This is a genomic window from Burkholderia sp. SIMBA_062 (assembly GCF_046534765.1).
GTDB lineage: Bacteria > Pseudomonadota > Gammaproteobacteria > Burkholderiales > Burkholderiaceae > Burkholderia > Burkholderia ambifaria.
The window spans coordinates 169,841-227,511 of record NZ_JAWRYD010000012.1 but is presented as its reverse complement, the minus strand read 5'-3'; the positions used below and the strand labels follow the sequence as shown (position 1 = coordinate 227,511).

General features: G+C 59.7%; 47 protein-coding genes (2 of these 47 running past the window's edge). 29 read left to right on the top strand and 18 right to left on the bottom strand.

The window, feature by feature from the left end:
• Nucleotides 1-832 carry the 5' portion of a type VI secretion system baseplate subunit TssF gene (gene tssF / locus SB786_RS16020; protein WP_410728285.1) on the bottom strand. The gene continues 1,046 nt to the left of window position 1, outside the view, so only the first 832 of its 1,878 coding nucleotides appear in the window; its start codon is at nt 830-832; its stop codon lies beyond the left edge, outside the window.
• Between the two features lie 133 nt (nt 833-965).
• Between tssF and SB786_RS16015 the strand changes: the two genes are divergently transcribed.
• From SB786_RS16015 to SB786_RS15975, 9 genes are read left to right on the top strand one after another with little or no spacing between them, the layout of a single operon-like run.
• The gene (locus SB786_RS16015) at nt 966-3,080 is read left to right on the top strand and encodes a type VI secretion system Vgr family protein (RefSeq protein ID WP_410728284.1); all 2,115 of its coding nucleotides are present in this window, start codon (nt 966-968) and stop codon (nt 3,078-3,080) included.
• Between the two features lie 9 nt (nt 3,081-3,089).
• Nucleotides 3,090-3,587 (top strand): DUF6484 domain-containing protein, encoded by a 498-nt coding sequence (locus SB786_RS16010; protein ID WP_410728283.1) that lies wholly within the window; start codon nt 3,090-3,092, stop codon nt 3,585-3,587.
• A 7-nt stretch (nt 3,588-3,594) separates the two neighbouring features.
• Nucleotides 3,595-4,620 (top strand): DUF2169 domain-containing protein, encoded by a 1,026-nt coding sequence (locus SB786_RS16005; RefSeq protein ID WP_410728282.1) that lies wholly within the window; start codon nt 3,595-3,597, stop codon nt 4,618-4,620.
• Nucleotides 4,610-5,704 carry a hypothetical protein gene (locus SB786_RS16000; protein WP_410728281.1) on the top strand — a complete coding sequence of 365 codons (1,095 nt, stop codon included), beginning with the start codon at nt 4,610-4,612 and terminating at the stop codon, nt 5,702-5,704. Before SB786_RS16005 ends, SB786_RS16000 begins: the two co-directional genes overlap by 11 nt.
• Nucleotides 5,689-6,201, top strand: a complete 513-nt coding sequence (locus SB786_RS15995; RefSeq protein ID WP_081066179.1) for a DUF4150 domain-containing protein — start codon at nt 5,689-5,691, stop codon at nt 6,199-6,201. The genes SB786_RS16000 and SB786_RS15995 overlap by 16 nt, the downstream gene beginning before the upstream one ends.
• Before the next feature lie 16 nt (nt 6,202-6,217).
• Nucleotides 6,218-6,793, top strand: a complete 576-nt coding sequence (locus SB786_RS15990) for a hypothetical protein (protein ID WP_410728280.1) — start codon at nt 6,218-6,220, stop codon at nt 6,791-6,793.
• Between the two features lie 20 nt (nt 6,794-6,813).
• Nucleotides 6,814-7,830, top strand: coding sequence for a type VI immunity family protein (locus SB786_RS15985; RefSeq protein WP_410728279.1), 1,017 nt, complete (start codon nt 6,814-6,816; stop codon nt 7,828-7,830).
• Nucleotides 7,805-8,584, top strand: a complete 780-nt coding sequence (locus tag SB786_RS15980) for a hypothetical protein (RefSeq protein ID WP_410728278.1) — start codon at nt 7,805-7,807, stop codon at nt 8,582-8,584. Before SB786_RS15985 ends, SB786_RS15980 begins: the two co-directional genes overlap by 26 nt.
• Before the next feature lie 4 nt (nt 8,585-8,588).
• Nucleotides 8,589-9,845, top strand: coding sequence for a hypothetical protein (locus tag SB786_RS15975; protein WP_410728277.1), 1,257 nt, complete (start codon nt 8,589-8,591; stop codon nt 9,843-9,845).
• Between the two features lie 31 nt (nt 9,846-9,876).
• Here SB786_RS15975 and SB786_RS15970 read toward each other — a convergent pair whose 3' ends face one another.
• Nucleotides 9,877-10,254 carry a hypothetical protein gene (locus SB786_RS15970; RefSeq protein WP_410728276.1) on the bottom strand — a complete coding sequence of 126 codons (378 nt, stop codon included), beginning with the start codon at nt 10,252-10,254 and terminating at the stop codon, nt 9,877-9,879.
• A gap of 618 nt (nt 10,255-10,872) precedes the next feature.
• Here SB786_RS15970 and SB786_RS15965 point away from each other — a divergent pair.
• On the top strand, nt 10,873-11,145 hold the full coding sequence (locus SB786_RS15965; protein ID WP_410728275.1) for a hypothetical protein: 273 nt from the start codon (nt 10,873-10,875) through the stop codon (nt 11,143-11,145).
• 101 nt (nt 11,146-11,246) lie between these two features.
• Here the strand turns inward: SB786_RS15965 and SB786_RS15960 are convergent, their stop codons facing one another.
• Nucleotides 11,247-11,636 carry a BON domain-containing protein gene (locus SB786_RS15960; RefSeq protein ID WP_410728274.1) on the bottom strand — a complete coding sequence of 130 codons (390 nt, stop codon included), beginning with the start codon at nt 11,634-11,636 and terminating at the stop codon, nt 11,247-11,249.
• A gap of 341 nt (nt 11,637-11,977) precedes the next feature.
• Nucleotides 11,978-12,328: a hypothetical protein gene (locus SB786_RS15955; protein ID WP_410728273.1), complete on the bottom strand. Its 351-nt coding sequence runs from the start codon at nt 12,326-12,328 to the stop codon at nt 11,978-11,980.
• 362 nt (nt 12,329-12,690) lie between these two features.
• Here SB786_RS15955 and SB786_RS15950 point away from each other — a divergent pair, with 362 nt between their 5' ends.
• The 5 genes from SB786_RS15950 (at nt 12,691) to SB786_RS15930 (ending at nt 17,641) form a co-directional block, all read left to right on the top strand.
• Nucleotides 12,691-13,776: a catalase family peroxidase gene (locus SB786_RS15950; protein ID WP_395130322.1), complete on the top strand. Its 1,086-nt coding sequence runs from the start codon at nt 12,691-12,693 to the stop codon at nt 13,774-13,776.
• Nucleotides 13,773-14,309: a cytochrome b gene (locus SB786_RS15945; protein ID WP_104013267.1), complete on the top strand. Its 537-nt coding sequence runs from the start codon at nt 13,773-13,775 to the stop codon at nt 14,307-14,309. Before SB786_RS15950 ends, SB786_RS15945 begins: the two co-directional genes overlap by 4 nt.
• 220 nt (nt 14,310-14,529) lie before the next feature.
• Nucleotides 14,530-15,681 (top strand): TDT family transporter, encoded by a 1,152-nt coding sequence (locus SB786_RS15940; RefSeq protein ID WP_410728272.1) that lies wholly within the window; start codon nt 14,530-14,532, stop codon nt 15,679-15,681.
• A gap of 102 nt (nt 15,682-15,783) precedes the next feature.
• Nucleotides 15,784-16,770 (top strand): malate dehydrogenase, encoded by a 987-nt coding sequence (locus tag SB786_RS15935; RefSeq protein ID WP_410728271.1) that lies wholly within the window; start codon nt 15,784-15,786, stop codon nt 16,768-16,770.
• Between the two features lie 64 nt (nt 16,771-16,834).
• The gene (locus SB786_RS15930; RefSeq protein ID WP_410728270.1) at nt 16,835-17,641 is read left to right on the top strand and encodes an extracellular solute-binding protein; all 807 of its coding nucleotides are present in this window, start codon (nt 16,835-16,837) and stop codon (nt 17,639-17,641) included.
• Nucleotides 17,642-17,820: 179 nt separating this feature from the next.
• On the opposite strand, the gene SB786_RS15925 is transcribed toward SB786_RS15930, so the two are convergent.
• From SB786_RS15925 to SB786_RS15900, 6 genes are all read right to left on the bottom strand, one after another.
• The gene (locus tag SB786_RS15925) at nt 17,821-18,561 is read right to left on the bottom strand and encodes an SDR family oxidoreductase (protein WP_104013264.1); all 741 of its coding nucleotides are present in this window, start codon (nt 18,559-18,561) and stop codon (nt 17,821-17,823) included.
• A gap of 147 nt (nt 18,562-18,708) precedes the next feature.
• The gene (locus SB786_RS15920; RefSeq protein WP_410728269.1) at nt 18,709-19,614 is read right to left on the bottom strand and encodes an SDR family oxidoreductase; all 906 of its coding nucleotides are present in this window, start codon (nt 19,612-19,614) and stop codon (nt 18,709-18,711) included.
• Nucleotides 19,615-19,658: 44 nt separating this feature from the next.
• Entirely contained in the window at nt 19,659-20,747 is a 1,089-nt protein-coding gene (locus tag SB786_RS15915; RefSeq protein ID WP_410728268.1) for a HoxN/HupN/NixA family nickel/cobalt transporter, read from the bottom strand.
• A 100-nt stretch (nt 20,748-20,847) separates the two neighbouring features.
• Nucleotides 20,848-21,879, bottom strand: coding sequence for a DUF4331 family protein (locus tag SB786_RS15910; protein WP_410728267.1), 1,032 nt, complete (start codon nt 21,877-21,879; stop codon nt 20,848-20,850).
• 214 nt (nt 21,880-22,093) lie between these two features.
• Nucleotides 22,094-23,371, bottom strand: coding sequence for an MFS transporter (locus tag SB786_RS15905; protein ID WP_410728266.1), 1,278 nt, complete (start codon nt 23,369-23,371; stop codon nt 22,094-22,096).
• On the bottom strand, nt 23,368-24,690 hold the full coding sequence (locus SB786_RS15900) for a sensor histidine kinase (RefSeq protein ID WP_410728265.1): 1,323 nt from the start codon (nt 24,688-24,690) through the stop codon (nt 23,368-23,370). Before SB786_RS15900 ends, SB786_RS15905 begins: the two co-directional genes overlap by 4 nt.
• Before the next feature lie 327 nt (nt 24,691-25,017).
• On the opposite strand from SB786_RS15900, the gene SB786_RS15895 reads away from it, so the two are divergent.
• Nucleotides 25,018-25,755 (top strand): SDR family oxidoreductase, encoded by a 738-nt coding sequence (locus tag SB786_RS15895; RefSeq protein ID WP_410728264.1) that lies wholly within the window; start codon nt 25,018-25,020, stop codon nt 25,753-25,755.
• Between the two features lie 60 nt (nt 25,756-25,815).
• Here SB786_RS15895 and SB786_RS15890 read toward each other — a convergent pair whose 3' ends face one another.
• A complete protein-coding gene (locus SB786_RS15890) occupies nt 25,816-26,784 on the bottom strand; it encodes a LysR family transcriptional regulator (RefSeq protein WP_410728263.1) in 969 nt (322 codons plus the stop codon).
• Nucleotides 26,785-27,542: 758 nt separating this feature from the next.
• Between SB786_RS15890 and SB786_RS15885 the strand changes: the two genes are divergently transcribed.
• Entirely contained in the window at nt 27,543-28,493 is a 951-nt protein-coding gene (locus tag SB786_RS15885; RefSeq protein ID WP_410728262.1) for a helix-turn-helix domain-containing protein, read from the top strand.
• 264 nt (nt 28,494-28,757) lie between these two features.
• Entirely contained in the window at nt 28,758-29,183 is a 426-nt protein-coding gene (locus tag SB786_RS15880) for a DUF3331 domain-containing protein (RefSeq protein WP_410728261.1), read from the top strand.
• Nucleotides 29,184-29,334: 151 nt separating this feature from the next.
• Here the strand turns inward: SB786_RS15880 and SB786_RS15875 are convergent, their stop codons facing one another.
• The 3 genes from SB786_RS15875 to SB786_RS15865 form a co-directional block, all read right to left on the bottom strand.
• Nucleotides 29,335-30,243, bottom strand: a complete 909-nt coding sequence (locus SB786_RS15875; protein ID WP_410728260.1) for a LysR family transcriptional regulator — start codon at nt 30,241-30,243, stop codon at nt 29,335-29,337.
• Between the two features lie 94 nt (nt 30,244-30,337).
• Nucleotides 30,338-30,682 (bottom strand): DUF4148 domain-containing protein, encoded by a 345-nt coding sequence (locus SB786_RS15870; protein ID WP_410728258.1) that lies wholly within the window; start codon nt 30,680-30,682, stop codon nt 30,338-30,340.
• Nucleotides 30,683-30,977: 295 nt separating this feature from the next.
• Nucleotides 30,978-33,311, bottom strand: a complete 2,334-nt coding sequence (locus SB786_RS15865; protein ID WP_410728257.1) for an FdhF/YdeP family oxidoreductase — start codon at nt 33,309-33,311, stop codon at nt 30,978-30,980.
• A gap of 13 nt (nt 33,312-33,324) precedes the next feature.
• On the opposite strand from SB786_RS15865, the gene SB786_RS15860 reads away from it, so the two are divergent.
• A complete protein-coding gene (locus SB786_RS15860; protein WP_410728256.1) occupies nt 33,325-33,534 on the top strand; it encodes a hypothetical protein in 210 nt (69 codons plus the stop codon).
• Here SB786_RS15860 and SB786_RS15855 read toward each other — a convergent pair.
• On the bottom strand, nt 33,531-34,037 hold the full coding sequence (locus tag SB786_RS15855; protein ID WP_410728255.1) for a Dps family protein: 507 nt from the start codon (nt 34,035-34,037) through the stop codon (nt 33,531-33,533). The two genes, SB786_RS15860 and SB786_RS15855, sit on opposite strands and share 4 nt — an antisense overlap.
• 521 nt (nt 34,038-34,558) lie before the next feature.
• Between SB786_RS15855 and SB786_RS15850 the strand changes: the two genes are divergently transcribed.
• From SB786_RS15850 to SB786_RS15825, 6 genes are all read left to right on the top strand, one after another.
• The gene (locus tag SB786_RS15850) at nt 34,559-35,380 is read left to right on the top strand and encodes an alpha/beta fold hydrolase (RefSeq protein ID WP_410728254.1); all 822 of its coding nucleotides are present in this window, start codon (nt 34,559-34,561) and stop codon (nt 35,378-35,380) included.
• Nucleotides 35,381-35,900: 520 nt separating this feature from the next.
• Nucleotides 35,901-36,287 carry a response regulator transcription factor gene (locus SB786_RS15845; RefSeq protein WP_410728295.1) on the top strand — a complete coding sequence of 129 codons (387 nt, stop codon included), beginning with the start codon at nt 35,901-35,903 and terminating at the stop codon, nt 36,285-36,287.
• 116 nt (nt 36,288-36,403) lie between these two features.
• The gene (locus SB786_RS15840) at nt 36,404-38,593 is read left to right on the top strand and encodes a PAS domain S-box protein (RefSeq protein ID WP_410728253.1); all 2,190 of its coding nucleotides are present in this window, start codon (nt 36,404-36,406) and stop codon (nt 38,591-38,593) included.
• Nucleotides 38,583-39,257, top strand: a complete 675-nt coding sequence (locus SB786_RS15835) for a response regulator transcription factor (protein WP_104013243.1) — start codon at nt 38,583-38,585, stop codon at nt 39,255-39,257. Before SB786_RS15840 ends, SB786_RS15835 begins: the two co-directional genes overlap by 11 nt.
• A 173-nt stretch (nt 39,258-39,430) precedes the next feature.
• Nucleotides 39,431-40,108, top strand: a complete 678-nt coding sequence (locus tag SB786_RS15830; RefSeq protein WP_410728294.1) for a heavy metal response regulator transcription factor — start codon at nt 39,431-39,433, stop codon at nt 40,106-40,108.
• A gap of 225 nt (nt 40,109-40,333) precedes the next feature.
• Nucleotides 40,334-40,612, top strand: coding sequence for a DUF4148 domain-containing protein (locus tag SB786_RS15825; RefSeq protein ID WP_410728293.1), 279 nt, complete (start codon nt 40,334-40,336; stop codon nt 40,610-40,612).
• Nucleotides 40,613-40,718: 106 nt separating this feature from the next.
• On the opposite strand, the gene SB786_RS15820 is transcribed toward SB786_RS15825, so the two are convergent.
• From SB786_RS15820 to SB786_RS15810, 3 genes are all read right to left on the bottom strand, one after another.
• Nucleotides 40,719-41,879 carry an NAD-dependent formate dehydrogenase gene (locus SB786_RS15820; protein ID WP_410728252.1) on the bottom strand — a complete coding sequence of 387 codons (1,161 nt, stop codon included), beginning with the start codon at nt 41,877-41,879 and terminating at the stop codon, nt 40,719-40,721.
• Between the two features lie 205 nt (nt 41,880-42,084).
• Nucleotides 42,085-47,595: an AAA family ATPase gene (locus SB786_RS15815; RefSeq protein ID WP_410728251.1), complete on the bottom strand. Its 5,511-nt coding sequence runs from the start codon at nt 47,593-47,595 to the stop codon at nt 42,085-42,087.
• A gap of 119 nt (nt 47,596-47,714) precedes the next feature.
• On the bottom strand, nt 47,715-48,371 hold the full coding sequence (locus tag SB786_RS15810) for a response regulator transcription factor (protein WP_410728250.1): 657 nt from the start codon (nt 48,369-48,371) through the stop codon (nt 47,715-47,717).
• 222 nt (nt 48,372-48,593) lie between these two features.
• Between SB786_RS15810 and SB786_RS15805 the strand changes: the two genes are divergently transcribed.
• From SB786_RS15805 to SB786_RS15790, 4 genes are all read left to right on the top strand, one after another.
• Nucleotides 48,594-49,052 (top strand): MEKHLA domain-containing protein, encoded by a 459-nt coding sequence (locus tag SB786_RS15805; protein WP_209926017.1) that lies wholly within the window; start codon nt 48,594-48,596, stop codon nt 49,050-49,052.
• A 172-nt stretch (nt 49,053-49,224) separates the two neighbouring features.
• A complete protein-coding gene (locus SB786_RS15800) occupies nt 49,225-50,523 on the top strand; it encodes a hypothetical protein (protein WP_410728249.1) in 1,299 nt (432 codons plus the stop codon).
• Nucleotides 50,524-50,866: 343 nt separating this feature from the next.
• Nucleotides 50,867-57,232: a hypothetical protein gene (locus SB786_RS15795; protein WP_410728248.1), complete on the top strand. Its 6,366-nt coding sequence runs from the start codon at nt 50,867-50,869 to the stop codon at nt 57,230-57,232.
• Nucleotides 57,233-57,606: 374 nt separating this feature from the next.
• Nucleotides 57,607-57,671, top strand: partial view of an ATP-dependent nuclease gene (locus SB786_RS15790; RefSeq protein ID WP_410728247.1) — the 5' end (the start) only. The gene runs 1,504 nt beyond the window's last position; the window shows 65 of its 1,569 coding nt (coding positions 1-65); the start codon lies at nt 57,607-57,609; the stop codon falls past the right edge of the window.

Below are 57,671 nucleotides of genomic sequence, written 5' to 3'. Positions count from 1 at the left end.
TGCGTGCGGCCCGCCGCATTCGTCCTAGATCGATGTCAACAAAGTCGAATTTTTCGGGGAACGCAAACGACTCGATGAGCGTTTGGTATGCATCGGATGTAGTGGTCAATTCTTTCGGCAATAGGCATTCATTCTCGTCAAAACCCACCGATTCGATCGGTATCCTAGATAATGCCGTCCACCGACCGCTCTGATCGACCTCAACAAATGCGGCGCCAGCACGTAGCAGCAAAGCATCGGTGAGCGCAGCGATGCGTGGCCGATCGCCAGACAGGTGAACGCGAACTGTACCGGACGGGATTGCCTCATCGAATATCCCAGTCGGTGTCGCACTGGCGAATTCGATCGAAAGTATGCCAGTGACATTCGACGGGAGTCGGACGGCCGCTGGGACGAGCGTAGCCGGAGCATAGCGCACCGAGTGAACTCGCAACGGGGACAACGTGACGTCATAGATAGTTTGAAACCGGTACGGCGCCGCGTTAGCATCGAGCAGCGTGCCACGTGGCATCGTGAACGGCGTTGTCAACTGACCGAAGAGATCCGACGGATCAAACTGCGCGATGGCGCACGAAGGCACGGTGCGAAGATACTGTGGATACAGCACCTCCAACAGCGATTCAGTGAATTCCGGATAGGCGTCCTCGAGCTTTGCATCGACACGCGCGGCCAGCAATGCAAACGTCTGGATCATCCGGTCGACATGCAGATCGCCCTGCCCGTTTGCAATCCCGAGTCGGGCGCCGATCTTCGGATAGCGTCGTGCAAATTCCGTAACGCCACGGAGCAGTAAACCGACCTCGTATTCGTAGTGGGGCAACAGGTTATCCATTCACCTTCCCTACAACTCCGTCCCCATATATGAGGTACAAGAAACGCAAAACTTGATCTTTTCGGCGGCTAGCAGTTTAAAATCCACCGACGAATAATATCCTGCCATTCCGATGCGGGGTTCTGAGGGCGCCATGCAACTGTCAGATATTCCAAGTTTTTTTGGGCTACAGAGCAATCGGCTGTTCACCATCCAGACGCCTATGAAGGGCCGATCTGACTTGGTGCTTGTCGATTTCCACGGTACCGAAGGCTTATCTCAAAACTTCGAGTTCCACGTTCGGCTCGCCTCTCAAGACTCGAACATTGAACTGAAGAAGTTGATCGGTCAGCCTGTGACGATTACGTTACAGCTTACCGATGCGCTGGCGAGCTCGGAAGAACGGTATTTCAACGGCTACGTAGCCAACTTCACCCACCTCGACCACGACGGTAGCTTCACCGTCTACAGCGCGACCCTCGTGCCATGGCTTTGGATGCTCTCGCGCAGTCGCGACATCCGGATTTTTCAGGAAGAGAATACCGAAGCAATTCTTTCAAAAGTCTTTCGAGACTATGGAAAGATTGCGTCGTTCGAGTTCCGGTTGTCTAAGGCGACGAAGAATCGCAGCTACTGCACGCAGTACCGTGAAACCGACTTGGAATTTGTCGAGCGCCTCATGCAAGAAGATGGCCTGTTCTTCTTCTTCGAGCACGCGAAAGACGGTCACAAACTAGTCATCTCGGACAACTCGATTAGCGCGAAGCCGATTAGCGGCCGCAGTCCGATGCTGCAATACACAAAAGGCGAGGCGCTCGACAATCTGGCGGTCGTTACGTCGTTCCAGGCGAGCCGGCAACTGGAATCCAACAGTGTCGGGCTGAAGACGTTTGATTACAAAGCACCGCACGCCCGTCGGTTTGTTTCGGGCGGAACCGAAGTCAACCAAGGTGAAGTACCGTCGTACGAAGTCTACGACTACCTGGGCGAACATGGGTTTGCGGACAGCGATCGCGGAGAAGCGTTGACGCGCTTCAGAACGCAGGCGCTTGCGGCACACAGCAAAGTCTTCATCGGAACGAGCACGAGCCGGCGGCTGACGCCATGCCAATACTTCGAACTCGACGATCACTACGACCACAGCAATGCCAAACAGGAGGATCGACAGTTTCTGCTGACGACGATCACCCACAGCGGAACGAACAACTATCAGGCCGGAGATGGCGCAGCGAACTACCAGTGCAGTTTCACCTGCATCCGCAAGAAGATTCCGTATCGGCCGGCGTTCACGATCGAGCGCCCATCGATCATCGGTCCGCAAACGGCCGTCGTCGTCGGTCCCGAAGGGGAAGAAATTTACACGGACAACCTGGGCCGCGTGAAGGTGCAATTCCATTGGGATCGGCTGGGCAAGCGCGATCAAGGCAGTTCATGCTGGGTACGCGTCGGGCAACCGTGGGCCGGTCGCGGATTTGGGATGATCCAGATCCCGCGGATAGGTGACGAGGTAGTCGTAATTTTCCTCGACGGTAATCCGGATAGACCCCTGATCATCTCGAGCGTCTATAACTCCGCCAACCTGCCTCCATGGGGATTGCCTGCGAATGCTACGCAGAGCGGGATTCTCACGCGCTCGACCAAAACAGGCAACGTCAACACGGCCAACGCCATTCGCTTCGAGGACAAGAAGGGTTCGGAGGAAGTCTGGTTGCACGCTGAGAAAGATCAGCGCCTCGAGGTCGAACACGACGAGTCGCATTGGGTTGGAAACGATCGAAAGAAGAACATCGATCACGATGAGACGGTGCATGTCGGCCATGACCGAACCGAGACGGTCGACAACAATGAGACCATCACGATCGGCGTGGATCGTACCGAACGCGTTGGCAGCAACGAGACACTGACGGTCGGCGGCAACCGGAACGAAACGATCGAGGGTTGGCAAAATCTCCTGATCGCACTTGCTTCGGCCGAGACGATCGGATTGGCCAAGGCGCTGACAATCGGCGCCGGTTATACCGTCACGGTTGCCGGAGCGATGAACACGGCAGTAGGTCTCGCTCAGGCAGAAGAAGTCGGTCTGTCGAAAAATACGGTTGTCGGCAAGACCTGGTCGATCAGCGCCGGGGATCGGCTCGAAATCAAGGTTGGCAAGGCGCGCATCACGCTCGAGAGCAACGGGAACATCTCGATCAGCGGGGCCACACTTTCCATCGATGGTTCGGGCCCGGTGAGAATCAGCGGAAATAACGTCGATATCAATTCATAGGGGGCCGAGATGGGAGTCGCAGAACATATTGCCGCACTGAGTGTTGCACCGCCGACCCAACGGACGGCTGAGCTGGTTCTCGGAACCATAGCCAAGGTCGATTCGAATCATGGTGTCTGGGTCGACTACCCCGATAACCCGTACCAAGCGCCGCTTGCCGCGATTTGCGCCACGAGTGTCGTTGCGGCAGACGTCGGGCGCGAAGTGGTATTGGCATTCGTGCAGGGTGACCCGGCGCAACCTATCCTCATGGGCCTTCTGCGCCGGCACGGAACAAGAAATCAAGCCGCGGCTGGGGCCCTCGTTCACGCCATCACGCCGGCTATCTCTGCGACCACGGAAGCATCGCACGTATGCGTTGAAGCGGCCGAAGCGATGACGCTGAAGTGCGGCCAGGCAAGTCTCACGTTGAACAAGGACGGACGCGTCATCGTTCGCGGGACGAATGTAGCGACCTATGCTGAAGGTACGCTCCGGTTGCGTGGATCGGTTGTCGAGCTGAACTGAAATCGACATGTTGCAACTGCAAAATGTGACGCCGTTCGCTGCTGAACGAGCAGTGCAGTTCGACCGACATGGTGGGCACCTGTGGGTCGTGGTTGTCAAGGCAACGTATGATCTGCACGCTGACGGTACGCTGTCGCTATCGAAGCAGCAAGAGCCAGTGAAAACGCATCCGGAGTATTTCGGAGAGCCGGGGCACTCGACCCTGAGGCGAGACGCCGAAATCGTGTTCGCGCATCCGGGGAGCGCCATCATGGTCAACGGTTCGGCATACGCACCCGAAGATGAACCGTTGCGTGAGCTCGATGTCGGCATTTCGATCGGATCGATACATCGAGTCATCAGGGTGTTCGGCTCGCGTCGTTGGGATTCTGGGTTATTCGGACTGCGTATGACGGATCCTGAATTGTTTTCACGCTGGCCGTTACGGTACGAATTCGCCTACGGCGGAACGAGTTCGCGGCAAAAGGACGGATTCTCCGACAATCCGCTGGGCATGGGATTCTTTGTGGACCGGGACGACGCGCGCGACGGCAAGCTGCCCCATATCGAGGATCCGCGCCATCTGATCAAATCGTGGAAAGATCGACCTGCGCCGGCCGGGATGAATGCGATACCGCCGCTGTGGCCGGCGCGTGCACGCTTCAGCGGTACAACTGATGAACAGTGGATCACGACGCGCGCACCGCTGGTTCCGGACGATTTCGATGTCGCATTCTTCAACTCGGCCTCGCCGGGCATGGCGACCGTAGTTCCGTTGAGAGGCGGCGAACGTGTCGTGCTTGCCCACCTGACGCCGTCGGCGGAAATGACATTTCGGCTGCCTCGCGTGCATTTCAACCTGTTGACGACAATAGGCGGCCGGACGATTCGTCAACACGCACAACTGGATCGCGTGATAGTCGAGCCGGACGACAGTCGATTGGTGATGGTGTGGCGCAGCGTCCTGGCATGCGGGCGTGATGCTCGTCGTGTACAGGTCACGTATGTCGATACCAAGCGGGATCTGCATACCGGGAGGTTCTATGGGGTTTGATAGCCCGATCGTGGTGAGCGGATTCGGTGCGTGTACGTCGGTGGGCTTGTCCGCTGCCGAATCTTGCAACGCCGTACTGTCGAGCGTGTCGCGCATCGCGCGACACAAACGCTACCCGTATGCCCGCAGGGGCGGCGCCATTGCGCTCGCGAAGCTCGATTGTCTGAGTGAGGATGCGGCCTGTGTTTCGCGAATGACGGAGCTGGCTCGCCGGGCGCTGGACGATTTATTGGCCCGTCATGGGCACATTCTGGACGCATCGGCCGGGATGCCGGCAAGGCCCATTCCGGTGCTGCTTTCGCTCCCGCCCGAGCGTCCCGGTTTGCCGCACGCGGATATCGCGTCCGTCGCTGGGGAAATCTGCAAATCGATACCGCAATTTTCACGTAGCGGGAGTCGATTTTTTTGCAGCGGTCATACAGGTTTTATCGCGGGTCTGGCCAGGTCGGTCGACATCTTGAAGGCTGGAGAGGCGGATTTTTGCATCATTGGCGGGGTCGACTCGCCGCTCGATATGAATTATCTGCACTGGCTCGACGATACCGACCGACTCAAGCACCAGGACAATCCGTTCGGCATGGTTCCAGGTGAGGGGGCGGCTTTTGCTCTTCTGCGCGCGGACGTGGGGCGAGCGTCAGTGGAGAACACGACGCGTGTCGTATTGCGCGCCGTTGGTCTCGCTACGGAAACCATGCCGTGGTATGCCGATCAGGCGTCGCGCGGCGACGGACTGACGGCCGCAATCTCGCAGTGCTTGTCAACCGACATCCAGGTGGACAATTGCTATGGCGATTTGACTGGCGAGACCTGGCGCAGTGCCGAATGGGATTTCGCGTTTCTGCGTAACGGCCGCCAGTTTGCGCACCCGCTCGATATCAGCCACCCGGCGGAGATTTGGGGCGATACGGGGGCGGCGTCTGCTGCAATGCTGTGTATGTTGGCGCACGATGAACTCACGGATATCGTGATGCCGCGACGGCGTTCGCTGGTTTTTTCCGCATCGGATACCAGGCTGTCTCGCGCAGCCTGCCTGCTTGAGCATATGGGTTCTCATGAGGGGGAGGCACCGTGGCATCTACAGTGATCGTCAACAAGCTGACCAATGTTCATTCGAAAAGCGGGGGAATCGCTACCTGCGCGGCGCCGGACTTTTGCAAGACGCCGGGCGCCGGTGTAGTGCCTTATACGAATGTTGCGTTTTCGCGCGATCTGGTGAATGGATCGAAGACCGTTCGTACGAATGGCGTTCCCGCTGCGCTGAAGGAGTCGGAGTTCAAGCCCAGTTATGGCGACGAGCCTGGTGTGGGAGGCGGCGTCGTGTCCGGCGTCAATCGCGGATGGGCAAAATTTACGAACTACAGCTACGACGTCAAGATCGAAGGGCGCAACGTCGCGAGGCTTTCCGATCCCATGATGATGAATGGCAATAACCCGAATACCAATACGCCGGCCGAGGTCCAGTCGAATCTGCTCGACCAGGGCGGAATTCTATGCCGTATTTTTTGCTGGTGCGATGCGGGGAATGATGGTGGTGACTTCGTCAAGATCAAGGAAGTGCCGACGGGCGGGATAACAGCCTGATGCAGGAGAATTTCATATGCCAAAGATGTCGGATAAGGAAAAATGCTTCCAGGAAGCATGGGACAAGTACAAGGACGCAACCGGCAACAAGGACATGGATATCGAGTCCCAGAAGCCTTGGGGGCAACGCCCCGATGGCAGCTGGAACAGCAACTATTCCAGCTGGCAGCACCTGCTCAACAGTTTCCTGAAAGGGGCGACCGAACAGATGCGCTTTCCGGACCTCACGGTAACCAACGGCGGAAAAACGAGCGTGCTCGATCTGAAGTTCACGCGCTCCGATGGAACCGTGGATACCTGGCGAACGAACCCAGGTGCAGGCAATGGTAATTTGCAGCGTCAGGATTACAACACGATCAACGAGCAGGAGAACGGCGGACGTAATCCATACGCCGGTGAGGATCCGAGTCTGGACCCTGAGAAATGTGGTTGCGGAAAGGGAACCAAGGTTCAGCAGGAAGAGGTGCTGAAGCAGGTTCCCGTTCCGGGCATGGGGATGTATGGCATGCCTCTTTTGGAATTTCCCAATGGGTTGCCGTCTTTCGGCCTGGGTGGAGCAGGCGGGATGGTGCCGGAGTTTGTCATTCCGTGAGGAGCGTGATGCAAGACGCAATGAATCTCGGCTTCGAAAGGGCCGATGTCGCTTTGATCAGTCCGTGCCTGTTGTTCGAGTGGGCGATGGAGTTTGACGAAGGTCCCGAAATCTTCGATTTCTACAGGCGTGCGCGGGAAGCATTGGGCGATCGCTTGACGCACTACAACACCGGCGACGGACGCTGGAAGCCCATCAACAAGCGGTCGGAAAGCCTCGTCAAGACCTGGTGCGAAAACCCTGTCCCGTTTCCGAAGAAATTCTATTGCTTGATGGAAAATGGCGCCGATGCGGGGGCGACGGCCAGCAGCCTGCGAATCGATTTCGCGCATCGTCCGCATGTCGAACCGGCGCCTGACGAACTCGAGCAATGGCGTGCGACCGAGCGGCGGTCGCTCCCGATGCACACGATCCTCAATCTGACGTTGCCGCTCGACCATCCGTTGGTGACCGGCAACCGTGTCGTAGACTGGCTGTGCGAATTCGATATCGTGGCGAACAGGCAGTTTATTTCGGGATCCTGTGGATTCGGACTCAACTTTCCGATCAATTTTCCATCGCCCGATCTGGATACGGAAACCCGCAATCGGGTAGCCGCGTTGATGCAGCGATATCCCGGGTTCGATGTCGCAAGCGTCATGGTCGGCGTTGGCAACAAGTTGCGGCAGCGCGACCCAGAGTTCACGGAGAGGCATCAGGCGGCCATTGCGCGTCCCTATCTGAAGCGGGCGAACTGGTTGACCTTCCTGAGCGAGAATCAGGTCGACTGGATCGGCGGCATTTCCGCGATCGAGGAACACATCGCCGGAACACCGGCGCGTTTGCGCGGGCTCAAACATGGTGTGTGCCTGCAGGCCACGCCGGAGCCGCAGCTCGGAGACGCCGCTCGCGACGATTACGTTGCTGCATACGGTCCCGTGGCAAAACTGGTGCGGCCGGTCAGGCTCGATTCGGTGGATGGCGGCCTGCTGCCGTGGGAGTTTCGACAGCACGGGGTGCAGGAATGGCTCGATGCCTTCGATCGAGCGAATCATTGACGAGGTATGCGTGATGCGAGTCGATATCACGGGACGCGGCATGGGCGTCGCCTATCTCGAAAAAAATGCAGAAGGGACCTCGCTCGAGACTTCCGATCTGGTCATGTCCGATCCATTGCCGTTATTCGCCGGGTACATCAATCTTGGCTTTTACGTGAGCGACGCTCGCGAGAATCGCCGGGCATCGGCGAAGGTCGTCTCGTCGACGTGGGATCCGGCGAGCGAAACGCAACGTTGGTGCGTTGCCACGGATCATCTGCCGGTATCGCAGTGGCGCGTCGCGACCAATCTACTGGCAGCGATGGGCATTCGCTCCAGCATCGTGTGCATAGACGAACCTGACGCGAATGCGGTCGAGCGGGAGCTTGTCGTGGATCAAGGGGAATGGCCTCGCCCTGCGGTTGATGCGCCGTTCGCGTTCGCGCAGAAGCTCGACGGGCGTGATTCGATTCGCGGGTGCGAAGTACAAATCGAGTTCGATCAACCCCTCGCCAAAGCGGTCGCAACCCCGATATGTACCGCGATCGAGACATGGGCGAACGTTGTCGCTCGAAGCGGCTTCGCTCCGCCAGGCGTCGATCCCGCGAATGCGGGAACGTTCGCGAGCGGCACCTGTCAGTATGATCCGCATACGATTGCTTCGAGTTTCGACTACGTATTCAGAGTCGATCCGGCGTGTTTCGACGCACTCGTCGGCTATTTGTCGAGAATTCATCGTGACGGGCAAAAGATCCGTCGACTGACGGTGACCTGATGCCATGTCGGACAGCAACGAACTGTTTTCCGAGCGTTTCTGTACGGAACACCTCGAGGAAATCGTGCATCTGGACCGCGTCCGTGAGCGGGCTTCACTCTTGTCCGATTTTACGCTCGACGATTTCGTTCGAATGGACAAGCGCCTGCTCGGTCACTTGAGAGGTCTGACATTGCGCGAAGCGACCGCGTGGCGATGCATCAGAAATTGCATCGACACTCAAGGGGCCACGCCGGGGATGTTGTTTGCAGCGGGTATCGTTGCGTTCGCAGGAGGCGATCGGGGGCGGCTCGAAGAATATCGGACATGGTTGGACGATCAGGTGCCGCGCTATCCATTGATGGAAAAGATCGCAAAATGGATCGGGCCTGCCTGGTATCGGATCGGTGAATTCAGGCTCGCCGGGCTCGATAACGATTTCGACGTCATATGCCGACTGAACGCCGCAGCAACGCCCGAAGAGGCTGATGCCGTCATTGCTTCCACGCCGCGGGATTCGGCATCGGCGGTCGTGACCGCGATTGCCAATACGGTTCGCCAGTTCGGATTGAAGCGCTTTGCGGGCGACATGACGATTCTGCTCGAGCATCAAGACCGTGCAGTAAGGTCTGCGGCGTTCATGGCGCTGCTCCGGCTCGAGGGCGCGGTCGCACTCGACCGGCTTTGGCGGGCTCAGTGGACGGATCTGGATTGCCCCGAACTCTTTTATCGCGCCATGACCGTTTTGCCTCCGTCCGTCGTTCCGGAATGGATCGAACGACTGGAAAATCAAGGGCAGCGCCGCGAGGCGCTTGTCTGTGCTGCATTTTCCGGATTGTCGGCTCAGATTCCTTACCTGTCCGGCAAAATCGACGCTCCTCAATTGTCGACGTTGGCAAAACTGTGCCACGTTGCCGTTGTGGGATATCTACCTGCGGAGCGCGTGTCCGATTCGGGGCGGATCGGAAAGGACGATTCGAGCGTTGAATTTGCCCCCCTCGATCAGCCGGAAATGTTCTTTTTCCACGAGGGGAACCATCGAAACGCGCAGGATGGCGCGGAATTTCAAATTGAGAATGCGTCCTCGGGTAGTCGCGTCATCGCTGGTCAAGCGATAACGATACAGCATGCTATTTCGATATTTCAAAAAGGGGTGCAGCTGCAGCGCATCATCGCTGGATATTGGCTTGAGAGTCTGGAGGGAGGGGGCCGTCTCGACCCCACAGCTCCGGCCTTTTTTCAGGTCCAAGAACTTTCGGCGATGACCCTCAGATTTGCATAAGCGGCCACTTCGCCGCGCTCCATGCCAGTGATCACTTGGGGGGCACGTCCGACGGCCTTTGCCAATACACCTGCTCGGGCCGCACTGTATCGAAGCGGATAACCTGGTCGAGCGGAACAACCTGCGTGCGGTGCTGCAGTGGGTCGTACAAGGCACACCGTTTGTCGGTGCAGGTCGCAATGAAGCCGTCGTATATCTCGCGTCCACCGGCGATCGCGCGCTCAACGTGCACCGGCCGGAAGTCCGACGAATTGAAGCTCGATCGTACGCAATTATTGATCATGCGCATCTGGCGCTGCGCGTCGTCCTCGCCCCGCCTTTCAGCTTTGTACTGAATCCATTGGAAGCCGAGCAATACGACCCCCACAAACACCGTGGCGGCAGCCATGCCGAAGCAGCCCCAGATCACGAATGGGATCGATCGTGGCTCGCTGGTCGGGGCGCGTGAAGTTGTCCGGGAGCCGTACCGATTCAATAGCCACTCTCTAACCATCCATACGAGTACGAACCACATGGAAATTGCGACGGTCGGAACGAGGACGCTCTCAAAGAAGCCCTGTACCCCTAACCATGCCCCAATACGAAAGCGCCCCTCGATCCCACGGCAACAGCTCTGCATCCACACCATAGGTGATCAAGTAGGCGTCTCGATATGCCCGGCCTTGGCTATATAGCAGCGCGCTGCTGACGGCAATCCACAATGCGGCACTCAGAGCCAAGTTGATCGCGCTAGCGACGTGTGTCGGCAACACGGTCGGAACTGCTGACACGACGCCTTTGCGTCGGGCAAATACACGGGGTGGACGCGCAGTTCTCTTCATGGGGCTGAACTCAGTGACTGGAATGGGAGCATGCCGGTCGGGGTTGAAGCAAATGGGGCGATTCTCACCGATTTTTACTCTGCCTGTCTGGTAGTTACGCCCCGCTATTCAGCAGCGATATTGCTACGAGTCTCTGCGAACTGCGGCGAGCCGATCTTTTCTTGCCACTGCGGTTTGGCCGGGAACACCATACCTGAAATTGCGCGATGGTCGCTGACACGGCTGGGGGCATATTCGCAGGCGGGCGCCAACGCGCTTCCGGCGCTGGCGCCGCCAAACCGGATGATATCGACGCCGTCGTGAAGGCGGTTTCGCCCACGCCCGTCAACGTCATCCTCGTCAGCCCCGACACGCAGACCGTAGATTTCAAGAAGCTCGGCGTGCGGCGGGTCAGCGTTGGTGCGATACGAGGTGGCAGACCGACGGGCCGCATGGGCACCCTCAGCAATCGCAGCGGGACGGTGAGCGGCGGCACGTGAAGGCGCTCAGCCGTCGCATTACCTGTTGATCGTCGGCGCGAACCGTCGCAGGTTTGACTTGCCCATTCGGTGTAATGAGAGCGGTTGAGCGGACCAACGGTTCAGTGCCCGGCTTCCTTTACGGACAAGTTGTTGACGATGGATTTCGCCGGGACCGCGACCTGTGCTGCATTCTGTGCAAGCTGAACCTGGTTCTGTTCGGGAACCGTGCCGTCGAGGGTAACGGTGTTTCCGCGTGCAACTACACGGATGTCCGAGGTGGCGAGTCCTTGCGTCCGTGTCAACGCCTTGCGGACTTGTGTTTCGATGTGCCAGTTTGCCCGGCGCGCTTGTTTCTTGCTGATCGTCGTTGCAGACGAGGCCGGAACTGATGGCGTGCTTTGAGCGAACGCGGTGGTGGTGACAACGAACACCGGGACGAGTGCCAATGCTGCAAGTTTGAAATGGCGCATTTCTTCCTCTCTGTTAAACAGTGCCGAGACGATGGTCATTACCGGTCTCGGTGTGTGGGGGGAAGCCTTGGTCGATGGACCGACGCGGAAATCACGCGCGAGGGTCATCTAGACGACGCAGACAACGACAACCCCGACATGGCGGTAGTTCAGCCTTCGTCGGGGGCAGCGCAGTGTCCGACACTCCCCTGACAATGATTTTCGAAAACGCACACCTGATTATTGGATAGAACGAAGTAATACCGTTCTACAGATTCTGTTGCGCTCGGTTCGTCTTTCGAGACGGTCGGGAAGAGACCGATGTTCGGGATGACGACGAGATCGCCGTCCGTACCTGGACGCATGTGCAGAGAGGGGGCGACCTGTCGATGAGGTGGCTCCTACGTCCAGTCCTTCGCGTCATCGACGGTCGTCTTGTAACCGGGAAAATGGTGAAACGGTTCCTGTCGGCGAGAGACGACGGGGACCGGATTTCGTGACGGAGCAACCCGTACGGGACCCGATCGATTCGGAGCTATCCTCCGATGCGTTGAATCGTTGTTGCCGGCGATCATGCATGCGAGTCGACCGTCGGTCGAGATCTGCTCCAGCGGCGTTACCAGATCCGTTTCAACCTCGGTCATCGTATCGGTAAGAGGCAGCTTTTGTGTCATATGGCCGAAGCCGGTCGCGCACGCGACTATGGCGGTCAGACAGGCTACGCGAAACGGGATCGCGTTCATCGATTTCATCGGACTGGCTCCTATGTCAGGTACGCAGAGGTGCACTTCGAATCCGGGCTGCGCTAGATTGAGCCGCTATGCGCAGTGCATTTGCATCATTGGCGAAGCTTGATTCGAATCGACTACAAAGCGTTTCGCGATGGATCGCCGCGCTTCAAAAATGCACGCTCATGGGTCTAGCGGCGTTCGGCTACTCCCCACCAGTATGGTCGAGCCGCGCGTGTCGATCTGCAATCGGCCGTGCGAACGCCAAATGGATTCCGGATATTTCCTGACATAGTCGCTTCGCCTGCTTCGCAACTGTTGCGGTAGCGGTGTCGAGACGCGAATGCGTCGCGGCCATCTACTCGATCGACCCAGGAGCATATTCAATGTCGTCTCCCGGCCCTTCCCGCCCCCCGTTTCTTGCGATAACCGCCATTGCGCTTATCGTATTCTCATCAGCTTTGGCATTCGCGTGGACTGGAGGTTGGCTTACGCCCGCCCGGTTGAGCGGCGCTGAGCTGATCGATTCACTGCAGTCCAATACCGGCAAGGTATTCCCCGGGTTTCGCCGAGCCCATACAAAAGGCATTTGTGTCGCGGGGCACTTCGATTCGAACGGTGCGGGTAGCGCACTGTCGTCGGCAGCGCTTTTCCGCGTCGGCTCGGTGCCTGTAACAGGTCGCTTCAATACCGGAGGAAGCGTGCCGACTGGTGCGGACAGCGATCAGATATTTCGTGGACTCGGCATGCGATTCGCGCTGGCCGACGGTGAAGAGTGGCGAATGGCGCTCGATCAAACGCCAATCTTCGTCGTGTCGAATCCGGCCGATTTCGTCGCACTGCAGATCGCATCGACCCCGGTTCGTGCTACGGGACAGCCTGATCCCGGCACGATGAAGGCGTTCCTCTCAACGCATCCGGAGACCCAGCGCTTCTTCGATTATCTGGAGAAGACGCCAATGTCCTCCGGCTTTGCAAACGGCACGTACTACAGCATCAACGCGTTTCGCTTCATCGACTCGCAAGGCGCAACACGATCGGTGCGCTGGCAATTCGAGCCGGAGCAGCCGTTCACGGCATTGGACAAGCGTACGGCTGCTGCACTGCCAGCAAACTTCCTCTTCGACGATCTGCTCGAACGCGTCCATGAGGGGCCGGTGAAGTGGCACCTTGTGCTCGTGCAAGCCAATTCGGCGGATCGCACCGATAACGCAACGATCGCGTGGGATGGACCACATCGACGGGTCGACGCCGGTACGCTCGTCTTCGATGCAATTGCGACGGAAGCGGACGGACATTGCCGCGACTTCAATTACGATCCGCTGATGTTGCCGAAAGGCATCGCACCATCCGACGATCCGCTTTTGCCCGCGCGCTCCGCAGCCTACTCGGTGTCGTTCTATCGACGTGCAGTGGAAGGGCCGCGCCCGGATGCCATCACTCTCGAACACGATCATGGAGCCGCGAAATGACGAGCCGAAACCCGACCTTTTCCGTGCCGGCCCGTGCGCTGCACTGGCTGATGGCGGTGCTGATCATCGCGATGCTATTCGTCGGAGCCGGCATGGTATCGACCGTTAGTGCGCGTTATCCGCAATTGCTTGCGTTGCATCGGCCGCTCGGTATCGCGATCCTGTTACTGGCGGTGATCCGACTTGGCGTGCGTTTGACGCACCGGCCACCACCGTTGCCGTCCGACATTCCACTATGGCAGACCATAGTAGCGAAGCTGTCGCATTACCTGCTTTACGCGTTGATGATTGCAATGCCGCTCATCGGTTGGGCGATGCAGTCCGCCGGCGGTTATCCGATCGTGATGTGGAAAGGCGTCGAGCTGTTTCCGATCCTGCCGCACGATATCGTCGTCTACGGTCAGCTGCGTCGGCTGCACGGGCTGCTCGCGTATGCGTTTTTCCTGCTGATCCTTGGTCACCTTGCCGCTGCGCTCGTGCACGCATGGATCCGGCGCGACGGTGTCTTCGAAAGCATGGCAGGCAGCCGATAGCGGCACGTCGGGTTCCTCCGGCGGACCGGGCGCCGGACTTGGGCCGCGTCAAGGCGCGAACGTGCGTTGGGGCGCAACCACCCGCCGGGGGCACTTGCGGGAAGGCATCGTGAGCGGGATCCATAAGTAAAAGGTATGTGATGTATGCGAAGCATGTATTTTTCGTATGGCTCACACACACCTACATTGTCGATACCCCCTCCCTTCCGAGAGAACAGCGATGAAATCGACAATGCCTAGCACGACGGCAGCCCATAGCCGACAAAATCTCGGGGACAAGATTCGGCAATTCACACCGAACTGGTTCGCGATGACGATGGGCAACGGAATCGTATTTCTCGTCATCGCCGGATTGCCGTGGCACTTTGCAGGGCAGATGACGTTGGCCCACACGTTGTGGATGGCCGATAGCGTGCTTTACGTCTTGTTTGCCGGCATGCTGTTGGCGCGCTGGATCTTCTATCCGGAGACGATTCGCCCGATGTTGCATCATCCGCTGCAGTCGATGTTCCTCGGCGCGGTGCCGATGGGGCTCGCACCCGTCATCAACGGCCTGGTGCTCTTTGCCGGCCCGCACGGAGGCGGGGCTGCGAGCCAACTGGCGTACGGCTTGTGGTGTGTGGATGCGGTGCTGGCAGTGGCCGTCGCCGTCGGTGTGCCGTACATGATGTTCACCGCACAGGATCACGCGCTCGAGCGCATCACCGCCGTGCTGCTGCTGCCGATCGTCGCGCCTGAAGTGGCTGCGTCGAGCGCCGCCGTGCTCGCGCCGCATGTCGACGCACAGACCGCGCGCTTCCTGGTGGCCGCTGGTTACGTACTGTGGGCCGTATCGGTGCCGCTCGCCTTTACCGTACTCACGGTCGTCTTCTTCCGGCTGGTGATCCACAAGCTTCCGCATCGTGATCTCGGCCCGTCCAGCTGGCTGACGCTCGGGCCGATCGGCACCGGCGCGCTGGGCTTGCTCGCGCTCGGCCACGTCGCACCGGATGCATTTGCCGGGACGCCGTTCCAGGCTACAGCAATTGTCGCGCGCGACATCGGCTTGATCGGCGCTTTGCTGCTCTGGGGCGTGGGCCTCTGGTGGCTGGCCATGGCGATGCTGTTCACACTGAAGTATTCCCGCGACGGGCTGCCGTTCAATCTCGGATGGTGGGGATTTACATTCCCGCTCGGCGTCTACACCGTCGTGACGCTCAGTCTCTATCGAACCACCGGCTTTGCCGCGTTTGCCGCGCTCGGGATTGCGCTCGCGGCGCTGCTCGGCGGGCTGTGGTTGACCGTGCTGTCCCGCACGCTGCGCGGCCTCGCCCGCGGCGAACTGTTCCACGCCCCCTGCCTCGTCGGCCGGGCACGACCCGCCACCGCCTGAACGAATCGTTGAACGCGCTCCCACCGACCGCACGTGCACTAAGCGGCCGGCCGGCGTGGAGCGATGCCATGACCATCACCGAACCTTCGAAGGAGATGCAGCATGTCCAAATCAGCACGCCGTGTGGCCGTGACCGGGGCGGCCGGTCAAATTGCCTATTCGTTGTTGTTCCGGATCGCCCGCGGCGATCTGCTCGGCGACGATCAACCCGTGATCCTTCAACTCCTGGAACTGCCGCACGCGCTCGACGCGCTGCGCGGCGTAGTCATGGAACTGGAAGACTGTGCATTCCCGTTGCTGCAGTCGGTCGAAATCAGCGATGATCCGCGCGTTGCGTTTCGCGACGCCGATTACGTGATGCTCGTCGGCTCGCGTCCGCGCGGAAAAGGCATGGAACGGCGCGATCTGCTGGCCGCGAACGCCGCCATCTTCCGTGCCCAGGGCTATGCGCTCAATGAAGTGGCGAACAGGCAGGTCAAGGTACTCGTCGTCGGTAACCCGGCCAACACCAACGCGTGGGTGGCACGCTACTACGCTCCCGACCTGCCGGCGGATGCCATTACCGCGATGATCCGTCTCGACCACAATCGCGCCGTATCGAAGCTGGCCGCCCGATGCGGCGTAGCGGTGGATGCCGTCACCCGCATGGCGGTTTGGGGCAATCATTCGCCGACCATGTTTCCGGACTATCGTCATGCGCTGATCGACCAACAGCCCGCCCCGCTGCGGGTCGGCGACGAACGGTGGCATGTCGAGACGTTCATTCCCGAAGTCGCCCGCCGCGGCACCGCAATCATCGAAGCGCGCGGTGCATCGTCTGCGGCGTCGGCGGCCAATGCAGCGATCGACCAGATGCGCGACTGGATTCGCGGAAGCGACGGCCGGTGGGTGTCGATGAGCATCGTGTCGGACGGCGAATACGGCATTCCCCGCGGCCTGATGTTCGGCATGCAGACGATTTGCAGCGAAGGTCACTATCGTATCGTCCCGGATCTTAAAGTCGACGCGTTCGCGCGTGCCCGTATCGACGCATCGATCGTGGAGCTCATGGACGAAATGCAGGCCGTGCGAACGATTCTTGCGTTGTAGAGCGATTCGAAACGCATCGAAACCGCGTGCAATTTCTGAAGCAACTCACATAAATGGACCCATCATGTTCAGCTCCTTGAAAAAGAAGACGGCTATATCATTCGTAACCCTAATGGTATCGTGCGGCGCGTTCGCTCATGAAACCGTCGATCCGACGATACGGCGTGACGCGCGAGACGGCATCGTGCGTTTGTACGGAGCCGGCGGCCCGGATACCGCGTTCCAGAAGGTTGCAAAGGTCTTCACTGACGAAACCGGTATCAAAGTGGAGGTGACGGGCGGGCCGGAGCCGATGTGGAGCCGCAAAGCGCAAGCCGACGCCGATATTCTGTGGGGGACGTCGGAAGAAGATATGGCCGGCCTGCTGGAAACCTACACGGTGTTTCAATGGAGTGACGTCGCGCCGATCTATATTCGTCCAGCTGTCATTGCCGTGAAGAAGGGCAATCCGAAACACATCCGCGGCTTTGACGATCTGCTCGCGGATGGCGTACGTATCGTCGTCACCAAAGGCGCGGGCGTGGCGAATACGTCCGGCACGGGTACGTGGGAGGACATCGCCGGCCGCATGGGACGCCTCGACGACGTGAGGCGGTTCCGGCGGAACATCGTCGGATTCGGCACGGGCAGCGGGCCGAGCTTCAGGATGTTCGTCGAAAAGGACGCGGATGCGTGGATCACGTGGCCCGACTGGCCGATTACACATGCCGACAAAGCGGATTACGTCAGCTTGCCCGCGAACAGGGCGATCTGGAGAGACGTCAATGTTGCGCTCGCCCCGGATGCCGATCCGGAAGCAAGACAGTTCCTCGATTTCCTGACCAGTGATCGGGGAGCCGCAATCATGAAGACGGAGGGTTGGGTGCGTTGAATGGATTCCGGAGTGGAACGACCAATCTACGTTGGCTGTTCCGCCCGACTATCAGTGGGCATGCATCGAATCGAGCCAGCGAGGCGAAGGCGCCTTCAGATGAAGGCGCCTTCGCGATATACAGTCCGGGATCGGCATCGATGCGCCGTGCGCGATGAACGCCGTCCCGGACTGTGGATTCAGCACATGCCGCCGTTTGCACGAACGACCTGGCCGTTGATCCACGCGCCTTCCGGGCTGGCCAGAAACGCGACGACGGCCGAGATGTCCGACGGCTGCCCCAATCGTTCGAGCGGATTCATCTTCGCCATTCGATCGATGAGCTCCGCGCTCTTGCCGGCGAGGAATAGCTCGGTGGCCACGGGGCCGGGTGCCACGGCATTGACGCTGATGCCTCGTCCGCGTAGTTCCTGGGCGAGCACCTGAGTCAGCCCCTCCACCGCGCATTTCGTCGCGATATAGACGGCATACGTCGGCAAGCGCACACCGGTAACGCTTGTCGTCAAGTTCATGATCCGGCCGCCGTCGCGAACACGACGAGCGGCCTCGCGCGATACATTGAACGCACCCTTGAAGTTGATCGCAACCGTTCGGTCAAAAGTCGCATCGTCGAAGTCTGCGATCTTCGCCTGATTCATGACGCCTGCGCTGTTGACGACGACGTCCACGCGGCCAAAAGCCTTCTCCGTCGCGTCGAACATCGCAATGGTCGCGGCCGGATCGGCGATGTCGGCCTTGACGAGCAACGCGTCGCCGCCGCTCTCGCGAATCGTTGCGGCGACTTCCTCGGCCGGCGCCGCGTTGCTGGCATAGTTCACGACGACCTTGAAGCCGTCGCGTGCGAGACGAATCGCGATTTCCGCGCCGATCCCGCGCGAAGAACCGGTAACGAGGGCTACCTTTTCGGAAGGTTGGATCATGTCATGCTCCTGGAGTGTATGCCGGGCCACTGCGAACGAAGGTTCGTCGCACGTCGGGCCCGGACGTTGGCGGGAAGATGTCGGTATCGAGATGACACATTGCTACGCCGTTACAACGACGCAGTTAAATCGATTCAGGACGCCGGCTCACGGCGATGTGCGGAGGTGCGGCGCAAGAAGGTCGGACAGTCCGACGCGATGCAACATCTCGGCGCGCAGCCGGTCGAGCACGGCGAAGCCCACGTTCGCGCCGTCTTCGGTCGGATCGACATGCACGCGGAACGGGCGCTTGCCCGCAGGCTTCGCGACTACGTCCACGATCGCATCGGCGACGAGATCCGCATGGGCGTCGGGCGGTACGATCGCGGCGAATGCCTCTTGGACTTCGTGCCCGAAGTTCTTGTAAGGGCCGGCGTCGTATTCGGCCGCGCGAGCCGTGTCCGCCGGGGCTCCGGCGTGAGCGAAATGATTCGTGCCCTGCGTAAATGCGCCAGGGACGATGATTGACGTCTCGATTCCCCAGCGCGACAACTCGCGTGCGTACAACACGGCAATCGCATCCATTGCCGCCTTCGCACCAAAATACGGTGCGAGATAGGGCGGTGTGCCGCCCGCGGCGCTGCTGCTCGATACCCACACCAGCAATCCTTGCTGACGCTCCCGGAAGTGCGGAAGGACTGCCCTGTTCACCCGCTGGGTACTGACCACGTTAATGTCGTAAAGCTGCGCATACTGCTCGGGCGTAAACGCTTCGGCCGGGCCGAAGGCCATGTGCCCGGCGTTGTGGATCAGCACATCGACGCCGCCGGCCTGCTCCAGAACGGTCGTGATTGCGCGTTCGACGGACGCGTCGGATTGCACGTCGAGTTCAAGCGTGCGCAGATCGATGCTTGCCGTGTGCGCAAGTGCGCTCATCTGTTCGGTTACGGCGGCGTTCCGCCCTGCCGTATCGCGCATCGACGCGTAGACGACGTGGCCGGCATGTGCGAGTGCCTCTGCCGTCAGTCTGCCAAAACCACTAGACGCGCCGGTGACGAGTATGACCTTGCTCATGATGGATTTCCTTTGTGGTGAGTGAACATCAAACGGGTGAAGAATCATGCGTCGCCGCCGCGTGCCCAGTGCTGTTCGATTCGTCCGAACTTCCATATCGCGACGGACACCGCCCATGTTGCGGCGAATAGGGCGACGATCGCGAAACCCATATGGTTGAGGTCGAGTGCTGGCAGCCACGTACCTGACGCGACGCGGATATGGAAGACGTTGTCGAGCAGACCCAGCATCTCGATCGTTCCGATGATGAGCGCGAAGCCGATCGAGAGGCCCGTGACGACGAGGTTGTAGTAGATTTTGCGAATGGGGTGCGTGAGCGCCCATCCGTATGCAAGCGTCATGAACGAGCCGTCGATCGTGTCGAACAGCAGCATGCCCGCAGCGAAGAGGACGGGCAGACAGAGGATCGCGTACCACGGGAGGCCCGAGGCGGCGCCCGCACCGGTCAGCACCAGGAGCGCGATTTCGGTTGCGGTATCGAATCCGAGCCCGAACAGGACGCCGACGAAATACATCTGACGGGGTTTGCGAACGATGCGCATCAACGGCGCGAGAAGCCGGCTGATCAGGCCGCGCGAGCCGAGGCATCGTTCGAGTTGCGCTTCATCGAACCTCCCGCTCCGCATGCTTCGAAATGCTGTGCAAAGATCGTAAAACGAAGCGATGTTCAACGCCGCTATCGAATAAAGGAAGACGCTGGAAACGATCGCGCCAACGGTGCTCGTCAGCATGCGCAGCGGCGAGCCGGCGTCGAGTACATGCGCCGATAGAGAATGCATGCCGAGTGCGATGAAGAGGGCGAGTCCGAACACGACGCTCGAATGGCCGAACGAGAACCAGAACCCCACGCTCGATGCCCGCTGGCCTTCACCGATCAGTTTGCGCGTGGTATTGTCTATCGCCGCGATGTGGTCGGCGTCGAACGCGTGCCGCATGCCCAGCGAGTACGCAGTGATCCCGGCGCCGATGCCGAAGGCGCGGGAGTCGACGCTGAGGTGGTGCGGAACGATAAACGCGACCAACGTACCCCAGCCAACGACGTGAAGAAGAACGATGAACATGCCGACCGCAACCCATGAAACGGTTGCGGTCCGGTGGTTTGAGAAACGACGAATGTCATGGCTCGCGGACATGGAAGCCTCGTCAAGAATGAGGGGAGAATCGGGGCCGCCGACGCCGGGCGGTCATTGGCTACCGGAGAGCGTCGGCGCCACCGCACACCGCCGAGTCGATTCAAACCTTGGGCACGTACGGGAACGTCGAGGACGGCTTCGATGTGACGGACTCTTTCCCGATTCCGAGACTGATCGGCGTATTTGCGGCGATCGAGAACATCACATCCGGTGCGTTATCGGTCATGGACCGCCCGTTCCATTGCGAGAAGCCGAATACGGCCGGCGTGCCGACCGTGTACGGCAGTACGTTCGGAAGCAGTCGGTGTGCGACGGCTGCTGCATAGCCGTCCGGGTCTTCGGCTGTTCCGTTGGCTCTCACCGCGCCCGCGACCGCCTTGATGAGCGTGGCGCCGTAGGTTTCGAAGTCGTCGGCCGGGCGGCCAGCGTTCAGCCGGTCGCCGAGATCCTCGTTGAACTGAGTGAAGAGCGGATGAATCATCGGGAGCCCGACGCGATTGATCGGTCGCCAGCCGCCACTGTCGGTGGCGAGTGTCGCGACCGCCCACACGCCGATTTTCCGGTTACCGTTTGCCGTGGCGAGCAATTCCGCGTCAGGCACTTCGAGAACGATCGAATACACGGTGTGACCGGCAAACAGGTTGCGCGCATCACGAGGTTGCCACGTGCCCAGATCGAGCGGCTGGCCGTCCTGGAACGCGTGACCGACCGCATGAAGGACATCTGGTTCGATCCAGAACGGATCCCCTGCGCGTCCGGCCCACACTCGCAGGCCGGACGGCGTCGTAATCGTCTCATCGGTGTCGCCTTGCGCAACCACGTCGCTGGCCGCATGCGGATCCGCAGCCGAAGTGCCGACGATGCGGCGCACGACGAAATGTTGTTTTCCGCTGGCTTCCCGCTCGTTAAACGTGATGCGATAGGTCACGTCCTCGATTGAGTCCTGATCGAGGTCGATCTTGAATTCATACAACCCTTCGGGGTGGTAACCAGGCGTCGGTACGTCGCCGGCAATCGAATGGCAAACGTTGATGACGAATACGGTCCCGGTCTGGCCTCGAAAGCAATACAGGTCGGTGATGTCGAGACGGATGTCCTGGCGGGCGAGCGGGGAGTCGAGGTGATGCGACATGGTTCGATCCTTTCCGTAAGATCAATGAGGATGGCGGCGGTACGGCGTCGTGGACGCCGCACCGCGATGCCTCGCGCTGGATGACGGAAAGGAGTGTGACGCGCCGACCGAACCGGCGCTGTCCGGAAAGGCAGCGCCATTTCCGATTTGCACGGCATCGATACCATGCACATGTGCCGCCGTCTCCGCGGGCTTGCGGACCGGCGGCTAGATGTTATGCGCTCGCGCTACGGGCGGTGCGAACCTGAAGAACAGCAATCAGCGTAATCGCGGCAGACACGCAGACATACCAGCCGGCAGCGGAATGCAGGCCCGTCCACGCATCAACCGAAGCAACCACGAACGGGGCTGTACCGCCAAACAGTGCGACACCGGTGGCATACACGACCGACATCGCGACGGCGCGGCCTTGCATCGGGAACATTTCGAGGATAACAACAATGCTCGGTGCACCAGCGATGGCAGACAAACCGGCGAGTAGCGCGACCACGCAGCGTAATACGAGGGGTTGCGGATGGATCGCCGCGTATTGGAATGCCGGTAGTACGGCCAGCATGGTCAAGGCACGCGACAGGCCGATGGTTCTCAATCGCCCGGTTCGATCCGCGAGCCAGCCGCCAGCCAGCGACAGACTCAGCGTGACCGCGCCGACAGCCACCGTCGTCACAAAAGCGGCGTATGCAGTCGGTGGTGGACCGGCTACGCCGACCGTGGTCGCGTAGGTCGCAACATAGGTCGGTACAGTGCCGCCGAAGATCAATGCAATCGCGATGAGCCACTGCTGCCTATACCCGACCAACGTAGTACGCACAGCGCGCCCATCGCGCGGCACCCGCCAAGTCTCGTCGATCTGGCGGCGCAAATAGAGTTGAACGGGAATGAGCATACCCGCTAGCGCGAATGGTATGCGCCAGCCCCAATGCTGAATTTGCGTGATCGTAAGAAGGTTGAATATTGCGATACCGCAACTGCCAGCTGCGACCAATGCAAGTCCCTGGCCCGCCATCAGCCATCCTGCGTAGACGCCTTTGCGCTCGGGTGGACAGCGCTCGATCAGCAACGCTCCCGACGATCCCATTTCCCCACCGATCGCAAAGCCCTGCAGGATCCGGCAGATGAGTACGGCGATCGGAGCGCCAATGCCCAGGGTCGCATAGCTGGGCGTTAACGCAACCCCAACCGAACCTGCGGTGACGAGTGCCGCGGTGAGTAGTAACGCTGGCTTGCGTCCGGCGGTGTCTGCATGGAGGCCGATCACCAGTGCGCCGATCGGGCGGGAGAGGAACCCGGCCGCGAACGTGCCAAGCGACAACATTCGGCCATAGGCAGCCGATGCGTGCGGGAAGAACGCATCGGCAATGAATGCGGCGAAGACCGCGTAACAGAAGTAGTCGAAAAACTCGACAGCGTTGGCAAGCACAACCGTGGCCAAGGTGCCCGCCGTAAGGCTGTGTGCAAACGCTTTGTCGGCATCGTTCCGAGATCGTCTCATGCGGCCTGGCCACCTTCGGGCGCAGATGCACGCGGATTACTGGTACCGAAGGCCCCTGGACAGCGCGGGACGGTGAAGCAGAAAGTCGTGCCTTGTTTACTGGTTTGCCCGATCCATATCGTACCGCCGTGAGCCTCCACGATTGACTTCGAGATCGGAAGACCCATCCCCATTCCGTCGCTCTTCGTGCTGGAAAGAGGTTGAAATATCGAGTCCGGCTGGGCCGCCGCGATGCCACTGCCCGAATCGGAGACTTCGAACAGTGTCTGCATATTGTCGTAGCGGCGCACGCGCACCGCCAGTTCGGGCGCGCGATCGGCGAGATTGGCTGCCGAGATCGCATGGATACCGTTTATCAACAGGTTGGTCAGCACTTGTTGAAGCTGAATGCGATCAGCATACGCGCGTATTCCCGGCTCGATATCCGTTGCGACGGCGATTGAATGCGCATTCGCCTCCGATGCAACCAACAGCATCGCGGATTGCACGATTTCCGCGCAATCGACGTCGGTCGCCTCGACCGGCGCACCGACGAGAAACCCGCGCAGACGCTGGCAGATGGCCGCAATGTCGTCCGTCCAACGTGCCGCGTATCGGAATGCGGCCAATGCTTCATCGATATTTGGCTCGGGCCGGTCCATCCAGCGAGCGGCTGCGTCCAGCGCGGTCCGGACCGCGCCGAGCGGCTGACCGATTTCGTGAGTAATCGATGCAACGAGCTGCCCGACCATCGACACTCTTGCGGTTCGGGCCATTTGCGCGCGCAACGCCTGCAAGCGCTCGCTGTTTTCCTTGTGCTCGGTCACGTCGAATGCATAGAAATGCAGACGACGATACTGTGCCGGGTCGGCCGGCAGCGAACACCGCCACACAATAGGCACTTTCCTGCCGGTGAGGGTCGATAGCAGGCGTTCGCCCTGGCAAAACGCCCGCCCGTCGAACATCGCGCGCAGTACCTGCGAGTTACTGATGCGATTCGCCGGAAGCAGCTTCCGCGATTGTTCGAAAAACAGCTCCTTCGATTCAGCGTCGAAAAGTGCGAGCGCGGCGCCGTTTGCGTCAATGAAGGCGTGCAGCTCGCGCAGCTCGTCGATGACTTGCGGATGGGCGTCGACGTAGGCTTCCAGATCCGTCACGCCACATGCCTTGAGCGAGTCGACCCACGCTTTGATGCCGGACCAGTCTTCTATAAGAATCGGTATGGGCGCGTCGCGAAACAGCGAATCCGCTTCGACGCGCGCTTGCGTCGCAGGGCTCGACGACGGGTTCGAAGCATTCCGTGTCGACCGGCTCGTCGACTTTCCGTTTGATCCGTTCATGGGGCGAGTTCGAATACGTGTGAAGCGAGGTCGAGCACCGCTGGGTGTCGCGGACGAAGGCGTCGCGGGAAAGGTGCGGCGATTATACAAAACCATAATTTCCTGAGAACGGGCGGCTGCGAATCGTTGCGTGGGCGCGGCATTCGGGCATGTCGCCACGGTGCGAACCGACCGACCGCGCGTCTCTAGGCTTCTTCGCTCAAGTGCGTTGTGGCTGCTCTGGCTCAATAAACGTGCGAATCGAAAAAGAGCGGATCGGTGGCAACTGCATATTGGTGCGGGCATCGGGCTGTGCCGGTGCGTCACATCAACCGAAAGGAGCCAAATATGTCGGAAGTAGTGAAAGTTGCGCTTGTCACCGGAGCGTCGGGTGGCATCGGCAAGGCGGTCGCATTGCGCCTCGCGGCCGACGGATTTGCGATCGTGGGCAACTACGCTGGAAATGCCGCCGAGATGGACACGCTCATCTCGGAGATCACCAGCCGAGGCGGTCAGGCAATCGCGGTCAAGGGCGATATCAGCGCGGTGGACGACGTCGCCGCACTCTATGAACGTACGCTGAATGCGTTCGGACGGCTCGATGTGGTCGTCCATTGCGCGGGCATCATGCCGCTTGCGCCTATCGGCCCGGACGGTCTGGACGTATTCGACAGGACGATTCGGGTCAATCTGCGCGGCAGCTACCTGGTCATGGCGCATGCCGTGTCGCATCTGGGCGCCGGCGGCCGTATCGTCGTCTGTTCCAGCAGTGTCGTCGCGAAGTCTTTCCCCAACTACGGCGCGTACATCGCGTCGAAGGCGGGCGGCGACGGACTGGTGAGAGTGCTGGCGAACGAGATGCGCGGACGGGGGATTACTGTCAACGCGGTCGCACCTGGGCCTGTCGCGACCGAGTTGTTCCTGAAAGGAAAGACGGACGAGCAGATCGAGCGGCTCGCGCACCTTGCACCGCTCGAGCGGCTCGGCGAGCCGGACGATATTGCCCGGGCGGTAGCGTTTCTCGTCGGCGAGGACGGCCAGTGGATCAACGGTCAGATTCTTTACGCCAACGGTGGTTTTGCTTGATGTATCGGACGCCTTCGGCGAGCGGTCGCGAAGGCGTCTTCCCTCTTCTCCCCGCGCATGTCAGCCTGCGCAAGCGGGGTGTTCCGAGCGAGAGGCAAGTCCCGCCACTCCTGGGACAGTGTGGCACCTTGGCGCCTGAAGAGTGTCGACCATGTGCGCCACCACGAAATCGACGAATGTTCGGATTTTCGCGTCGACGTGGCGACGCGATGCGTAAAGCACGTACACGGGAGTGCGCTCCAGTCGCTGTTCGGGGAACAGGCGCACGAGCGAGCCTTGGCGAATGTCGTCGATCACGCAGTGCAGCGGCAGCGCGGCGACGCCGGCACCCGCAAGAACGGCGAAGCGCGTGGCATCTACATCGTCGATGACGATGGGTCCCTCTTGGTTCGTCGATGCAAGCTTGACGATGTTGAGTCTCGCTTGGTGTTTGGACGTCGAAACGCGCGTCGGCACGGGCGTCAGCGCATGCGCGACCACCTGGTCGAACGTATCGATTCGGCATGTCCGGAGATACCTCGGTTCCGCGACCAGCACATGCTCGATCTGGCCGATTATCCGGCTCACGTTCCCGGAATCGGGCAGTGAAGCCGTGGGCACGATTGACACATCGACGCGGTCTTTAATGAGATGTGCGGTGCCGGGTATGAATGTCACATGAACCTTGACGCTCGGGTGCTGACGTTGATATTCGACGAGACATTGCGTGACGCGTCGGAGTCCGAGCTCGGGCGAGCAATGGACGTGTAATGTGCCGTGCGGCCGTGAATAGGCCCCGACGGCCTCCGCTTCCGCGTCGTCGAGATCGACGAGAACCCGCTTGCATCTGGCGTAATAGCGCTGCCCGGACTCCGTCAATGACAGGCTGCGTGTGGTGCGATTCAGCAGCCGCGTATGCAGCCGGTTCTCGAGCATCGAGACCGCACGCGACACGCATGCCTTGCTGTACTCCATCTGAACGGCAGCCGCGCTGAAACTGCCTGTTTCCACCACGCGCGAGAAGATTCGCATGCTCAGTAGCGTGTCCATTCATACCTCGCCTTCTGGGGGAGTGTCGACTGACCGACAGCAGGGTCCGGGATGGACGATCACGCGCACCAGGCTGCTGTCTCGCGATAAAAAGATAGCGGGATGCTCGCTCGCGCGCCATCGTACGTTTGGATGTGCGGATACCCGATGGGAACTTCAGTCTCATCCTCCTGTATAGCAGCACCGTTGATTTCAGTTTTGTCATCCGGATGTTCGAATGGCGTCAAGCCCGATCGTCACAATGGGCTCACTGGACAACGACTGCATCGGCTGACGTGTTTGCCGCGCGTCAACGATACGCACCCCCCTGCTTATGCGAGGTATTAGCGATGCATAACCCAATATCGACGAGCGCATGGCCAAGACCAAAATCCATCGAATCGTGCAGTGATGGTGGGAAAGGACCGACCGATTTCGCATACCTGTTAATACCTTCGTATAGTCGAGGCCAGCGGTTCCTGGCAGGAGCGCGTATCGGCGATGACGTTGCCGCGTCCGCCGCAAGTCTTTCTTCAGGCGCGATTGATCGTTCTCGCTGAGGCCCGGGGCGTGAGGGCGATCATTCGTCGCCATGCCGACAAGGCGTGGTGCGGGATGCGAGCCTTGATTCGTGAATTAAACCTCGATATGACCGACCTCACCCATCGATAAGTTCGAGCAACCCTTTGTACGGCTGGTGCGACGTTGTTCGTTTCGATACCTTGTATTCACCGCGCAGGTCGTGCGCAACGTTTCATGTTTCCGTCAGGTAGCTAACCATGATTTTTTTGTCATCGAGTCCTTCCAGGACCGCCGCCGATTTCAACGCGCTTGCCGACGCGCGCGTGTCGAGCCCTATCGCTGCCGAAACGACCTGGCGCGAGCCTGGGGCCGGTCGCGATATGGACATCGCGCTTTCGCGCTGGACGCGCAATGGCACCGAGACGCTCGAGGTGGCGAACGATTGCAGCGAGAATTGGCACTGCATCGGCATCAACCTCAAATGTACGGTGCTGACTTTTACCCACGCGGGGCGCACTCTCGTCCAGGGACGGTTGACGGCGGGCGCTGCGCAAGTCACGGCGCCGGGCGTCGCGTGCCGCGCGGTGTTTGACGCACCGAGTGACGTGCTGCATTTGTTCGCGTCGCAAGCAGTACTGGCCGAATGCTATGCCGACCTGTTCAATCGCGCTCCTTCGGCCGACATCGTCATCGACGACCCGCGTCTCATCCGGGATCCTGCGCTTGAGCGACTCGGTCAGGCACTGGCCGTGTCTCACACGCAGGACGCGGCGTTGGGCAAGGTTTTCGCCGACAGCGTCAGCCTTGCAATCGTGTCGCGTATCGTGGCCAGCCACTTCGCGACGAACAGGAGCGAGGTGCGCGGTGCGGCTGCGCTGCCGTCGTGGCGCATGCGGCGCGTGGTCGAGTTCGTCGAAGCGCACCTCGCCGACTCGATCGGGCTCGCCGACATGGCACAAAGTGTCGGGCTGACGCGGATGCACTTTGCCGCCCAATTTCGTCGAGCCACCGGATTGCGGCCGCACGAGTATCTGATGCGGCGGCGCATCGAACGCGCACAGCAACTGTTGCTCGAATCGCGCCACGGCTTGCTCGATGTTGCACTGGGTTGCGGCTTCCGTTCGCAAGCTCATTTCACTACGGTGTTCAAACGTTTCGTCGGAGAGCCCCCTTTTTGCTGGAGAGCCAAGGCAAATGCAGATAGATGAACGGGTAACAGCATTCCTTGCCGTGAGCGAGGGATTTCTTCGTGGCACTTACCGGTGCGATGGCCGAAACGCTGTCCATCAAATTTCGCAAGTGTCGCAGAACTGTATCGGCGCCGGGCCGCGTGCATCGAATGACGTTCGCGAGACTGCGGAGCGCGCTCGCCGATGTGACTACCCAGGCGCGCCCAGATAGCGCCTTGCGCGGCGCCGGTCGCGGCGCGCGCCCACCGCAGCGGTTCAACCTACGATGCAACGAGGACGACAATGAACTTCTCGACCGACGTGATGGCGATGGATCCATGGCAGCAGACGCTGAGTTTGCTGTCCCAACTGTGTCGAAACGATCTGCGACCGATCGTACCTGAGCCTGAGTCACTGCGTGGGCGTGTGGCTACGCATCAGGGCCGCTCATCAGAGGCAGGTTCCGGGCTTCGGGCTGTTTCGGTGAGATTCGTCGATCGTGTGAGCTCGACAGCCGTGACGATCGCATGGCGCGATTCCACGCACTGCTCGTATGGTGACCAGACCTGGCACGTGACACGTGCCCGCGCAAGCGGCGTGTGTGCACTCAGCGGTCGCCCGGTCCGGACCGGCGATGCCGTATATCAGCCGCGTGGCCGTCCGCGGCCGCTCAATGCCGGTGCGATGATCCTCGAGGCGGTGCTCCACGAAGCGGAAACAGATCGGTGACGCGAGCGACAATGCGGCAAGCAGAAGCTTCCAGCGAGCGGAAAATCCGCTTGCCGCGTGTCAGTTCGCGCTCTTTTGGACCGAACGATTAATTGAATGGAGCGTGCGGATTCCGATCGTCCTCGAACGCAAAGCGCGTCATAGCGGCGAACTACAGCGTGCCCACTGCAATCGCGGTGTTCCGTGTTCCATTCGCGATCAGGTCGAACAACGCCTGGCTACTGGGCGACAACGATCGACCTTTCGCCCAGACCATGTGGAGCGGCCGCGCTATTCTCATGTCGTCGACTTCGACAACGGCCAGCTCGCCGCGTCGCAATTCATCCGCGACGCTGAGCGTGGAGATGTAAGCAAGCGCGTGCTGGGACAGCAGCATCCGCTTGATGGCTTCGGTGTGGCTTACCGACATCAGCGGCTCGATCTCAAGCCCGGCGCTACGGTACGATTCTTCGATGATCGCGCGCGTTCCGGACCCTGGCTCGCGCATGATGACCGCCCTGCTCACGAGATCTCGCGCGCATACTCTTTTGCCCGCGAGCGGGTGACCGGCCGCGGCGATGACGGCGATTTCGTCGGAACCAATGCGTCGGGCATGGAGAATGGAATTGTCGAACGGTCCCTCTATGAAACCGATCGTGAAGGTCAAATCGTGTAATCCCGCTTCCACGCGCTCGGTGTTCGTGACCGTGAGGTCGATGGTGATGCGGGGGTAACGTGCGTTGAACAGCGCAATGGCTTCCGGCACGAAGAAAACGCCTAGCGTGCCGCTCGCGCCGATCTTCATGTGACCCGATCCAAGGCCGGCAAGCCCCGCGAGCTGTTTTTCGGCCGTATCCGCGAGAGTAAAAATGCGACTTGCATACTCGTACAGCAGCTTGCCACCTTCCGTTAGTGCCACACCGCGAGGCAACCGATCGAACAGCACGATACCGAGACGATCTTCAAGCTCGCGAACCTCCCGGGTGACGGCCGGCTGACTGACGTGCAGTTGCTCCGCGCCGGCGCTGATGCTGCCGGCGCGCGCGACTTCATAAAAGGCGAGAAGGTGAGTGAAGTTCATGGAGCTCGACAGGAGCGATAGCAGCTGCGCGCCGCGCTTACGGCCGAAGTGCTGAACGAGCGAGCTCGGCTGAACGGTGCGCGGTCCAAGCGTGTCAGCTACCGAAATAGGGATTGCAGAAGCTTGCCGGGCCGACGCAGGATGCGGACGCGTGCGTGGTTGCGTGAACGCGCTTGCCGCTTCCCGAGGTTCCGTCCGTCAACGCACTGCCGAAGCCGCTCCCCGCCTGCTGCCCGGCAGCAATCTTCGCTTCGGCTGCTTGAATGTCCACCGGATACTGCGGATCGTTTCCGGTCGCCGGGTTGTAGCCAGCACGCTCGACGCGGACCAGATCGGCGCGCACTTGTTCGCGCGTGAGCTGCGTGGAGCCCTGAGCGAAGCTCACGGCGGGAGCGGCGAAGGTGCCGATGACGATGGCGATACATGCGAGCGTTTTCATGATGAAGCTCCTTCAGTTGAGTTGAATGCGACACATCTTCCACTGTCGATCAATTTCGCGTTGGTCAACAGCGTGTGCCATTACCGGGTCTCGGTGGTGTGACCACTGTTCGCGAGTCGGTAAAGGAAGAATATCGGCGCGCCGCTCGCACGAAAAATGCGTTGTTGCGATGCTTGCCATAATGTAGTGGCATGGCGGTCGGCCTGTGTGATCGGCGATTCTCGAAGGGGCCGCCCGCGGCCTGTGGCCGCGATGGCGCCGGATACGCGATGAACTGGCCAGGCCCATAGAGCGGCTACCCCCCGATCGCCCGTGCAACTGCGAATGCGGCGGAATCCGGTCCTACCGTAGCTGCACGCACCACCTTCACGGGGACGGACTTGTACGCGGGCGTCCGGCTTTGCGGGTCGAACGCATCGAGCGGCACAAGCGGATTCGCTTCGGGGTAGTAGGCACCGCAACAGCCGTCCGGCAGCGAGTATTCGACAATCTTGAAGCCGCGCACGATACGTTCGATGCCGTCCGTCCAGAGGGCGACGATATCCACGCGCTCGCCCGGATGCAGATTGCGCCTGGCGAGTTCGCGCGGATTCATGAACAGCACGTCGCGCTGCCCGAATACGCCACGATATCGGTCCGAATGAGAATAGAGCGTGGTGTTGTACTGATCGTGGCTGCGCATCGTCGTGAGCATCAGCGCTTGCGCGTCGCCATGATCGAAATCTTCGTCGAGACCGTCGAAGACGAGAAAATTCGCCCGGCCCGTCGAAGTGGCCCACACCCTCTCTCGCGCGGTCGAAGCGAGATGAAAGCCGCCGGGTATGCGAATGCGATCGTTGTATGCGTGGAAGATCGGGAATACTGCTTCGATGGCGTCGCGAATACGATCGTAGTTGGCGACGAGGTGCTCCCATGGCACGCGGGAGACACTGCCAAGCGTCGCGCGGGCGATACCGGCGACGATCGCCGGCTCGCTAAGCAGCTGCTCCGACGCTGGCAGGTTGCGGCCAGCCGACGCATGGACCATCGACATCGAATCTTCCACGGTAATCGACTGGGGCCCGTCAGCCTGCATATCGATCTCGGTGCGCCCGAGGCAAGGCAGAATCAATGCGGCTTTGCCGTGCACCAGATGGCTCCGATTGAGCTTCGTTGCGATGTGCACGGTCAGATCGAGCCGGCCGATCGCCGGCTGCACGCGGACCCAGTCTGGTATGGCCGCGGCGAAATTCCCGCCCAGCGCGATAAAGACCCGTGCATGGCCGCGCATCATCGAGTCGATGGTCGCGAGCACATCATGACCGTGTGCAGCAGGCGGACGAAAGCCAAAAGTGCGCTCGATGCCATCGAGCAGCGCAGCGGTCGGCTTTTCGGTGATCCCGACCGTCCGGTTGCCTTGCACGTTCGAATGTCCGCGCACCGGACAGATGCCGGCTCCTGGGCGCCCGACGTTGCCTCGCAGCAGCGCGAGATTTGCGATCTGCTGTACGTTTTCCGTGCCGCGACGGTGCTGGGTGAGCCCCATCCCGTACACTAGGATCACGTTGTTCGCCGCCGCGTAGATGCGCGCGGCATTTTCGATGTCGGCCCGCGCGAGCCCCGACACCCGCTCGATGGCGTCCCATGACGTTGCTCGCAAATCCGTGACTAGCTCGTCGATACCTATCGTATGACCCGCGATGAACGTCATATCGAGGATTCGGGGCTTGTCGGCCGCGACGGCTGCATCGTCTGCCTCGACGATTGCCTTCATCATGCCCTTGAGCACGGCCGCGTCGCCGCCGACGCGGACCTGGTAGAGGAATGTGCTGATCGGCGTCGAACCGAACGTTGCCATTTCGAGCGGATCCTGCGGCGCGGTGAAGCGCTCGAGCGCGCGCTCGCGAAACGGGTTGAACGAGACGATCTTGGCCCCACGGCGAGACGCTGCATGGAGGTCGCTCATCATTCGCGGGCTGTTGGTCCCGGGGTTCTGGCCGAAGATGAAGATCGCGTCGGCCTGCTCGAAGTCTTCGAGCAGCACGGTCCCTTTGCCGACGCCGATCGACTGCGGCAGCCCGACGCTCGTGGCTTCGTGGCACATGTTCGAGCAATCGGGAAAATTGTTCGTGCCGAATTCGCGTACAAAAAGCTGATAGAGGAATGCCGCTTCGTTCGATGCGCGTCCGGACGTATAGAAATCGGCCTGATCGGGATGGTCGAGGGCATTCAGGGCATCTGCGATGGTCGAGAACGCGGCCTCCCACGTGACCGGTACGTAGCGATCCGACGTGGGGTCATAGGTCATCGGGTGAGTGAGACGACCGGCCATCTCGAGATCGTAGTCATCCCATGTGGACAGCTCTGACACGCTGTGTGCGGCGAAGAACTCGGGCGTGCAGCGCTTCGACGTTGCCTCCCATGCAACCGCTTTCGCACCGTTCTCACAGAATTCGAACGACGACGTATGTTTCGGATCGGGCCATGCGCAACCGGGGCAGTCGAATCCCTCCGGTTGATTCATGTGGAGCAGCGTCTTCGCGCCGGAAACGGGAATGCCCTGTACTGCGAGCGCCGCACCCGTCGCTTTGAGAGCCCCCCAGCCGCCGGCGGGTTCACTGTAGATACGAACGGTTTTCTTCCTGGCCATGTCGAGTTCCTCGATGGATTCGGGATCGATCTTGATGCGTTCGTGCGCGACGGTATTGCATCTTGGCGCCGCAGGTTTCGAATTCGCACGCAAGAATGCCGGTGACCGGAGTGCGCTGCTCGGAGACTTCCCGACAGGGCGCGGAAATGGCGCGACCCACGACTGGCGGTGGAGCGTTGTTGAAGCAAGCGCCGTCGACGATCTGTCTAGCGCGATGCGCTAACGACAGGCTTCGGCGAGGAACCACGCGCGCCGTTGAGCTTCGTCGATCCAGCTCTCGATCATGCTCGCCGTTGCGACGTCTCCGTGCGCTCCGCAGACAGCGTGCGCGGCCAACATGAACTGCGCGAGCAGCAGGTTGTCTCGGTGAAGTTCGCTCAGCATCGCGTCGGGGGGCACGTTCGCTGCGTCGTTATCCGCGAGTCGTTGGTGCCGTGCGATGTCGCCAATCGAACGCAACGTCGTCCCGCCGACCTTACGTACGCGCTCGGCGATGTCATCCGTGATCGCGAAGAGCTGGACACCGTGCTCGTCAAGCATCAAATGGTAGTCACGGAAATGCGCACCGCTCATGTGCCAGTGGAAATTCTTCGTCTTCAGGTAGAGCGCAAACACGTCTGCGAGTAACGGGTTGAGCGCGTCCGAGATCGCGCTGATTGCGCGTTCGTCGAAACTCATCGCGGTTTCGGAGGTGGCTTGGCGAATGATCTGGCGTGCTTTTGACATGAGGTGGCTCCTTTTCAACGCAAACGGCGGCATCACGATCGAAGCACTCGTGGCGCGTGGTGCCGTTGAGAACGATTCGAAGGCACCGCATGGGAGCACGACATGCCGGACAATCAGACAGTGCATGCAGCCGCTTCTTGGCGAGACTTGCGTCCGTTCGCGGCCTTCATGGCAGTCGCGATGGGCAGACGGAACGCAAGAATGTATGGAGAGATTGGCGATTCGACCGTTCCGGGATTTTTCCGTTCGCCCGTAACCACGTGAATCGAACGGCTGCAAAACCGATGTCTCGGCGAGCGACGCGACTCGGCCTCGACCTCGCGCGCGGCAACCGTGTATGCCGGGGCGATCGTGCGGAGCGGAAAATCCCGGTCCCTGTCAAAAGGAACGGGGATTCGTCGCTTCGATAATTGTTCCAGTGCGTGAGTTTTGCGGCCCGCGTCGTGGCCGCGAGGCGGCGCGTAACGTCGCTTCTACCGTGAAGGCTGGTTGGGAGCGACATCGCCAAGGAGAGTACGAAGATGGCAACGCTCGTATTGAAAGACGGAACCGAACTGTTCTACAAGGACTGGGGCTCGGGCCAGCCGGTGGTGTTCTCGCACGGATGGCCGTTGAACGCCGACGCGTGGGATGCACAAATGATGTATCTCGCCGAGCGAGGCTATCGCGTGATTGCGCACGACCGCCGGGGGCACGGCCGCTCCAGTCAACCGTGGGGCGGAAACGAGATGTCCCGTTACGCGGACGATCTCGCCGAACTCATCGAATATCTCGATCTCAAGGATGCAGTACTCGTCGGTCATTCGACCGGAGGCGGGGAGGTTGCCCGATATATCGGCCGTCACGGCACCACGCGTGTCGCGAAGGCCGTATTGATCGCGGCTGTGCCGCCGCTAATGCTGAAAACCGAGGCGAACCCCGGTGGCCTGCCGTTGTCGGTGTTCGACGATATCCGAAAGGGTGTCCTGGCGAACCGCTCGCAGTTCTTCAAGGACCTGGCGGTCCCGTTTTACGGCTTCAACCGCGACAATGCAAAGGCGACGGCCGGGACGGTGGATGCGTTCTGGTATGCGGGCATGCAATGTTCGATCAAGAGCGCGTACGACTGCATCAAGGCCTTCTCGGAAACCGACTTCACTGCTGATTTGCGAAGCATCGACGTTCCTACACTGGTACTGCAAGGCGATGACGATCAGATCGTCCCGCTCGATGATTCCGGTCGATTGTCGGCCGAGATCGTTCGCGACGCACGGCTGACTATTTACCCCAGCGCACCGCACGGCTTGTGTACCACGCATGCCGATCAGGTGAGCGCGGATCTTCTCGCGTTCATTCGCGCGTGACATTCCGGCTGCTCGACGTGTCGTCGGTCGACGCGAACCGGCGACGCACGTGACGAGTTCCAGATACCGGTGCACTTACCGCCGGTATCGGCTCGGCGACATCGCCAGCCGCCCGCCGCGCATGCGGCCCTCATCGCACCGACGGTGCGCCGAGATCCGGACATTCGATGCAATGCAGACGTGGAATCCTCATGCATGGCGGCAGAAGTGGGGTGCCACGCATACCGCGCGCGTGCGGCATGCGTACCTTCGTTTATCACAGGCTTGTACGGCCTTCGTTGCGCGGAAGCAGACGTGAGGTGGCGTCGTCGGATCGGAACGAGGCCGCGTTTTCCAAGCAAACGCGGCGACGATGGCGTCCGACAGCTCGGCATTGCGACGAACGACCGGTGCCGACCGGGACCGCGTGGAACTATACATATATATGATTTCCGCAAATAGCCGATTTCTCTATGATTGGGGGCGACAGGGCGGCCAATGTTCGGTCACCCGAAACGGAATTTCGGCCGGGGGCTCGGGTTTGCAGAATTATCCAATCGTTTCGATTGTTGACGATGACGAATCCGTCCGTGTCGCCACGTCCAGTCTCGTTCGCTCGCTGGGTTGGAGCACGAAACTTTACGCATCGGCGGAGCAGTTTCTGGCCTCCGACGACGTTCTGGACGTTTCGTGCGTTATTTCGGACGTGCAGATGCCTGGTATTTCAGGTCTGGAAATGTATCGACGGCTGCTGGACAGCGGCGTCACGGTGCCGGTCATTTTCATTTCGGCATTCGCGTCCGATGCCGTCGGTCGGCAGGCGCTCGATATGGGCGCGATCTGCGTGTTGAGTAAACCCGTGGATGGCGTGGAGGTTGCCCGCCATCTGGAATCTGTGAAGAACAGCGGCGCGAACCGGGTTTCGTAGCGCATTCCGCAAGCCAGGTATCCCCACTCGTATCGCCAACACGCGGCTGTGGGAAAACGAGATACAGACTGGTATTCCGTACGCTTCATTTCCTTCGAGCACTGCGAAACACGACGATGAGCAATCGGACAATTGGCAAGCCGTGGCGAGAAGACGCACGCGTGTTGTATACCCTGGCGGGTGCACTGGCGTCGCTCATTTTCATCATCGACGTGACGCCGCTTGATATTGCGATTGCAGTGCTTTACGTGGTGGTGGTGTTGCTAGTGGCGTCCGCGGGCTCCCGCCGGGCCACGTATGTCGCTGCATGCGGATGCGCGGGATTGACATTACTCGCGCTGGGACTATCGCATGACGAACGCTATTCAGGCGGCGCGCTCGCACGTTGTTGCGTAAGCTTGCTGGCGATAGGTACGACGGCACTTTTGTCGCTGCGCAATATCGCCAACACCGCGACCTTGCGTGAGCGATTGCAGTTGCTCGATCTCACTCATGACGCGATCGTCGTATACGACTTGCAGGGCAGGATCGCGTTCTGGAATCAGGGCGCGGAAGCGCTTTACGGCTGGACGGCCGAACAGGCGCTCGGTCAGCCGGTCCACGTGCTTACACAGACCGTCGCGTCGGTGCCGCTCGACCGCATTCACCGTACCGTACTCGAGTGTGGACAGTGGCAGGGTGAACTGCAGCGTGTACGCAAGGACGGGAAAGTGGTGATGATATCGAGTCGACTCGCGCTGTGGCGTGATGCCGGCGGAAAGGCGGTTGCGATACTCGCGACCAACAATGACATCACGGACCGCAAGCGCCTGGAGGGCGAAATGCGGCAGCAGAAAGATGAATTGCACGCGATGATCGACGCCATTCCAGCGATGGTGTGGAGCTCGGATAGTGAGGGCAAGATTGGCTATGTCAACAAGCGATGGACGGAGTTCGGCGTGTCCATGGCAGAACGTGAAGAGGATATCTGGCGTGCCGTCGTACATCCCGACGATCTGGTTGCGATGCAGCACGCATGGGAACGCGCTGTCTGTAACGAATCACGATTCGAGAACACCGTCCGGATCAGGCGCGAGGACGGTGTCTACCGATGGGTGCATGTCCGCGCGGCACCGCTTCGTGACGGGAGCGGGCGCCTCGTTCGTTGGTATGGGGTGAATGCGGACATAGAGGCACGAAAGCAGGCTGAGCAGGCATGGCGCCGCAGCGAGGCATTTTTATCGGGCGCGCAGCGGCTGAGCCATACCGGCAGTATTGCGATGCGACTTCCCGACGGTACGATGTGGTGGTCCGACGAGACATATCGCATCTTCGAACTCGGTCGCCACATGGTACCGAGCCTGCAGGCGATTGCATCGCGCGTCCACCCGGATGACATTTCCGTCGTTCGCAATGCGTGGAATCGCCAAGTCTCGGGTGCGTCGGCGCTTGACATCAAGTTTCGACTGTTGATGGCCGATGCCCGCATCAAACATGTCCATTACGTTGCGCATCCGATCCGACATCAAAATGAGATGGAATACGTCGGTGCATTGATGGACATCACCGAGCGAGTCGTCGCGCAGGAGGCGCTTGATCGATCGAATGCCGAACTGGCGCACGCGACGCGGGTAACGATGCTGGGCGAACTGGCCGCGTCGATCGCTCATGAAGTCACTCAGCCGCTCGCAGCAATTGTCACGGCTGGCGACGCCGCATTGCGCTGGATCGACCGGCCGGAGCCGGATCTACGCGAGGTACAGCAATCCGTTTCACAGATGATCCGCGACGCCAAGCGAGCGTCCGATGTCATCCGGCAGATTCGGGCAATGGCGAGAAAGCGTGCACCCGAACAGGTACTGCTCGACCTGAGCGACGTCGTGCGAGAATCGCTCGAACTCGTCGCGCGCGAGCTGGAGACCCAGCGGGTGGACGTTGAGACAGACTATTCGTCGTTACCCCAGCGCGTTTGCGGCGACCGCGTGCAATTGCAGCAAGTCGTCATCAATCTGGTGATGAACGCGATCCAGGCCATGTCGGGCGTGCCTCCGGGCGCGCGCCGCTTGCGGCTTCGTACTTACGCGCGCGATGGCCGCGCCCACGTGATGGTGGAGGACCACGGAGTCGGGATCCGGGACGAAGACTTCGCCCGGCTGTTCAGCGTATTCTTCACGACGAAGCGGGACGGAATGGGCATGGGCTTATCGATATGCCGGTCGATAGTAGAAGCGCATGGCGGCCGTATTTGGGCCGAGATGCCGGACCGCCCCGGAACGGTCGTACAGTTCGTATTGCCACTGGATGAGGAAACGTGTAATGAACCCTGACGCGCAAGACGCCGCCCAGCAATCGATCGTTTATGTCGTCGACGATGACGAGTCGATGCGAACAGCGGTCGACATGCTTCTTCGGTCGGTCGGGTTCCGCGTTGAAGCGTTCGCGTCGGCGCAGGAGTTTCTCGCCTTCGACAAGCCCGACGTCGCGAGCTGCCTGATTCTCGACGTTCGCCTGAAAGGCCAGAGCGGGCTCGCGGTTCAGGAGCAGATCGCCACCGCCGAGCTGCACCTGCCGATCATCTTCATGACGGCGTACGGCGATATTGCGATGTCGGTGAAGGCGATGAAGGCCGGTGCGATGGATTTCCTCGCGAAGCCGTTTCGAGAGCAGGACATGCTCGACGCGGTCACTGCGGCGCTAGAGCGCGATGCGCGATGGCGAAGCGAGCATCGTTCGCTCCTCGATCTGCGCGCGCGCTATGCAACGCTGTCTGCGCGCGAGCGCGAGGTAATGGCGCTCGTGGCGAGCGGCCTGATGAACAAGCAGATCGCGGCAGAACTGAATCTGAGCGAAATCACTGTGAAGATTCACCGCGGACAGGCGATGAAGAAGATGGACTCGCGCTCGTTGGCCGACTTCGTGAAGAAGGCCGAGGCGCTGGGTGTCGGCCAGCCGGCACAGGCCCCGGCGGCAGCCAGAATGCAGAGTAGCTAGCGAGCGTCGGGTCCTGACAAGCGACGACATTCGTCTGTTGGCCGCATAACAGGATCCTGTTTTTCCTTCGTAAACGGGAACCTCGTAGCCGATACGGCCGCGATTGCATGTCGCTGTTTCTTCTTCCAGGACGGTTCGCCGATCGTGCGGCGACAGTTCACACGGATACGATTATGCGCATTCTGATAGTCGAAGATGAGCCGAAGACAGGTGCATATCTGAAGAAGGGGCTTGAAGAATCCGGCTTCAGTGTCGACCTCGCGAAAGACGGTGCAGAAGGGTTGATGCTTGCACAGGAAGAGAGCTACGACGTGATCGTGCTCGATGTGATGCTGCCGGTACTCGACGGCTGGGGTGTACTTAAGCGATTGCGTGCCACGCATATGACGCCGGTGTTGTTTCTGACAGCGCGCGACGACGTACAGGACCGAGTGCACGGTCTCGAACTCGGCGCCGATGATTATCTGGTGAAGCCGTTTGCGTTCGTCGAGCTGCTCGCGCGTATTCGCACGCTAGCGCGTCGCGGACCGCCGCGGGAGATGGAGCGTATCGTCGTCGGTGATCTTGAAATCGACGTTGTGCGTCGCCGCGTGAAGCGAGGCATGGTCCGCATCGAGCTCACGCCGCGCGAATTCTCCCTGCTGCAACTGCTTGCGCGACGGCACGGCGAGGTGCTGACCCGAACGCAAATCGCGTCGTATGTGTGGGATATGAACTTCGATAGCGATACCAATGTCGTCGAAGTAGCGATCAGGCGTTTGCGCGCGAAAATCGACGAACAGTTCGAGGTGAAGCTGATTCATACGGTGCGTGGCGCTGGCTACTTGCTCGAACTGCAGGACACTGCGTGATGCTGTGGGTCGTCGATCGCACCGTCCGCGCGCCCAAGCGGCTAATTTTGCAAAGTTCGATCGGGGGTCACCTGAAGCGATCCGTGGATTTCGGAATCGTCATCTAACAGTCAGCGTATCGGTGGGGGCACGGTACGAGAATAGGTTGGTCGATTGCAGCGCCAACGCCATTCGCTGTGCAATCGCGACGCAATTTTCTCGACCTACGCCCAGGAGAGTTTCATCATGAACCGCCGACTCATCGCAGCAAGTGCGCTACTCTTTGTCGCGCTCGGTACGCCGGTTGCAGCGTTTGCGCAGATTCCGCAACATGCGCTGACGCGCGCGCAGGTTACCGCTGATCTGGCGCAGGCCGAGCGGGATGGCACCGTGCCCAATCCAAACTCGGACTACCCTCCCAGCGCCCAGGCGGCCGCCCGCCATCGCGATATGTACCCGATGGCGCCCGGTGTGCGGACAGCCGTAAGCGCGCCGACGTTCGTGTCGAACGCACGTCCCCAATAACTCGGGAGCATGGCTACCGACACTCCTGCGTCAGGATGCCGGTACGCAAGGTTCACCGCCGGCTCCACGCCGAATGAACGACGTCTGTGTCGGCGCCTTTGGGGTATTAGCTCAACTTATATGACGCTGCGCCCGTCCCGGCGAGTTTTCCGGCATCCACGATAAGGTATTCGGGGCGAATGGGCCGGCCTTCCAGATGGCACTGCAGGATCTCCAAGGTGCCTGCCGCATAGCGTGCCTGTGCGGACAGCGATGTGCCGGAGATATGAGGTGTCATTGCTTCGCTCGGCATGCGGCGCCACGGATGGTCGGGCGGCGCCGGTTGCGGGAACCACACGTCGCCGCCGTAGCCGGCGAGACGACCGGATTCGAGCGCTCGCACGACGGCGTCTCTATCGCACAGCTTGCCGCGCGCAGTATTGATGAGGTAAGCGCCCGGTTTCATATGCGAGAACATTTCGTCGTCGAACATATGTTCGGTGGTCGGATACAGCGGGCATTGCAAGTTGATCACATCGCACACCTGGACGAGGGACCTGGCGCTAACGTGGTAGGTGAGGCCGAGTTCGCGTTCGAGGTCTGCCGATAGGCGATGACGACTGTGGTAATGGAGATGTACGTCAAACGGCTTCAGTCGTCGAAGCACGGCCAGTCCGATACGCCCTGCCCCGATCGTTCCGAAATGCATTCCTTCGAGATCGTAGCTTCGCCTCACGCAGTCCGCGATGTTCCAGCCTCCGTTCGCCGCAAACTGATGAGCTGGAACGAAATTCCGGACGAGCGCCAGCACCGTCATGACGACATGTTCCGCTACGCTGATGCTGTTCGAGAACGTCTCCTCCGCGACGGTAATGCCTCGTTCTGCAGCAGCCAGGAGATCGACATGATCCGAGCCGATTCCCGCGGTGAGCGCGAGTTTGAGCTTGGATGCCTTCGCGATTCGCTCTCTCGTCAGATAGGCTGGCCAGAACGGTTGTGAAATCACTACGTCCGCGTCGGGCAGATGTTGGTCAAAGACGGAATCGGGGCTGTCCTTGTCGCTCGTCACGACCAGTTCGTGACCGTTTGCCTCCAGATACGGCCGAAGGCCAAGCTCGCCTGACACGCATCCGACGAGTTCGCCCGGAGAGAAGCCGAGCGGACCTTGAGGGGTAGGCAAGCGCTGTCCACCGGGATATGCGGCGATCAACGGGATGCCGTCACGAACGTACCGCGGCGGATAGCCGGACGTCGGATCCGGGTAGAGCACACATAGAACTTTTGCCATTCATCGTCTCCTTCTCGCGTTGACGGGCTACGCAGTGACGCGTCGTCGCAGATTAGGAGAGACGGACAGCGGTGAATTTTGTTATGGCACGGCTTTTCTCAAATTGCATGAAGTGCTCGCCGTGCTCCGAGGTCGCTCGCCCTTTGAGTGAGCCGATCGAGCCAAGTCACACGGCGTAATTCCGACAGTCGATGTCGCGGCGCGGTTACGCGAGCGACGCTGGAAGCGTGATGTGAAATGTTGTGCCGGAAGGTTCTTCGGGGGTCGCCCTCAGGTGTCCGTCATGGGCTTGAACGATCGAATGAGCGACTGATAGCCCGATGCCCATTCCCGTATCCTTGGTGGTGAAGAACGGCTCAAAAAGCCGTTCCATATGTGCGGCCGACATACCAGGGCCCGAGTCCTTCACCTTTATGTCTACCATGCCGTCGTCGCTGCACGATGTGGTGATCGACAGCAGCCGGCGCCCTTCGTTGACGGCGTTCATCGCTTCGATCGCGTTGGCGACGAGGTTGAGTACGACCTGCTGCAGTTGTACGCGATCGCCTGTCACGATCGGAGCGGGCGCGGCAAGCGTCGTCTCTACGCCGACGCCATTTTTCTCCGCATCGCGGCGAGTCATAAACAGAACTTCGAGTATGGCATCGTTGACGTCCACCTGCTCCTTTCGAACCGGGGATTTGCGCACTAGGTCTCTGATGCGGTCGATGATGTCGCCGGTTCGCAAGGTATCACGCACGATCAGTTCGAGGGCCCTGGCTGCTCGGTCGACGTTTGCGGGGCGAGCAGACAGCCACCGTAGCGCCGCGTCTGCATTCGCGGACATCGCGGCGATCGGTTGCTTCACTTCGTGACTGATCATCGCCGTCAACTGTCCGACGGTCGATACACGGTTCGCGTGGGCGAGTTCCTGCTGCATTTCGCTGAACCGGATTTCGCTGTCTCGCGCGCGTGCCTCCGCACGCTTGCTTGCGCTCAGATCGAGAACGAAGGCGACCCCTTGATCGCCGTCGGGCGAGAACATCGCGGCGCCGACAAGGACAGGCGCACGGCTGCCGTCCTTGCGGAAATACTCTTTTTCGATTGGCGCAAGCACGCCGGTCGCGCGAAGGACCGGTTCGTGGATCTGGAAGTCGACCTGAATCCATTCAGGAGGTGTGATGTCCCGCCAGTTCAGCTGGCGATGACGGAACTCCTCGCGACTGTAGCCGAGCAAGTCGAGAAAGGCGCTGTTCGCGTCCAATATCGTGCCATCCAGCGCGTAAATGAAGATGCCGATGATGTTGGCGTCCACGAGGCGCCTGATTCTGGCCTCGCGGTCGGACAGCTCTCGATACAGGCGTGCGTTCTCCAGCGTGATGGCGACCTGCGAAACGAGTACGCCGAGCGCCGCCAGCCGGGTGGGCGCGAATACGCCCGTGGAAAGCCTGTTTTCCAGATAAAGCGTACCGACCAGTGTGCCGCGACGGATAAGAGGAATGCATAGAATCGAGCGCACTCGATGTGAGACGGTGTATGCATCGGTCGCGCATATTGGATCCTTCGATACATCCGGTATCGACAGGACTTCCCGAGTCCGCATGACGTAGGTGATCGTCGCCGTCGGGAGCCGCTTCGGATCGAGCGGTGAGCTTCCCTGCCGAATGCATACTGCTTCGCCTTGGACCGTCGCCTCGGCCTGTATCTCCGCGGGTCCCTCGTCCGCGGTGAGAATCAGAATGGCGCGATCCGCGCCAGAGTGCGTCAGTGCAGCCCGCATGAACGTATCGACTACGTTTTCGAGAACGATCTCGGACGAAACGCGCTGCGAGACGTCGATCAGCATCCAGTAGTCTATCTCGCCGGCTGTGGACCGCGTCGTCTCGTGCGCGCTGCTGCCACGCGCGTCGGTGCCTAGGTGCGGGTATGTGTCGTCGAGTTGCCGGACTTTCCCCAGCGCTCCCCAGCGCATATAACCGTAACGTGCATTGCGTAAGTAGGCATCGCTGACGATCGCGAAGCCACGGGACTGGTAAAAGCGCGCAGCCAGTTCGCTCGCAATCGCTTCCTGATGCGGAAAGTCGCTTGCGCGTGCGGCACCGATCGCCTGTTCATAAAGCCGCTCGGCGTCGAGTATGCGGGATTCGATGCGAGCGATCTCCGCATTCACGAGTGTTGCTCGATCGTCGAAATTGCGGGGAAAGTGGTTCGCCAGTACGTTGAGTTTCGCTTGGTGCCGAGCCAGTTGCTCCAGCCGCCGAGCACGCTTCTCCGGTGTCATCTGCTCCAGTGTTGCGGCCAACGTGAGCGCGGCGTAGAAATGGAACTCCGCCTCTTCGAGGAACATCGAAGAGGTCCACATCAGGGCTTCGGCGCGGAGCAGAGACTCGAGAGCGGCGTCGTGGTCACCCGCCAGATAACGTGCTTGCATTTTTCGCGTCCAGTACCAGCACTCCGCGATGGCAAGACCGCGGCGATGTGAAAGACGGGACTCAAATGCCTGTTCATTGAAATGCTCGCTGCAGAATGTCCCGAGCCTTTTCGTCCGCCCTCGCAGGCTGTCGATGAACGCGATTTGTGTCGAGATGATATCGACGACCAATCCATGTTGAGCGTTCCGGGCGAACGCAAGACCGCGTTCCGCTTCGGTGTGAACGGTGAAAAGGGGGGCGCCCGCGAACAGCAACACCGTGTTCAGACAATTGAGGGAGTACGATGCGTACAACAGATCCCCGGTTTTGTTTGCCGCGGAAAACGCGTACCTCAACGTGTCTTCGGATGCGTGAACATGCTCTATCCAGCACTTCGTAAAGATTGCGAACACCATCGACGTGCTGGCATGGAAGCGATGTTGAACATTGCGTTCGGCAATGCGATAGCCCGCATGGCTGAAGCGAATCCCGAGGTCGAAATCACCGAAACGCGGACCGGAAGTCCGGGTCAGCGTGCCGTAAGCAACGCAGGACGCGTCACAGTTTCCACTGGTCAGGCTGAGGTTGATCGCCTTGCACGTAATCAGCGAGTTGAGATTGAAATCGGTGAAGCATGCTGCGGACAGCAGGCGCGTCAGTACCTCCAGCGTAGTCAACGCTAGCGGGTCGACCATGGCTGGTAATCCGGCGATGTCATCGACCGTCAGGCTGGCCGCACGTCGGTGGAGTTGCGCATATTCGTCTTGCACGTCCTGATCGGACGGATGTGCCGACGATGTGATACCGACGCAACGCAGATAATCGAGCGCGACGGCGATTGCGTCGTCGCTTTGATCGAGCGCCGTGTACACGTCCATCCGTTGTACCGTGACGCGACCGCGCGCGATCAGGTCTAATCCTTGTATCGGCAACGCTGCCAGGCGCCGTTCCGCCAGCTCGAGTTGTCCGGTCAGGAATTCACATTCGGCAAACTCGAGTTCGAACTCGAAATGGATGCCGGCTGGGGCGTTGGTTGGTATAGCGCTCAGTAGCGCCGCACCGGCACTGAAGTAGCGCAGCGCGGTATCGTACGCGGCGGATCGCTTCGCTCGAATGCCGGCTCGCAAATTGAGCGCCGCGACTTCGTGCCGTTCTTCCGCCAAGATGAGTTTGTCACCGGCGCGATTGAATTGGCCGACGATTTCAAACAACAGCCCTTCGTCGGTCCCTTCGGCAAGATGCGGTAACAGGCGCCGCGCAGCCATCAGGTGCATTTCCGCGCGCGAGCTGACAGGGATGAGCGAATATGCTGCCTCGTGAATCCGGTCGTGGGCGAATCGATAGATATTTCCAACGCGTTCGACGAGTTGTTGCCGGATGGCGGCCTGAAGCTCGCCGTGCAACGTTTCTTCGGTGGTTTGGCGCACGATCGCCAGATTGCAGGTCGTCGCTGCGCTGCCCAGGCAGGCAAGGTCGCGGAGTGCGGTGTTGCAGTTTGGTGGAAGCCGGTTGAGCCGGATAGCCATCAGATCCGCGACGTTGTCCGTATAGCGGGCGCTCCGGACGTCCTGAACGTTCCACGACCAGCGTCCGGCGGCCGGATCGATGACAAGCACGTTCTCTTCCGCGAGTGCATGCAGGAACTGAACGACGAAGAACGGGTTGCCTGCCGTCTTCGAATATACGACTCTCGCAAGCGGCTCGACCAACTTGTCGGTGGAGTGCAGGATGTCGCGAAGAAGTGGCGCGACATCCTTGGCGCTCAATGGCAACAGGTCGATTTCATGAACTGCGATTCCCGCCGCTTTGGCGGCAGAAATCTTTCGCGTCAGTGGGTGATCGGCATCGACTGCGTTGTGACGATACGCACCGATCAGCAGCAGGTGGCGCATGTCGGAATGGTGCGCGATATGTTCGATGAGATCGAGCGTTGCGGCGTCTGCCCATTGAAGATCGTCGATAAAGAGCACAAGGGGAGGGCTCAGCTCAGCGAACACCTGTACGAGGTCCCGCAACACCCGTTGAAATCTGACCTGTGCCTGTTGCGGCGGCAAATCAGCTACGCCGGGTTGCTTGCCTATCAGCAGTTCGAGATCCGGCACGAAATCCGTGACGAGGCGTCCGTTCTGCCCGAGTGCGTCCAGCATCGCGTCGCGCCACCGGTGTACGTCGTCTTCGCCTCTGGCGAACACGGACTTGATCATGCCTTTCAGCGCAAGCGCCACCGAGGCATACGGTACGTCGCTGTTGTACTGGTCGCACTTTCCGCTGGCGAAAGTCCCTTGAAACGTGCCTACCGCGGTTTGCAGCTCGCGCGCGAGACACGATTTGCCGATACCGGCATAACCGGAAATCATCACCAGTTCAGTCGATCCCGCGAGCATGGCCCGTGAAAATGCGCCGGTCAGTCGCGCCAGTTCCTGGTCCCGACCGTACAACTTCGCCGGTCGGGAAAGTCGCTCGGGCAGATCGGCGATGCCCAGCTCGAACCGAGATATCGTCGCGGTCGCTGACCACTCCGCCATGCATCGACGCAGGTCGCGCTCCAATCCTGTCGCGCTTTGATAGCGTTCGCCGGGGCATTTTTCGAGCAGTTTCATGACGATCGCCGACAACTGGGGATCTACGAGTCCGTGGCGCAGATGGGGCACTACGGGCGTGCGCGACGTATGACTGTGTATCCACTCCATCGGGGTGGTTGCGGAAAATGGCAGTTGCCCGGTCAACATGCGATAAAACACGACACCAATGCTGTACAAATCGCTGCGCGCATCGATCTGCCAATTCATGCGGCCCGTTTGCTCAGGCGCCATGTAGGGCATGGTGCCCGCAATGACTTCAGGGTGCTCTGCCATCTCGGGACGATCCTGGCCGCTGAGCGCGATCCCGAAGCCGGTGAGCCGCACACGGCCGCCGGCTTCGTCAACGTACAGGTGAGCGGGCTTGAGGTCGCGGTGAACGATCTTGGCGGCGTGCATATGGCCGACTGAGACGACGATCGGGAGGGCAATATTCAGAAAGCGTTCAGTATCCAGCGGCTCACTCAATAGCTGCTCGAGGCTGACGCCGGCGGAGTTTTCAAGAATGAGCGCGACGCTGTCGCCTTGCCGCTGCAATTCGAGCGGGCGCAACGCCCACGCACCATCCAGCTGGTCGCGCATCCGGTATTCGTTCAATAGATGTTCAACGGCGATCGTGTCAGATGCACCGCGTCGCGGCCGGACGACGACGACCGGGATGCGCCGCCCTTCGGCATTCGTGAAGCATGCGCGGGAGTGAGAGATGCCGTCGTCTTCGGGGATGATGGAGGGGGCGGTATCGGTCATGCCGGCAATCGCTGTTCCGGGAGAAGGGTATAGCTGACGGAGCCGTTCATGACGACCGGCAACGCCGGCGATCTGGCGCCGCGCCGTCACGATCGCCGCGGGTCGTGATCGTTGCGCGCTCAGGCCAGTGCGGCCAGACGCTCGTCGCGGCTGATCAAACCCAGCGCTTCCGCTTTCAGTACGAAATCGGCAATCGACGGCGACTTCATTTTCTTCATTGCTTGCCCGCGGTGCAGCTTGACCGTGATTTCGCTCAGGCCAAGTTCGGCCGCAATTTGCTTGTTCAGCAGCCCGTTGGCGACCATCGTCATGATGGTTCGTTCTCGCGGCGTCAATGTGTCATAGGACGCGCGCAATATCGCCATTGACCTTTCGGACGTGCGGCGCTTGCAATCGGACTCTAGTGCGCGTGTCACGGCGTCGATCATGTCTTGTCCGCGAAACGGCTTCGGAAGAAAGTCGACGGCACCAGCCTTCATCGCCTGAACCGACATGGGGATATCTCCGTGCGCCGTCATCAGGATCACGGGTAAGCGCATGTTCCGCACGATGTGCTCCTGCACGGCGAGTCCGCTGTGCCCCTTCAAGCGAACATCTAGGACGACGCAACTCGGTCGGTCCGGCAAGTCGGCGGCCAGGAAGCCGTGCGCACTGTCGAACGAAACGACATGCAGGCCGACGGAATCGAGCAACGTTTCGACAGCTTCGCGCACGGCACTATCGTCGTCTACTACGAAGACGACTGGATCCGTCGTACCACCATTCATGTCCGTCATCATCGCTCCGCTGCTGAGATCCGTAGAGAATTGCCTTTGATGCTTCTGCTTAATAATCCGGTAGGCCGGTTCATGAACCACCACATTTTAGAGCGAAACATATCGCCGGTACCAACAAAGGTCGGCTTGAACGGACCGGGCCGGGTGGTGGCGCGCCAGATGTTGCTGCATACAAAATCGTCATACTATTAACGCCGAAATCCCTCTCTGGAGCATTCCGCGATGTCATCGAGTATTGACCTTCACTTCTTCCGCATCCTTGCGGACAGTTATCACCGACTGCTCAACAAGTCGCTCGTTCCCGCCGGGATGAATGCGTCCGAAGCCGCGACATGGCTGTACGAGGAGGCGCCGTTCGGGATTCTGGCGCACGATTTAGCGGTAGATCCCGTGTTCGTCTACGGCAACAAGCGTGCGCAGGCCATTTTTGGGTATGACTGGGACGAACTCACCGCCCTACCTTCCCGGTTCTCGGCGGAGCCAATGGAGAGGGGCGAACGCCAACTGTTTCTTGAAAAAGTCGCGCGAGATGGCTTCGTGGCGGGATATCGAGGGATACGGATCACCAAGTCCGGCACACGCTTTTGGATCGATCATGCAACGGTGTGGCAACTCACTGATGCGGCCGGAAATCACTGCGGTCAGGCAGCGATGATCCCTGAGGTACACGCCATTGAGTAGTTCATGCAAACCGGGCAAGAGTCTTGGAGTCCGCGATCAGGTAACGAATTCGTTCCATTCGCCTTAACTAATGCTTTGGATCGGAGGCAGGTCTGCAGCGTGAGTGTTGTTGCCTGACCGACTATCCGACAATTCCGAGTCGGCTTCCTTTGACACGCTTCATTGACCACTCATGCTTCTTCAGTTCTTCCTGCCATATCTAACGCTTTGCCATTTGGCCTCTTGGGGCTTGGCACAAAATCTCGAAGGCCTGAGGTTATTCAAATACCTGAATACCTCGCCGATGCAAGTCGGCGACGCCATCTTCTATCCCCTCAATCTCAATCCGGCGGTGGGTGTCGCTAACTTGTCCGTTGTTCTCACGGGTTTTCTCGCCATCATATTCGTGCTGAACATCCGAGCCTGCTTCTACTTGAACAAGTGGGTCGGTGGTACCGGTTTGACCTTATGGCTATTCCCTGGCCTACTGAGCATGTTCGGCTACATGCCGGATATTCGCGGCATAGCGCCGGACGTATTCCTCTTCGGTGAAGGTTTCCCCGGCAGCGCGGAATCAGCGGCGGCCAATCTGCTCATGTGTCTGGTCGCCGGATGGTCTCTCATCATGCTACTCAGTTCGCTCTGGAAGAAAAACACCTTCAAGAACGTCTACGACCACATTTGGTACACCATGGGACTGATCGCGGCCCTGTACTTCGTGGTAGACGCCGGCCTTTCATCGTACAAATCCGATCTGACTGAGGCCGACGACCGCATGGTCCGTACCCTACAACTGTTTCGAGTGGCGGAAAAACATCTCGACGTCTTGTGTGCTCTGCCGGAAACGGCGGGGCTATCTCCGGCCTTGTGTGCGCTGGCGCCGGAGTTGAAGTGGGGTGTGCGCAGTTACCTAGACATGAAAGGCAATGTGCGCGCAAAGATAGAGCCGCCCAACTGGGTTGCCGAGATCGCCAGCGATCCCGTGTTGGCGAGCCAGATTAGAGCGCTCAACAATTGGGCCTGCACCCAAGGCCAACAGCCGGCACAGTGCCAAACAGCTCCCAGCGATACGGCTTTGTCAATCCACGACATGGACACACCCCTAGCTTTTCCGCCACCTAGCTATGCGAAGGCAATTCAGCAGTTACACGCCTCCATGGAAAAATCCGATCGACGTATCCACGATATTGAGCGAGGACACAATCTTCGCTATTTCGGTTTCCTCATTGTTGCGTTTCTGGCGGGAGGGAAACTAGCCAACGCTTCAAGGGCGATGGTCAAAGATGACTCTGTCCGTCCGCGGTCGTGGATACTCACCACTATCAAATATGTCGTCAAGAAAGCAAAAGCGACGCTCCAAGGTTTGGCAACGCTGATTGTCGACGCGTGCTGTTACCTAGCCCAACAAATTGCGGTGCTACTTGCTCGCTATCGGGTAGCCAGAGCAGTTCGCCTTGAGCAGCGAAGAAAGGCGGAAATTGAGCACGAATAGACTCGTGGTCAACGAATCAACGCATGTGATGCAACAGAACACCGGTGGCTCCGTAGCCTTAGTGACCTGAGGCGGAATTTTGTGACCAATCAAGCAGTGAGCCTCGCGTCGTGGAATCGTTTATCTTGGCGGATTGCCCGGTGTTTACGGGCTTCTTTATACAGAGGATCTGTTAGAAGTTTCCGACTAACAGCCTCGTTCTCGGGACTTCCAGTATTCTTTCGGGAACTTCAGTGGGATCGCGATGGCAAAGGTACGAAAGACGGTCGACAGTGTACGGGCATCTAGGGATGGCCACGAATTCCATGAAGCTTGGGTAGCGCGTAAATGTCTGGGATTGTTGTTGCCCAGAGACGATCTTGTCGGTATCGCCATCGAAGGATTTGGCACAGAAGATCAGAAGCTTGTCACTGCCGAGGCCAATGAAATTGCCGATGCGGTGCTCTACTTTGGTCGGCGCGCGACGTTCTCCGAAGCGAGGCAGGTCGTAGTCGTACAGGTGAAGTATTCCAAGGCTGCGGAAATTAAGCCTTTCCGTGTGTCGGATGCCAAGAAGACCTTGGATAAATTCGCGGGAATCTATCGCGCGCACAAGCGCGACCATGGCACCGAGACGGCGCGCGACAAGCTTCGCTTCGAGCTGGTTACGAATCGCCCGATCGCAGCAGTCTTCACCAACGCGCTGCTTGGTCTGGCTCGAGGCGACCTACTCGACGGTGAGACGAAAGAACAGGCAACTCAAATCACAGCTGCTTGCAAGCTGAGAGGCAAGGATCTCGCTGAGTTCGCGGCGCGCGTCGTGATGGTTGGTTTGACCGGCGATCTGCGGTCCAACAAGGAGCAGCTGGCCATCACGCTGGCTGATTGGTCACCAGCACGTGATCACATGGCGGCCATTCGCCTCAATAGCATACGAGAGATGGCGCGAGATAAGGCTGGGCTCGCGAAGCAGCACCGCAACGTAATCGCACGCACCGATGTCTTCGCTGCGCTTCAACTTTCCGATGACCGTGACCTGTTACCTTGTCCGGCAAGCTTTCCGGAGGTGGGTGCGATCGTGGATCGCGTGCAATTGGACGATGCCATCGCTCGGATCCCCCGACTCACCAAGCCATTGGTCGTCCACGCTGAAGGTGGCGTTGGCAAGACTGTCTTCATGACCTCCCTAGCGGCCCGACTGTCGTCGTCGCACGAGACAGTATTGTTCGACTGCTTCGGCATGGGGCAATACCGCGCCCCTGACGATGCCAGACACTTGCCCGGCCGGGGGCTCGTCCACATTGCCAATGACTTGGCTTGCCGCGGCTTGTGCGATCCGCTACTCCCTTCGACGAGCAACAGCGAAGACATTGTTCGTGCGTTTCGCGTGCGCTTAGAGCAGGCGGTCGCCACACTACGCCTCGGCTCGGTCGACCGGCAACTAATCTTGTTCTTGGACGCGATCGACAACGCGAACGAACTCGCACGCGATCGTGGCCAGGATGCTTTTCCGAAGCTACTGCTCCAAAGCCTGGAACACGGGATACCAATTCCGGGCCTGCAGGTGGTGGTCAGCGCACGCAGCCATCGACGCCAAGCTGCGACAGGCGGTGCGTCCTGCGAAGAACTGGAGCTTCGGCCGTTTACGGAGCCCGAAACGCATACGTTTTTGGGTTCCCGTATTTCGAAACTGACAGAAGCGATGGTGCAGGTCGCTCAATCCCGCTCGCTGGGAAACGCACGTGTCCTCGAGCACTTAGCCAAGGAGCCTGACCTACTTGCGCCGTCTGAGATCGGGAAGCTCATTGAGCTCGACGACTTGATCCGACAGCGCATCTCGGATGCGCTGGTCGAGGCGAGGAGGTTGGGCAACACCGACGCGAACATTCGAGCGTTTCTCGCGGGCTTGGCTACGCTGCCGCCACCAGTACCTCTTAAAGAGTTTGCTCAGGTCAATGGCATGCCTGAGGGCGCCGTAAGGAGCTTCGCTGCCGACTTGGCCCCCTTGCTTGAACAAACGAGCCATGGGCTGATGTTCCGTGACGAGCCAACGGAGACTTTGATTAGGCACGATTACGCCGCCGATGCAACGACGTTGCGTATCCTGGCGGACAATCTTCTCGCGATGCAGTCGACTTCGGTCTACGCGGCCACGACCTTGCCGGAACTGCTCCTGCAGTTGTCGGATGGCGATCGCCTGTTTCAACTGGCGTTTGACGAAAGGTTGCCGACAGCGATCACCAGCAAGGTTGGGCAGCAAGCGATCCGCCACGCGCGCTTGAGGGCGGCGGTCGGACACTCGGTTCGTGAGAGCGAACTCGATCATCTGGTGCCGTTGTTGGTTGAAATGTCTACGCTGGCTTCGGTAGATCAGCGCGGGACCCAGTACCTGCTGGATCATCCTGATCTCGTCGTGACCGCGCGGGATATCGACTCATTGCGACGCCTGTTCGAAGCTCGGACCAAGTGGGCAGGGTCTCGCCATGCACGCCTCGCTATTGCTCACGCGCTTATGGGCGAGAGCGCTGACGCCGTCCGACATGCGCAATGGGTCTCCGAGTGGCGCGCGCACTACTATCAGCAAAAACCCGACCATTTTCAGGACCGTGCCAGTCCGACGGTTATGGATATGGCGGCAATCCCGTTTTGCCATTTAGCGAACGGCAACGGTGAGGCGGCGGCGCATGACTTAGAGGGGTGGATTGACTGGTACGCCTATGATGTCGCGAAGGCGACGTTTGAAATGGCGAGTCGCCCCGAATCTAGGCTCCTCTTCGCCCCCGATGTTATGGACCGGTACTTGGCCAGCCTGAACACGTTCGGGCCGCTGGCGGCGGCCGTTCGGTACGCGACTAGCGACGAGAATCGTAGGCGTGACCTCATCGTCACTCTGGCTAGAGTGTGCGCTAACGAGAAAGCGGTCGATCTGGGCAAAGACCACCATCGAACCGGCCAACCGGCAATCGTTCGAGGCCTTCTCGAGGCTGCAGCGGCCGCCATCGCGCTGGAAATGCCAGTGGAGGCCAAGGCAATTGTTGATGCGTTGCCTCCTGTGCCGCCGACATTGCACTCCTTTCGGGAGCCCCATTGGGCCGGTGAGGTCTACCCGTTTGTGGCGCGGCAGGTTATCGCGCGTATCGCGGACGGTGAGCCGATCTATGATCGGCACTTGCTACCACGCGAACTGATCGAATTTGCTCAAAAAGTTCCGGCCGACACCCGTGGAAGCGAATTCCGCAAAGAACTTCAAGCAGTGCTCGAAGCGGAATACCGAGCGAAGGGCAAGTCGCCTGATGCCAAAGAACGGATCAGCTACGATGACAAGACGTCGGCGGAGCGCTTCCTCGATCAACACCTGTCGACTTGGGTGAAAGTCGCGAATGCGTTCGCACAGGCCTTGGGTAGTGGACACGGTCGTGCTGCGGCCACCCTGTCGCCACTGACGAGTTTGTGGAAACAGCTACGCGTCAAGGAAGACCATTACTCCGGTAGCAAGAATACCCAGCGACAGCACAACGCGGTTGGGGAGCGTCTATTGACCCTCGCGCTCGTTGCAAACCTCGACGTGAACCCATCGGAACTCTCGACGTTCGTTACCGCTGCCGCCGAACCCGGGGCAACGCCGGTGCCGAAGATCATTGAGCTGGTGGAACTGCTGGCCGCTCGCCCGGCCTTTCAGGCATTGGCCGGTGCGCTTGCTGTCAAAGTGAGCACCGCGATAGAACAGGAAAATGAAGTGGGGGAGCGCGCGGAGCATTTTGCCCGCCTCGGCCAAGCCTTGGCTGTGGCAAGTCCCTCCGAGGCGGTCGAGTACTTCAGGCGGGGCTTAGATCAGTTGGACGCAATCGGTTCCGGTGATTACCGATTCGTGGACGGACTGATGCACCTCGCCAGCACGCTGAAAGGCGACCATATTGACGATCGAGATAGTCACGCCTTGTCCAACATCTGCGAACTCAATCTTGGGGAGGAGCGGAAGTTCCACTGGGGCATGTTTGGAAATGCGATGTCTAGGGCGTCTGGGCTGAAAGGTTTGGCGAAACTGGCGCGGTGGCAAGACCGCGATCGAATTTCGCTCGATTACACTTTGCTGCCCTATCTGCGAGCTTTGGTCGAAGATGACCAGCTCGATCCTGACCTCGCCGTGATTTTGCTGCGACTTTCCAACCCTGCCGAGCTCTATGTCTGTGGCACCGAGCAGTTGGTTGCCACGCTCGAGACCAAGGTCTGTAGGCACCAAGTGCTCCTGGTGCGCGAACTCGTTGCTCAGTATCTGCAGAATAATCCAGGCTCGTTGAGCTCTGAAACCCCACGCGTTCTCGCACAGTTCGCTAAGAATGTGTTGGGCGAAAATTCGCGGGAATGCGGTTACCTTTTGGCTGCAGCTGAAAGGATCGAGGTGGCGTGTGACGACTACAACACGCTCAATAACTGGCGTCCATCCGAACCCAGGCACAGTGCAGTCGAACGGCAGAGCGAGGAAGCAGCAGCTCGGACTGCTGTCTTGGCCCTCGCGGCCGATCTGAACCCACTCGATGACGTTTCGGTGGCTCGCGCGCTCGACGCGGCCTGTGCCGTGCGAATTGGGATGAGATTCTCGCGTGACGTACTTGATGTGCTGAGGGCGAAAGTCGCATTTTCGGACTGGCCGCAGTACATCAAGCTCATCGCACGTCAAGGTTTGCTCGACCTATACGACAAGGAATATGAACTTCGGCAGTGCAAGGAGCAGTGGTCTGGCGCATCTTTGGCTGTAAGTAAGGCATTGCGGGACTGCGCTGAAATCATCGTATGCGAAAACGCGCTCGAGTTCATCTCGTCGGACTATTTGTCGACGTATCACGTCAAGGCGTTTCAGGATGTCTGTGGCGTTGATCGCTGCACGCTGTTGATGTTTCTGATTCGAGAGCTATCGCATCCGAAATCCCCCGTTCCTGCATCCGTATGGCTCAATTTTGCTGCGGAGTTCAACGAGCTGGCGATGCCGGGCGTGGGTCAGACGGCGCTGACTCGTCTGCTCCAAAGCGGTCCGGCGAAGCTTGCTTCCAGTGCCGAGGATGGTCCTTGGAAGCCAGAGCTGTATTCGAACGGCGACCCTGTCGAAACGACGGCTGGGTTGATCTGGTTTGTGTTGGGTTCTCCGGTGGGCGAGCGACGATGGATGGCAGCCCACAGTTTGCGTACCGCGATTCGGTTAAGTCGTGCTGACGTACTGGACGCTGTCATCACGCACTTCGATCGACGTTGTTCTCCCTGTTTTCAGGCGCCCGAACTGCCGTTCTACTATTTGCACGCACAGCTTTGGCTTTTGATCGCCATGGCTCGGATCGCTCCGGAAGCGCCTGCTGAGATCGCACGGCACAGCACATTTCTGGAGAAGATCGCCTTTGATCCATTGGACAAACATGTGCTTCGCAAGCACTTCGCCGCTCGGGCGCTGAACGCGTGCGTGCAACGCGGAGAGATTACGCTGTCAAAATCCAAGATGAAGGTATTGGACGCGGTCAATTGTTCCCCTTATCCGTTCAAGCGGTCGAAGGACTATGTAGGCAATTCATATCGGCGATCGCGGCCCGAAGGTGTCGACAGACCCAAGCCGGAGTTACATCTGGACTATGATTTCGACAAAGACGACGTCGCGCACATGGCCAACCTATTCAGACATCCGCATTGGGAAACGGTGGATGCCGTGACTGTTTGGGTGCGTCGACATGACGCCGGCATCACGCACATGCACGAAACAAAGGGTAGATTGCAGTCTGGTCGTGACTACGTCAGAGGCATCAACCCCGACTATCACACGTACGGAGAGCAGCTATGCTGGCATGCGTTGTATGGCGTCGCTGGCGATCTACTCGCTGGGCACCCTGTCGTGCGCGGACCGTACGACGACAACGATCCGTGGGGAAAATGGCTTGGGCGTCAGGTTCTAACGCATGCGGACGGCCTATGGTTGGCAGATGGCACGGATTGGCAGCCCGTCGATACGTGGAACACGCTGCGTGTCGTGGGTCAGAAGGGTGTCGAACTGACAAGTGATTCAGCGACATTGCAGGCGTTGCTCGGGATCGAGTCGGCAGTTGGCGACTGGTTAGTTGTGGACGGAGACTGGAATTCAACGGAGGGCATTGGTATCTGCGTGATGTCTGCTTTAGCGCCACGCGGTGAGAGTGTCGCCTTGGCCGAGGCCGTCGCCGCGGCAGATCCCTTTCAAGCCTATTTTCCGCGACTTCGACCGTATGAGGACGACGATGCTTCCGAGGCGCAGCGGAACGCGCCATACTTGCCGTGGATCGTGGTGCCAGATGATGATGCTCGGCTGGATGAGGCCGATTCGTTGGGCGCGTCGGCGGCCGCCTCGCGTCGACGACTGAGCCAGGCAGCCATTGACTTTGGGCAGCTTACATCGACCGATGCGTTTGGCCGTGCGTGGGTGAACCCATCACGCGAGGTGTTGGTGCGCTCTGAAGTGTGGATGGACTCTAGCCACAGGCGAGAACGCCGAGCTATGGGAGCACGACTCCTCTGCCGCGCATCCTTAATTCACGACTATCTCGCTGATAACGACGCGGATCTGCTCTTGTTGGTTCGCTTGCGGAGCTATAACGAAGGCTACGGTCGTGAGCGTTCTCGGTTTTGGCATACCACCGGAGTGGTGCGTGTGACTCCGTCGCTCGTAATCAGTTTTTACCCGGGCCGGGCCAACGAGCTGCACGAATCGAAGTACTAGCTGCGCCTGAATTGTCTCAATGGCAGGTGCTGTGCAAGCGGCTCGGCCGGACCGTTTCCCGAAGCCGGAAGGTCTATCTCGAAAAAATGGTACGATGTGAGCAGATGTTCTCATCGCAATGAGTGAGCGTGTCGTGGCCGCATGCGATACAAATTCAATAATATTGCGACTGATTCACATTCACTAAAGAAAACAGGGAGCGGAGCATCTCGGTCTGGACGTTGTTCCGCGATTTGCTTTCCGCCCCACCTCTCCAAAGGCCCACTCGATGAGTTGGCCTTTTTTACTTGTGTCCGGCTTTTCATGTCCCTTTGTCGTGGGGTACGATTGGTGTGATCGGAGTCGAAGCAATCACACAGCGAAAGGCACGGGGAATGAAGACCATCAAAAAGCTCATACTAAAAAACTTTAAGCGCTTCAAGAAATTGGAGATTGAGTT

Excerpts from the sequence above, each read along its gene's own strand:
- SB786_RS16015 (WP_410728284.1), top strand. The coding sequence starts at position 966 with ATGCAACTGTCAGATATTCCAAGTTTTTTTGGGCTACAGAGCAATCGG.
- SB786_RS16010 (WP_410728283.1), top strand. The coding sequence starts at position 3,090 with ATGGGAGTCGCAGAACATATTGCCGCACTGAGTGTTGCACCGCCGACC.
- SB786_RS16005 (WP_410728282.1), top strand. The coding sequence starts at position 3,595 with ATGTTGCAACTGCAAAATGTGACGCCGTTCGCTGCTGAACGAGCAGTG.
- SB786_RS16000 (WP_410728281.1), top strand. The coding sequence starts at position 4,610 with ATGGGGTTTGATAGCCCGATCGTGGTGAGCGGATTCGGTGCGTGTACG.
- SB786_RS15990 (WP_410728280.1), top strand. The coding sequence starts at position 6,218 with ATGCCAAAGATGTCGGATAAGGAAAAATGCTTCCAGGAAGCATGGGAC.
- SB786_RS15985 (WP_410728279.1), top strand. The coding sequence starts at position 6,814 with ATGAATCTCGGCTTCGAAAGGGCCGATGTCGCTTTGATCAGTCCGTGC.
- SB786_RS15980 (WP_410728278.1), top strand. The coding sequence starts at position 7,805 with ATGCCTTCGATCGAGCGAATCATTGACGAGGTATGCGTGATGCGAGTC.
- SB786_RS15975 (WP_410728277.1), top strand. The coding sequence starts at position 8,589 with ATGTCGGACAGCAACGAACTGTTTTCCGAGCGTTTCTGTACGGAACAC.
- SB786_RS15965 (WP_410728275.1), top strand. The coding sequence starts at position 10,873 with ATGGTCGCTGACACGGCTGGGGGCATATTCGCAGGCGGGCGCCAACGC.
- SB786_RS15960 (WP_410728274.1), bottom strand. The coding sequence starts at position 11,636 with ATGACCATCGTCTCGGCACTGTTTAACAGAGAGGAAGAAATGCGCCAT.
- SB786_RS15955 (WP_410728273.1), bottom strand. The coding sequence starts at position 12,328 with ATGAAATCGATGAACGCGATCCCGTTTCGCGTAGCCTGTCTGACCGCC.
- SB786_RS15950 (WP_395130322.1), top strand. The coding sequence starts at position 12,691 with ATGTCGTCTCCCGGCCCTTCCCGCCCCCCGTTTCTTGCGATAACCGCC.
- SB786_RS15945 (WP_104013267.1), top strand. The coding sequence starts at position 13,773 with ATGACGAGCCGAAACCCGACCTTTTCCGTGCCGGCCCGTGCGCTGCAC.
- SB786_RS15940 (WP_410728272.1), top strand. The coding sequence starts at position 14,530 with ATGAAATCGACAATGCCTAGCACGACGGCAGCCCATAGCCGACAAAAT.
- SB786_RS15935 (WP_410728271.1), top strand. The coding sequence starts at position 15,784 with ATGTCCAAATCAGCACGCCGTGTGGCCGTGACCGGGGCGGCCGGTCAA.
- SB786_RS15930 (WP_410728270.1), top strand. The coding sequence starts at position 16,835 with ATGTTCAGCTCCTTGAAAAAGAAGACGGCTATATCATTCGTAACCCTA.
- SB786_RS15925 (WP_104013264.1), bottom strand. The coding sequence starts at position 18,561 with ATGATCCAACCTTCCGAAAAGGTAGCCCTCGTTACCGGTTCTTCGCGC.
- SB786_RS15920 (WP_410728269.1), bottom strand. The coding sequence starts at position 19,614 with ATGAGCAAGGTCATACTCGTCACCGGCGCGTCTAGTGGTTTTGGCAGA.
- SB786_RS15915 (WP_410728268.1), bottom strand. The coding sequence starts at position 20,747 with ATGTCCGCGAGCCATGACATTCGTCGTTTCTCAAACCACCGGACCGCA.
- SB786_RS15910 (WP_410728267.1), bottom strand. The coding sequence starts at position 21,879 with ATGTCGCATCACCTCGACTCCCCGCTCGCCCGCCAGGACATCCGTCTC.
- SB786_RS15905 (WP_410728266.1), bottom strand. The coding sequence starts at position 23,371 with ATGAGACGATCTCGGAACGATGCCGACAAAGCGTTTGCACACAGCCTT.
- SB786_RS15900 (WP_410728265.1), bottom strand. The coding sequence starts at position 24,690 with ATGAACGGATCAAACGGAAAGTCGACGAGCCGGTCGACACGGAATGCT.
- SB786_RS15895 (WP_410728264.1), top strand. The coding sequence starts at position 25,018 with ATGTCGGAAGTAGTGAAAGTTGCGCTTGTCACCGGAGCGTCGGGTGGC.
- SB786_RS15890 (WP_410728263.1), bottom strand. The coding sequence starts at position 26,784 with ATGGACACGCTACTGAGCATGCGAATCTTCTCGCGCGTGGTGGAAACA.
- SB786_RS15885 (WP_410728262.1), top strand. The coding sequence starts at position 27,543 with ATGATTTTTTTGTCATCGAGTCCTTCCAGGACCGCCGCCGATTTCAAC.
- SB786_RS15880 (WP_410728261.1), top strand. The coding sequence starts at position 28,758 with ATGAACTTCTCGACCGACGTGATGGCGATGGATCCATGGCAGCAGACG.
- SB786_RS15875 (WP_410728260.1), bottom strand. The coding sequence starts at position 30,243 with ATGAACTTCACTCACCTTCTCGCCTTTTATGAAGTCGCGCGCGCCGGC.
- SB786_RS15870 (WP_410728258.1), bottom strand. The coding sequence starts at position 30,682 with ATGAAAACGCTCGCATGTATCGCCATCGTCATCGGCACCTTCGCCGCT.
- SB786_RS15865 (WP_410728257.1), bottom strand. The coding sequence starts at position 33,311 with ATGGCCAGGAAGAAAACCGTTCGTATCTACAGTGAACCCGCCGGCGGC.
- SB786_RS15860 (WP_410728256.1), top strand. The coding sequence starts at position 33,325 with ATGGATTCGGGATCGATCTTGATGCGTTCGTGCGCGACGGTATTGCAT.
- SB786_RS15855 (WP_410728255.1), bottom strand. The coding sequence starts at position 34,037 with ATGTCAAAAGCACGCCAGATCATTCGCCAAGCCACCTCCGAAACCGCG.
- SB786_RS15850 (WP_410728254.1), top strand. The coding sequence starts at position 34,559 with ATGGCAACGCTCGTATTGAAAGACGGAACCGAACTGTTCTACAAGGAC.
- SB786_RS15840 (WP_410728253.1), top strand. The coding sequence starts at position 36,404 with ATGAGCAATCGGACAATTGGCAAGCCGTGGCGAGAAGACGCACGCGTG.
- SB786_RS15835 (WP_104013243.1), top strand. The coding sequence starts at position 38,583 with ATGAACCCTGACGCGCAAGACGCCGCCCAGCAATCGATCGTTTATGTC.
- SB786_RS15830 (WP_410728294.1), top strand. The coding sequence starts at position 39,431 with ATGCGCATTCTGATAGTCGAAGATGAGCCGAAGACAGGTGCATATCTG.
- SB786_RS15825 (WP_410728293.1), top strand. The coding sequence starts at position 40,334 with ATGAACCGCCGACTCATCGCAGCAAGTGCGCTACTCTTTGTCGCGCTC.
- SB786_RS15820 (WP_410728252.1), bottom strand. The coding sequence starts at position 41,879 with ATGGCAAAAGTTCTATGTGTGCTCTACCCGGATCCGACGTCCGGCTAT.
- SB786_RS15815 (WP_410728251.1), bottom strand. The coding sequence starts at position 47,595 with ATGACCGATACCGCCCCCTCCATCATCCCCGAAGACGACGGCATCTCT.
- SB786_RS15810 (WP_410728250.1), bottom strand. The coding sequence starts at position 48,371 with ATGACGGACATGAATGGTGGTACGACGGATCCAGTCGTCTTCGTAGTA.
- SB786_RS15805 (WP_209926017.1), top strand. The coding sequence starts at position 48,594 with ATGTCATCGAGTATTGACCTTCACTTCTTCCGCATCCTTGCGGACAGT.
- SB786_RS15800 (WP_410728249.1), top strand. The coding sequence starts at position 49,225 with ATGCTTCTTCAGTTCTTCCTGCCATATCTAACGCTTTGCCATTTGGCC.